A 57,671-nucleotide genomic window follows, 5' to 3' on the forward strand; every position below is an offset into this window, starting at 1 on the left:
ATCAGTTCTCGCTCGCTGTCGAGCAAGGCCAGCCCGTCCAAGGTGCCGGCGCGGTAATTGCCCTGGGCCAGGGCATAGCCGCGCTGGCTGTGCGCCAGGGCTGCATCCAGTGCCTGCAAGCGCTGCTGTTCGCCGTCGTAGCGGGCCAGCGCCTGGCGCACCTCTTTCAGCGCGCTCAGCGCCACACCGTGGTAACGGGCGACCTGAGCCTGTTGCAACGCCTCGGCTTTGCCGACCCTTGCGCGGTTGGCCTTCATATTCGGAAACTCCCAACGGATCAGCGGGCCAATGCCGAACATCACCGCGCGGCTGTCGCCGAGGTTGGCCAGGTGATGGTCCGAGGAGGTCAGCGAAGCGCCGAAGCTGACCTTCGGATACAGGTCGGCCCGGACGATGTCGGTTTCCAGGGTGGCAGCCTGCAGTTCCCGTTCTGCCTGGCGCACATCCGGCCGGCGTTCGAGCAAATGCCAACCATCGCCGGCCGGTAGCGGCGCCGACAGCGTGGGGATGGTTGTGCAAGTGGTGGTGTCGGCCAGCGAGGCCTGGCCACTGAGCATGCCAAGTTCGTAAAGCGCCATCTGCCGCCCGGCTGCGAGCATCGGCAGCTGCGCCCGCACTTGTTCCCGTAAGCCCAGCAGGCGCTCGCTGTCGAGGGCAGTGGCCACGCCGGCCTGGCGCTGGCGTTCGCTCAGTTGCACGCTGTGGTCGAGGGTTTGCAGGGACTGCTTAGCCTCGTCCAGGCGCGCCGTGTAGATGCACTGGTCGAGGTAGGCGCGGCTGGTCTGGGCGACCACTTGCAGGCGCACCAGATCCAGCGCCGCAGCGCTGGCTTCGGCCTGGGCCCGGGCGCGCTCGATGGCAGCACGCACCTGGCCCCAGACATCCACCTGATAGGCCAACTCGATGCCTGGGTTGAATTGCCATTGCGACGGCGCGTGGCTGTCGGTCGCCTCGGCCAGGGTCTGGTCATCGGCGCTCTTGCCATAGGTGGCGGCAAAGTCCATCGAGGTTGACGGCCAGCGCCTGGCATCGAACTCGCCTATCCCCGCCAGCATGGCCTGCACATTGGCTTCGGCCTGGGCCAGGTCCTGATTGTGCGCCAGGGCTTGCTGTACCCAGTGGTTAAGTTGCGGGTCCTGGAACAGCGCCCACCATTGTTGGGGCAATGGTTGCCGGCTGACACCCGCCGGCACATTCGCCAGCGGGTTGGCCAGCAGCGCTGCGGGTGGCTCGGCAGGTGCGGGTTGCCGGGTGCACGCCGCCAGCACGCCGAGTATGGCGAGTACGGCAAACCGGGCAGGGAAGGGAAATGAAGGCAGTAAGGGCATCACACATGTCGCTCAAGGGTGGTGATGCGAGGTTAACGAGGGTGGGGCGCCCGCCGCTGCCGCAAGCGGGACAACCCTGCGCGCAAGTGGGACAACCTGGAGCTCAGTACCCGCGCGCGGTACTGTTTTGCCAATCACTCGGCGCGTAGCCGAGGATGCGCTTGAACATGGCGGCAAAGGCGCTGGCGCTCTGGTAGCCGTGCTCCAGCGCCACGTTCAGGATTGGTTGGCCATCGGCCAGGCATTGCTGGCTGAGCATCACCCGGGCACGGGCGCGCCATTCGCCATACGACATGCCCACCTCACGCTGGAACAGCCGTGCCACGCTGCGGGCACTCATGTTCAGTTGCGCGCCGCATTGTTCCAGCGTCAGGTCCTGGGCCGGGTCCTGCAGGAAGCGCTCGCACCAGGCGCGCAGTTTCGCCTGGTGCGGCAACGGCACAAAGGCATCGATGCGCCTGGCAGTGGCCAACTCAAGCTGGATCAGTGCCCGCACGTGCTCGCCGTCACGCAGGTCGAGCATGCGTGACGCAGCCAGGATCAGTTCGTGCAGCAGGCCGGTTACCACGATGACCTGGCAGCGCTCGATACGTGCTTCGAGCAGCAAGGTCCGCATGCAGACCACGCCTTCCATGCGGATGGCATGGCTGACCCCGGCGGGCATCCACAACGCATGCCCGCCAGGGATCACCCAGCTACCGCCTTCGCTGCTGACCCGCATGACGCCGCTGGCGGCGTAGATCAGCTGATCTTCGGCGTGGCAGTGGCTGGCCACTTCTTCGCCGTGTCCGTAGTCCATTTCCAATGCTTGCATGCGGGGCATCCTCGGTATTGGATCCGATTATACGGCGGTTTATTGATGCTTGATTGCGAAGGTTGGCGGTTCGGCGCAATTATTCATCGCCTGCGAGATCGAGCGCCGCCCGCGCGGCGCTCGGTCTTGTAGGCGCTGAAAATGTTGCGGCAAGCACCTGGTGGCCCTGACCGATCCCTTGGCAGGCACCTCAAAGCCATCCCCTGTAAGACATTTCTGAACATGAAACCAAACGCTTCAGAATCAACCCGCTTAGGAATTATCCTACGCGCGCTGCTGAACTATCGCCGTTGTCGGCGAAGTACCTCAGGGATAACGTTTTCGCGTCGCTCCGGCGACCGGGCATGAGAACCCGACAGTCAAGCTAGCAGCACCTTCATGGTGGCCGTACGTGGGCGGGCTTTCGCCTGGCCGGGCCTTTGCTAGCTTCTGCCCGGTTTTCTCACACCTGCGTACGGCTGCCGCCTTCAATCCATGAGAAAGATTCAGGTGGTGGTTCCTTCCCTAGAAGCTGGAATTACACAATGAAAAAGCTCGTCCCCGATCCACAGGATCTGCTGCGGGTCCAGCCCGGCATTCCTATCGATGATGCCTATGAGCAAGTTTCGATCCTGCTGAGCTACATCAAGCATCTGCTGCGCGAAGGCGATATGGAGGACGACCACAAATTCCTGGGCGCCGCCGATTACCTCACGGCGTTGGCCAAGGCATTGATGAACGAAGTCGAACTGACCAAAAATACCTTGCGCTGAACGGCTGCCCTGGGGGGCCGCTTTGCGGCCCTTTTTGCGACACATGGCCCGATGGACCGGTCCATCGCGGTGTGTGCCTTCTAGTCATGTCTTGGTGGGCAAGCTCATATGCAGCAAGGGGAACGGCCGGCCTTCGCCATCCAGCGGCGAGCGGCCGGTCTGGACGAAGCCGTAGTGCTCGTAGAACCCTGTTGCCTGGGGGTTCTGCTCGTTGACATCGACACTCATCGCGTTACGCGACTGGCGGCCAAAATCCAGCAGCGCACGGCCAATACCCTGGCCATGTCGCTCGGGGTCGACGAAGAGCATTTCCACGTGGTTTTCATTGAAACCGATGAAGCCCAACGGCTGGTCATCGGTATCTACTGCAACCCACAGCTCGACGGCCGGAAAGTACACGTCTTGCAGCTGTGGCAACAGCGCGTCGATGTCGGACGGTTGCAGAAAGTGGTGTGTGGCGCGTACGGCGCGCAGCCAGATGTCGAGCAGCTGCGGGAAGTCTGCAGCAATGCCTTGGCGAATGATCATAGGGTCATCCTGAATGTATAGATGGCAGATGGGCGCGCCAAAAGGTGGCGGCCATGCAGGTGTCGGCATCATGAATGACCGCTTCGCGATTTAACGCCTGGGCGGTGCACGGCAGGGGAAGCCGGAAGGGAAGATGGCAGAAGGTTACCCGGATTGCGCAGTGTGGGGCAATGCAGCCTGAGTCGGGTTTCCGGTTTTTACTCGACCGCAATCCATATCGATGCTGGAATTGAGTCCGCACGTCATGGCCATGGCCGGGAGCCCCAATGAACCGCAACGAACTGCGCAAGGCCGATATCAACCTGATGGTGGTGTTCGAAGCCCTGATGCAGGAGCGCAACCATGTCCCCGGTTTAAAATGTCAACGATGTCTCCGGTCTGTACCCTGGACAAGCCCGCTCCCACAAGTAGCGTGCTTGCGCCCTCATAGAACGACCGCCAGCCCGTTTATCCAGCACGGGCTTTGTGGGAGCGGGCTTGTCCCGCGAACACCGGCAAAGCCGGTGCCAGGCACCGCCTGTTCCATTCGCGGAACAAGCCTGCCCCCACAAGTGGCTTACCTGCCGTCTTTGTTCTCTGCACAATCTCCCACAACTGCGTCGTGATCGCTTAGAACGTGCCTTGCAAGGTCACCATGAAATTGCGTGGCTCACCATAGAAATTGCCCCACGCCGGCGCACCGATGGTGGCGTAGTACTTCTTGTCGAACAGGTTGTTGCCGTTTAGCGCGACTGTCCAGTTCGGGTCGATGCGGTACTGCACGCGGCCGTTCCATACGGTGTAGCCTGCCTGCTCGACGCGGGTAGTGCCGGTGGTGCGGAAGTTCTCGCTCTGGCTGTTCAGGCCGGCGCCGACGGTGAAGCGCTCCAGTGCACCGCCCAGCTGGTAGTCACCCCATACCTTGAGCATGTGCCGCGGGATGAAGCTGGAGGTGAAGGTCAGCTCGGTGGGGTCGCTGTCTTCGATGGTATTCAGGTACTTGGTCTGGGTGTAGGTGTAACCCGCCAGCAGCTGCAGCCGCTCGATTGGCGAGCCGCTGATCTCGGCCTCGAAACCCTGGGCACGGACCTTGCCGCTGTCGGTGTAGCAATACCCGTCGCCTGACGGGCAGGCTTCGTTGTAGTCGGTTTCCGCACGGTGTTTCTCGACCGTACGGAACAGGTTGAACGAAGTGTTCAATGCGCCATCAAGCAGTTCGCCCTTGATGCCAATCTCGTAGTTTGCACCGGTCTTGGGCTGAAGCGACTGCCGCTCGGCGTTCACCTTGTCGCTCTGCGGCTGGAAGATGTCGGCGTAGCTGGCGTAGGCGGTCCACTGCTCGTTCAGGTCGTACAGCACGGCGGCGAACGGCGTGACCTGACCGTTTTCCTGGCTGCGGTTGTTCACCCAGTAATCGTAGAGCTGGGTATAGGAGTCGCTCTTGTTGCGGTACCAGCTGACCCGTGCGCCCAGCACCAGGGTCAGCGGCTCTGCCAGCTTCAGCCGCAGGTTGGCGTAAGTGCCATATTGGGTGGTGGTGGAATCGGTTGGCACGCTGCCACCGCGGCTCGGGTTGACCAGATAATCGCCTTTGGACGGGTGTGGGAAGTTCGAGGTTGGGTTGAATGGGTCCTGCTTGGCGTTCAGCAGCATCAACGCGAAGTAATCATGGGTTTTCTGCCGGCTGGCGTTGGCGCCGATGATCAGCTCGTGCTGCAAGCCGAACGCCTCGAACTTGCCATCGACATAGCTATCGAAGCCGTAGTCGTCCTGGTCGTAGTCGAAGCGGCCGGCGCGCACGTTCATGCTGGCGGTGCTGGCGCCGACCGGCACCGTACCTTCGGAGTAGGCGTATTCGATGTCCTGGGTGTTGTGGGTGTAGATCGAGGCGAAGTTCAGCGTCCAGTCATCATTGAAGCGGTGCTTGAGGTCGGCAAAACCGGTAATACGCTGGCTTTGCAGGTCGTTCCAGCTGGCCCCCAGGCAGGTAGAGCGCGACAGCTTCAGGTCACTGCCATTGGCGTAGCGTGGCAGGCCGGAATAGCACGGTGTGGCATCGACATCCTCGTAGGCCAGGCCAAAGCCCAGGGTGGTGTCGGCGGTGACGTCCCAGTCGATGGCACCGTACAGTATCTGGTCCTGGCGCTTGGCCGTGTCATAGAAGTACTGGCGGTCCTGCAGCGAGGCCACGGCGCGCCCGCGCACGGTGCCCGACTCGTTCAGCGGGCCGCCTACATCTACTTGGCCGCGGTAGTTGTCCCAGCTGCCGGCAGACAGGGTGACGGTGGTGGTGGCCTTTTCCTGGCCACGCTTGCGTACGAAGTTGACGCCGCCGGCGGAGGAGCCGGAGCCCTTCATCATGCCCGCCGCGCCCTTGAGGATTTCGACGCGGTCGTAGAACGCCATGTCGCTGGAAAAGCTGTTGGCCTGCACGTAGTTGCCGCCCACGTCCAGCGGCACGCCGTCATACTGGTACTGGCCGTCCAGGTTGAAACCACGGGAGTAGAAGTACTTGCCGCCCATGGGCGAGTCGTACACGGTGATGCCCGGGGTCTTGTCCAGCACCTGTTCCAGCGTATTGAGGTTCTGGTCGTCGAGCATCTTGCGGGTCATCACGGTGACCGACTGCGGGGTTTCCTTCAGCGTGTGCACGCCTTTGCCGATGGTTACTGCACGTGCCGTGTACGATTGGGTGCCCTCGCTGGTGGCGTCCAGCCGGTTGGCATCGATGTTCAGTGGGCCCAGTTCCATGGCCGCGCCGTTGTTGGCAGGCATCAGCACGTAGCCGCCATTGCCCTGGCGTTGTGCCTGCAAGCCGCTATTGGCCAACAGCCGCACCAGCCCTTCCTCGATGCTGTAGCTGCCTTCCAGGCCGGCGCTGCTCAAGTGGCGGGTCTGTGCGGTGTCGAACGAAATGGTCACGCCCGCCTGCACGCCGAACTGGGTGATGGCATTGCCCAGCGGGCCAGCGGCGACGTGGTAGGCGGTCTGGCTTTGGGCCATGGCCTGGGCAGGCATCAGCAGCAGGCCCGGCGCGCTGGCCAGGGACATGCCGAACAGCACCAGGCGCACGGCCTGGCTCAGCTTGGTTGCAGGGGTAGGGTGCAGGTGAGGCATTTCGTGATCCTTCCGAGTCATGGCAGAAAGTCGCTGTCGTCGCGGCTTGTGTCAGGGACGGACGAGAATCGAAATCAGCAAGATTGCGGCGAAAGTTTTTTCGCAATTGCTCAGGCGGGTTCCACACTCACCCAATAGCGGCTGAGGTAGCGCAGCTTCACGGGCAGTGTTTTTGGCAGGTTGGCCAAGGCGATATCGGTGTCGTCGATGCGGAATGCGCCGGATATGCTCATGGCCTGGATCGACGAGGCGCAGCGCAACACCCCTGGCCGATAACGCCCCAGCTCTTCGAGGAAGTCGCCCAGGCGCCAGTCGTTCACACTCAACATGCCATGCCGCCAGGCAGTCGAGTCGACGGGCAGGGCGTGCGGGGTGGCGAAGTCATTCTGGTCAAAACTCACCTGCTGCCCGGCTTGCAGTTGCAGCCTCCGCTCAACGTGGCGCTGCGGGCGAACCTCGACACTGGCCTGCAGTATCCCGACGCGCGTCTTGTGCGCGAGTTTGCGGATGCTGAACTCGGTGCTGCGGGCAAGGATACTGCCGTCCTCGGTGTGCACGATGAACGGACGGTGCTGCACCTCGCTGACAGGCCTGACCAGTATTTCTCCCTGGTACAGCTGAATCGCCCGCACCTTCGTGTCATAGCGTACATCCAGCGCGGTACCCACGTTCAGCTCCAGCTGCGAGCCGTCCGCCAGCGCTAGGGTGCGTCGCTCACCCGTGCCGGTGCGTTGCTGTGCCAGCAAGGCGCGATAGGGCACCTGTTCGGCTGCCAGCCAGCTGCCGCCACCCATGGCAACCAGCAGGCCCAGCACTTTCAGCACATCGCGGCGCTGCGCCTGCGCAGCGCCAAGGCTGGACAATGCTGCTTGCGCGGGCACCATGGCCCATTGCTGCTGCAGCTTCTCCACCCGCGCCCAGGCGGCAGCGTGGTGCGGGCTGGCCTGCAGCCATTGCCGCCACGCCTGGGTGCGGGTCTCGTCGCAGGCGCCATCGTTGAGCTGCACATACCAGGTAGCAGCGGCTTCGAGTGTCTTGAGATCCATCGCGTTCAGCCTTCAACTACCAGCAGACAGCGGGTCATCGCCTTGATCAGGTGGTTCTTCACGGTGGTAACCGACACGCCGAAACGCTCAGCCGCAGCACCGTAGGTCAGGCCTTCAAGTTGAACGGCAAGGAAAATGGCGCGGGTCTTGGCGCCGAGTTCGTCGAGCAGGCTGTCCACGGCCACCAGCATTTCTATGATGGACAAGCGCACCTCCGGCGAGACGTCAACCGGCTCCGGGCGCAGGGCCAGGGCTTGGAGGTAGGCTTTTTCGATGGAGCGACGGCGGGCTTTGTCGATCAGCAGCGCGCGGGCTATAGCGCTGAGGTAGCTGCGCGGCTCGCGGATCGGCAACGGATTACGCGCGGTCATTACCCGCAAGAACGTGTCGTGCGCCAGGTCGGAAGCATCGGCGGCGTTGCCCAGGCGGGCGCGCAGCCAGCCCTTCAGCCAGCTGTTGTTTTCGCTGTACAGCTGGTGCAGGGCCTGGGGATCGAGCGTCGACATGCGTCAAGACCGCAATATTAATGGGAATTGATCGCATTGTCGTAGTAGGGCGGGCTGATTGCAAGGATCGTGTGCATGCACACAGCCTTGTGGGAGTGGGCGTGCCCGCGAAACAGGCAACACGTTGGATGGCACCGGCTCTGCCGGTGTTCGCGGGCATGCCCGCTCCCACAGAGGTTGCGCCAGCTTCTGGATCCTGAGCAAGGCAGTTGCTCACACAAAGGCAGGACGCACACATTGAAAACGTTGTTAGAACCCGGCCTCCAGGCTCAGCAGCTCCTGCACCGTCTGCCGCCGGCGAATCATCCGCAGCGCCCCGTCCTCGATCAGAAACTCCGGCAGTAACGGCCGGCTGTTGTAGTTCGACGACATCGATGCACCGTAGGCGCCGGCATCATGGATCACCAGCAGGTCGCCCACCTGTGCCTGGGGCAGGTCCTGCGGGGTCAGTTCCTGGTCATCCTGGGTGAACACGTCACCCGATTCGCACAATGGCCCGGCCACAACAGTCGGCTGCCGTGGGCGGTCCACCGGCTGGCCGTTGGCGTCGAGCAGGGTCATGCCGTGATAGGCGCCGTACATCGCCGGGCGCATCAGGTCATTGAAGCCGGCGTCGATCATGACGAAGGTATTGCGGCCCACTTGCTTGACGGCACGCACTTCTGCTACCAGGTAGCCCGACTCGGCCACCAGGAAGCGCCCAGGCTCAATCTCCATGCGCACGGGGTGACCCAGCATGGCTTCGATTTCCTTGCGCGCCACCGCCCAGGTCTGGGCGTAGCGCTGCAGGTCGACCGGCTTGTCGGTGCTGCGGTAAGGGGTGGACAGCCCGCCACCGATGGAGAACGCCTCGATGTCCACGCCCAGGCGGCCGATCAGCTCGATCATCGAGCGAGCCACCTGTTCCAGGTGCTGGTAGTCCACCCCGGAACCAATGTGCATGTGCACGCCTACCAGGTGCAGGCCATGGGCCTTGATGCACGCCAGCGCCTCGTCCAGTTCCTCGTGCCAGATGCCGTGCTTGCTGTTTTCGCCGCCGGTGTTGGTCTTGCGGCTGTGGCCATGGCCGAAGCCCGGGTTGATGCGGACCCACACGCGGTGGCCGGGCGAGCGTTCACCCAGTTGGCGCAGCATGTCGATGGAGCCGGCGTTGACTTCGATCTTTTCTGCTACTACCCGCTCCAGGGTTGGCCGGTCCAGCGCGTCGCACGTCAGCACCACGCCCGCAGGGTCACCGTGCACGCTCGCGCCCGCGGCGAAGGCACGCTCCATCTCGCCCAGTGACACGGCGTCCAGCATCAGGCCGTGGGCGCGCATCAGGCGCAGTACGTGCAGGTTGGGGTTGGCTTTCTGGGCGAAACGCACGGTGTCGAACACGTTCAGTTGCTCGACACGCTCAGCGATGGTGCTAGCGTCGTACGCCCACAGCGGCGAGCCGTGCTGGCGAACCGCCTCGGCCAGGAGGGTGAAGGGTGCGGTCATGGTGGCGCAACTCATATAAGGAAGGCCACAAGGATGAGCCAAAGCGGGAATTCATAAAAATAGCTATTTTTCCGTCAGTCATTCATATCTGATATACCCATCGTCTACTCATCGGGTATTGCCGTGAAACTGTCCGTGCGCCACATCGAAGTGTTCCGCGCCATCATGGCCGCCGGCAGTGTTACCGGTGCGGCGCGCCTGCTGTTCACCTCGCAGCCCACCGTTAGCCGCGAACTGGCGCGGCTGGAGCAGGTGACTGGCCTGAACCTGTTCGAACGCGAGGGAGGGCGCCTGGTGGCGACCGCCCAGGCGCTGCTGTTGATCGAAGAAGTCGAGCGGGCCTACGTCGGGCTGGAGCGGATCGATCGCTTTGCCCAGGCCATCCGCAATTTCGAGCAGGGGCGGCTGGCCATCACCTGCCTGCCGTTGTTTTCACAGACCTTGCTGCCCAAGGCCTGCCAGCGCTTCCACCAGCAGCACCGCGGCGTGAGCGTGAGCATCCTGGCGCAGGAATCGCCGTTGCTGGAGGAGTCACTGGTCGCCCAGCAGCATGACCTTGGCCTGACCGAGGTGGAGCAGATACCGCGCGGCGCTTATGGCGAATTGCTGTTCAGCGCCAACATGGTGTGCGTGCTGCCCGAGCATCACCCGTTGCAGGCCAAGGCCGAGTTGGAGCTGAGCGATTTTCACGAGGTCGATTTCATCAACCTGGCCAGCCTGGACACCTACCGCCAGCGCCTGGACCAGCACTTTCGTGCGGCGGGGGTGAACCGCCGCACGGTGATCGAGACCACCAGTGCCGCCTCGGTGTGCGCCATGGTCAGGCAAGGCCTAGGGGTGGCGATCATCAACCCGCTGAGCGGGCTGGAGGCGGCACAGGGCGGGTTGCCGATCCGCAGGTTGCGGGTGTCGGTGCCGTACCAGGTGATGCTGATACGCCCCGACCACCGGCCGGCATCGGCAGCGGTGGAGCCGTTTTGCGAGGCGCTGCGGGTGCAGGCTAAAGCAATGCAGGCAGCATTGCGCTAGCGCCTGGCTCTCCCAAGGGGTTTTGTGCTGCCTGTACCGGCCTCATCGCCGGCAAGCCAGCTCCCACAGGTGCTGCACATGGCTTGAGGCAGAGGTGGTCGGGGTGGGCGCTGGCTTGCCGGCGATGAGGCCAGTACAGGCAACAACGGTCGGTCCTATGTGCAATCTGCGGTTCAGAGTTCGCAGACGAAGGTCCCGGTCCCGGTCAGGATGTTTTCCAGGGTTTGCTTCACTTCGTCCATGTCACTCAGGTCGCTGGTGAGGTGGATCTCCAGCACCTCGTCCCCCTTCAGCGCATCCTGGTCGCCGGCCGCCACTTCGATCAGCAGGCGCTTGGCACTCAGCGTCACCTTCAGCCCATCGAGCGTCGACGGCTCGTCATCCAGGGTCAGGTCGACGGTGTCTTCGTCCGGGTAGCGGGTAAGCAGGAACATCTGACCCTTGTCGCTGTGGCAGCACAGGGTCGCCATGTTGTCTTCCTCGTCATCGCAAGGGGTGGCGAACAGCAGGGCGGTGTTGATTTGCATGAGCAGGCTCGGATCAAAGGAAACGGAAGGGAATTCTGACAGTCTTGCGTACAGGCATAAACGTAAAGTTACCGCCCCTTGACCGAAATTGTCGCAGCGCTGCAAGCGTTGATGACCGATCAGTCGTTAAGCTTCGCCGAGCCCTGAGCGTGCCTGTGCACGTTCGACGCCTGGTTTTACCGTCCGCCTTGCCACGGGTTGGCTATCGTTGATCCGTACACGGCGCACGCAGCGACGCTTCAATTATTACAAAGCCCAAGCGGAGTACCACAGATGGCGTTCTTCACCGCAGCCAGCAAAGCCGACTTCCAGCATCAACTGCAAGCGGCCCTGGCGCAGCACATCAGCGAACAGTCCCTGCCACAAGTGGCGCTGTTCGCCGAGCAGTTCTTCGGCATCATCTCTCTGGACGAACTCACCCAACGCAGGCTTTCCGACCTGGCCGGCTGCACCCTGTCAGCCTGGCGCATCATCGAGCGTTTCGACCCCGATTACCCGCAAGTGCGGGTGTATAACCCTGATTACGAACGCAACGGCTGGCAATCGACCCATACCGTGGTCGAAGTGCTGCACCACGACCTGCCGTTCCTGGTCGACTCGGTGCGCACCGAGCTCAACCGCCGCGGCTACAGCATCCATACCCTGCAAACCACCGTGCTCAGCGTGCGCCGTGGCGCCAAGGGCGAGCTGCTGGAGCTGCTGCCCAAGGGCACACAGGGCGAGGGCGTGCGTCATGAGTCGCTGATGTACCTGGAGATCGACCGTTGCGCCAATGCCGCCGAATTGACCGTGCTGACCCGCGAGATCGAGCAGGTGCTGGCCGAGGTACGGGTGGCCGTGGCCGACTTCGAACCGATGAAGGCCAAGCTGCGTGAAGTGGTGGCGCAGGTGGAGCAGACCGCCTTTGGTCCTGCACAGAACGAGAAGGGCGAGGTCAAAGCCTTCCTCGAGTGGCTGCTGGACAACCATTTCACCTTCCTGGGCTATGAAGAATTCACCGTCAAGCGTGACGCCGACGGCGGCCAGATGGTCTACGACGAGCAGTCGTTCCTCGGCCTGCCGCGCCGCCTGCGCGTGGGGCTGACGGCCGAAGAGCTGCGCATCGAAGACTACGCCGTGGCCTACCTCAACGAACCACTGTTGCTGTCGTTCGCCAAGGCCGCACTGCCCAGCCGCGTACACCGCCCGGCCTACCCGGACTACGTGTCGATCCGCCAGCTGGACGCCGACGGCAAAGTCATCAAGGAACACCGCTTCATGGGCCTGTACACCTCTTCGGTGTATGGCGAAAGCGTGCATGCCATTCCGTACATCCGTGTGAAGGTGGCTGAAGTCGAGCGCCGTTCGGGCTTCGACGCCAAGGCCCACCTGGGCAAGGAACTGGCCCAGGTGCTGGAAGTGCTGCCGCGCGACGACCTGTTCCAGACGCCGATCGACGAGCTGTTCACCACCGTCATGGCGATCGTGCAGATCCAGGAGCGCAACAAGATCCGCGTGTTCCTGCGCAAGGACCCTTACGGCCGCTTCTGCTACTGCCTGGCCTACGTCCCGCGGGAAATCTACTCCACCGAAGTGCGGCAGAAGATCCAGCAGGTGCTGATGGAGCGCCTGAAGGCCAGCGACTGCGAATTCTGGACCTTCTTCTCCGAGTCGGTGCTGGCACGCGTGCAGCTGATTTTGCGGGTAGACCCGAAAAACCGCATCGACATCGACCCGCAGCAGCTGGAACGCGAAGTGATCCAGGCTTGCCGCTCGTGGCAAGACGACTACTCGACCCTGGTGGTCGAGAACTTTGGTGAAGCCCAAGGCACCAACATCCTGGCCGATTTCCCCAAGGGCTTCCCGGCCGGGTACCGTGAGCGCTTCGCCGCGCACTCGGCGGTGGTCGACCTGCAGCACGTGCTGAACCTGTCGGAAAGCAAGCCGCTGGCGATGAGCTTCTACCAGCCGCTGACCCAGGTGGGCGAGCGCATCCTGCACTGCAAGCTGTACCACGCCGATACGCCCCTGGCGCTGTCCGATGTGCTGCCGATCCTGGAAAACCTCGGCCTGCGTGTGCTCGGCGAGTTTCCGTACCGCCTGCGCCATGCCAATGGCCGCGAGTACTGGATCCACGACTTCGCCTTCACCTACAGCGAAGGCCTGAGCCTGGATATCCAGCAGCTCAATGACACCCTGCAGGACGCTTTCATCCACATCGTGGGCGGCGATGCCGAGAACGATGCCTTCAACCGGTTGGTGCTCACCGCCGGCCTGCCATGGCGTGACGTAGCGCTGTTGCGCGCCTACGCCCGTTACATGAAGCAGATTCGTCTGGGCTTTGACCTGGGCTACATCGCCAGCACCCTGAACAACCACACCGACATTGCCCGCGAGCTGACCCGGTTGTTCAAGACCCGCTTCTACCTGGCACGCAAGCTCACCCAGGACGACCTGGACGACAAGCAACTGCGCCTGGAGCAAGCGATCCTGACCGCGCTGGACGACGTGCAGGTGCTCAATGAAGACCGCATCCTGCGCCGCTACCTGGACCTGATCAAGGCTACCCTGCGCACCAACTTCTACCAGCCGGACACCAACGGCCAGAACAAGTCGTACTTCAGCTTCAAGTTCAACCCCAAGCTGATCCCCGAACTGCCCAAACCAGTGCCCAAGTTCGAAATCTTCGTCTATTCGCCGCGGGTAGAGGGCGTGCACCTGCGCTTTGGCAACGTCGCCCGTGGCGGCCTGCGCTGGTCTGACCGTGAGGAAGACTTCCGTACCGAGGTGCTGGGCCTGGTGAAAGCCCAGCAGGTGAAGAACTCGGTCATCGTACCGGTCGGCGCCAAGGGTGGCTTCCTGCCGCGTCGCCTGCCGCTGGGGGGGAGCCGTGACGAGATCGCCGCGGAAGGCGTGGCGTGCTATCGCATCTTCATTTCCGGCCTGCTCGACATCACCGACAACCTCAAGGACGGCGGCGTGGTGCCTCCGGCCAACGTGGTGCGCCACGACGATGACGACCCGTACCTGGTGGTGGCGGCCGACAAGGGCACGGCGACTTTCTCCGACATCGCCAACGGCATTGCCATCGACTACGGCTTCTGGCTGGGCGATGCGTTCGCCTCGGGCGGCTCCGCCGGTTACGACCACAAGAAGATGGGTATTACCGCGCGCGGCGCCTGGGTTGGTGTGCAACGCCACTTCCGCGAGCGCGGCATCAACGTGCAGGAAGACCCGATCACCGTGATTGGCGTGGGCGACATGGCCGGCGACGTGTTCGGCAACGGCCTGCTGATGTCCGACAAGCTGCAACTGGTGGCGGCGTTCAACCACCTGCACATCTTCATTGACCCGAACCCGGAGCCTGCGTCCAGCTTTGCCGAGCGCAAGCGCCTGTTCGACCTGCCGCGTTCGGCCTGGAGCGATTACGACACCAGCATCATGTCCGAAGGCGGCGGGATTTTCCCGCGCAGTGCCAAGAGCATCGCCATCAGCCCGCAGATGAAAGAGCGCTTCGCCATCGAAGCCGACCGCCTGACCCCGACCGAGCTGCTCAACGCGTTGCTCAAGGCACCGGTCGACCTGTTGTGGAACGGCGGCATTGGTACTTACGTGAAGGCCAGCACCGAAAGCCACGCCGATGTTGGCGACAAGGCCAACGACGCGCTGCGGGTCAATGGCAACGAACTGCGCTGCAAAGTGGTGGGTGAGGGCGGCAACCTGGGCATGACCCAGCTCGGCCGGGTCGAGTTCGGCCTGAACGGCGGCGCCACCAACACCGACTTCATCGATAACGCCGGCGGCGTGGACTGCTCCGACCACGAGGTCAACATCAAGATCCTGCTCAACGAAGTGGTGCAGGGTGGCGACATGACCGAGAAGCAGCGCAACCAGCTGCTCGGCAGCATGACCGACGAAGTGGGCGCCCTGGTGCTGGGCAACAACTACAAGCAGACCCAGGCGCTATCGCTGGCGGCCCGTCGTGCCCGCGAGCGGATTGCCGAGTACAAGCGCCTGATGGCCGACCTGGAAGCCCGTGGCAAGCTGGACCGCGCCATCGAGTTCCTGCCGTCCGAAGAGCAGTTGGCCGAACGCCTGGCGGCCGGCCAGGGCCTGACCCGCGCCGAGCTGTCGGTGCTGATTTCGTACAGCAAGATCGACCTCAAGGAACAGCTGCTTAAGTCGCTGGTGCCAGACGACGACTACCTGACCCGCGACATGGAAACCGCCTTCCCGCCGTCGCTGGTCAGCAAGTTCGCCGACTCCATGCGCCGCCACCGCCTGAAGCGTGAAATCGTCAGCACCCAGATCGCCAACGACCTGGTCAACAACATGGGTATCACCTTCGTCCAGCGCCTGAAGGAGTCGACCGGCATGAGCCCGGCGAACGTGGCCGGGGCCTATGTGATCGTGCGCGACATCTTCCACCTGCCGCACTGGTTCCGCCAGATCGAGGCACTGGATTACCAGGTGCCGGCAGAAGTCCAGCTGACCCTGATGGACGAACTGATGCGCCTGGGCCGCCGTGCCACGCGCTGGTTCCTGCGCAGCCGCCGTAACGAGCAGGACGCTGGGCGTGATACCGCACACTTCGGGCCGAAAGTCGCGCAACTGGGGCTCAAGCTCGATGAACTGCTCGAAGGCCCGACCCGCGAACGCTGGATGGTTCGCTATCAAGGCTTTGTCGACGCCGGTGTGCCAGAGTTGCTGGCGCGCATGGTGGCGGGTACCAGCCACCTCTACACCTTGCTGCCGATCATTGAAGCAGCCGACGTCACGGGCCACGACCCGGCGCAGGTGGCCAAGGCGTTCTTTGCCGTGGGGAGTGCTTTGGACCTGACCTGGTACCTGCAGGAAATCAGTAACTTGCCGGTTGAGAACAACTGGCAGGCGCTGGCCCGCGAAGCCTTCCGCGACGATATCGACCTGCAGCAGCGGGCGATCACCATCTCGGTCTTGCAAATGGCCGATGCGCCGGATGACATGGACGCCCGTGTGGCATTGTGGGCTGAACAGCACCGGGTCATGGTGGAGCGCTGGCGCGCCATGCTGGACGACCTGCGCAACGCCACCGGTACCGACTATGCGATGTACGCGGTGGCCAACCGCGAGCTGGTCGACCTGGCCATGAGCGGGCAGGCGGCGGTGGTACCGTCCTGAGCCTTGTGGTGCGGTAAAACAAAGCCCCGGCAGTGATGCCGGGGCTTTTCTTTTGTCTGTACCGGCCTCTTCGCGGGGCAAGCCCCCTCCCATAGGTGCCCCACTGCCTTCAAGTTCAGTGCAGCAGCTGTGGGAGCGGGCTTGCCCCGCGAAGAGGCCGGTAGAGGCTTACTTGAACCGCCGCTCCACCCCTTTTTCCACCAGGATCTTGGCGGAAATCTCTTCCACTGAAAAATGCGTGGAATTGATGTTGGGAATGTTCTCCCGGCGGAACAGGCTCTCTACCTCGCGCACTTCGAACTCGCACTGGGCAAAGCTGGAATAGCGGCTGTTGGGCTTGCGTTCGTGACGGATGGCGGTGAGGCGGTCGGGGTCGATGGTCAGGCCGAACAGCTTGCTGTGGTGCTTTTTTAGCACCGCTGGCAGTTGCAGGCGCTCCATGTCGTCTTCGGTCAGCGGGTAGTTGGCCGCGCGGATGCCGAATTGCATCGCCATATACAGGCAGGTAGGGGTTTTGCCGCAGCGGGACACACCCACCAGAATCAGGTCGGCCTTGTCGTAGTAATGGGTGCGCGCGCCGTCGTCGTTATCCAAGGCGAAATTCACCGCCTCGATGCGTTCCATGTAGTTGGAGTTGCCGCCAATCGAGTGCGATTTGCCCACGGAATACGACGAATGGGCGGTCAATTCCTGTTCAAGGGGGGATAAAAACGAAGAAAAGATGTCGATCATGAAGCCGTTCGAGGTCGCCAGGATCTCACGGATGTCCTGGTTGACGATCGTGTCGAAGATGATCGGGCGTACCCCGTCACGTTCGGCCGCCGCGTTGATTTGCTGGACCATGGTGCGTGCTTTGTCGGGCGAATCGATGTACGGACGGGTGAATTTGTTGAACGGAATGCTCTCGAATTGCGCCAGCAAACTCTGGCCCAGGGTTTCGGCAGTGATACCGGTGCCGTCGGAGATGAAGAACGCGGTTCGTTTCATTTGCGATCTGGGCCTTAAGCTGATGACGTTTCTTGGATATGATAAGTTCGGTTTGCCGAATGCGGCTGTCGGCATTCTCACTTATTTTCCAGGTACAGGCCACAAACGCCCGGCCAAGTCACCGAAGACAGGCGGGCGCCTCTTTGAGCTTTTCCAACACAGTTAGTGGAGAGATCACCTTGGTAGAGTACGTAGTTTCCCTCGATAAGCTCGGCGTCCATGATGTAGAGCATGTGGGGGGCAAGAACGCATCCCTGGGCGAGATGATCAGCAACCTTGCCGGTGCTGGTGTATCGGTGCCGGGCGGCTTTGCCACTACGGCGCAGGCGTACCGCGATTTTCTCGAACAGAGTGGTCTGAACGACAAGATTCATGCGGCGCTCGATGCGCTTGACGTGGATGACATCAACGCCCTGACCAAGACCGGCGCGCAGATCCGCCAATGGGTCATGGAAGCCGAATTCCCGGCACGTCTGGATTCGGAAATCCGAACCGCCTTCGCCGAAATGGCTGCCGGCAACGACAACATGGCGGTTGCCGTGCGTTCCTCGGCCACTGCCGAAGACCTGCCGGATGCTTCGTTCGCCGGCCAGCAGGAAACCTTCCTCAACATCCGCGGCGTTGATAACGTGATCCGCGCGGCCAAGGAAGTGTTCGCTTCGCTGTTCAACGACCGCGCCATTGCCTACCGCGTGCACCAGGGCTTCGACCACAAGCTGGTCGCCCTGTCTGCCGGCGTGCAGCGCATGGTCCGCTCCGAAACCGGCACCGCCGGTGTCATGTTCACCCTCGACACCGAGTCGGGTTTCCGCGACGTAGTGTTCATCACTGGCGCCTATGGCCTGGGCGAAACCGTGGTGCAGGGCGCGGTCAACCCTGACGAATTCTACGTGCACAAGAACACCTTGCAGGCTGGCCGCCCGGCCATTCTGCGTCGCAACCTGGGCAGCAAGGCGATCAAGATGGTCTATGGCGAAGAAGCCAAGGCCGGCCGTTCGGTCAAGACCGTCGAAGTCGACCGTGCCGAGCGCGCGCGCTTCTGCCTGACCGATGCCGAGGTCAGCGAGCTGGCCAAGCAGGCCATGATCATCGAGCAGCACTACCAGCGCCCGATGGACATCGAGTGGGCCAAAGACGGTGACGACGGCAAGCTGTACATCGTGCAGGCACGCCCGGAAACAGTGAAAAGCCGTTCCAGCGCCAATGTCATGGAACGCTACCTGTTGAAAGAAAAGGGCACCGTGCTGGTCGAAGGCCGCGCCATCGGCCAGCGCATCGGCGCCGGCAAGGTTCGTGTGATCAACGACGTATCGGAAATGGACAAGGTCCAGCCGGGCGACGTGCTGGTTTCCGACATGACCGACCCGGACTGGGAACCGGTGATGAAGCGCGCCAGTGCCATCGTTACCAACCGCGGCGGCCGCACCTGCCACGCGGCGATCATCGCCCGTGAACTGGGTATTCCAGCCGTAGTCGGTTGCGGCAACGCCACCCAGGTGCTCAAAGACGGCCAGGGTGTGACGGTGTCCTGCGCCGAAGGCGACACCGGCTTCATCTTCGAAGGCGGGCTGGGCTTCGACATCAAGCAGAACTCGGTCGATGCCATGCCGGAGCTGCCGTTCAAGATCATGATGAACGTCGGCAACCCGGACCGTGCGTTCGACTTTGCCCAGTTGCCCAACGCCGGTGTCGGCCTGGCGCGTCTGGAGTTCATCATCAACCGCATGATCGGCGTGCACCCCAAGGCGCTGCTCAATTATGCGGGCCTGCCGCCGGAGCTCAAGGAAAGCGTCGACAAACGCATTGCCGGCTACAACGACCCGGTCGGCTTCTACGTCGAGAAACTGGTCGAAGGCATCAGCACCTTGGCTGCAGCGTTCTACCCGAAAAAGGTCATCGTGCGCCTGTCGGACTTCAAGTCCAACGAGTACGCCAACCTGATCGGAGGCAAGCTGTACGAGCCAGAAGAAGAAAACCCGATGCTGGGCTTCCGCGGTGCTTCGCGTTACATCAGCGAATCGTTCCGTGACTGCTTCGAGCTCGAGTGCCGTGCGCTGAAGCGTGTACGCAACGAGATGGGCCTGACCAACGTCGAGATCATGGTGCCGTTCGTGCGGACCCTGGGCGAAGCCAGCCAGGTCGTCGACCTGCTCGCCGAAAACGGCCTGGCCCGCGGTGACAACGGCCTGCGCGTGATCATGATGTGCGAACTGCCGTCCAACGCCATTCTGGCTGAAGAGTTCCTTGAGTACTTCGACGGCTTCTCGATCGGCTCCAACGACCTGACCCAGCTGACCCTGGGCCTGGACCGGGACTCGGGCATCATTGCCCACCTGTTCGACGAGCGTAACCCTGCGGTGAAGAAGCTGCTGGCCAACGCCATTGCCGCGTGCAACAAGGCCGGCAAGTACATCGGCATTTGCGGTCAGGGCCCATCGGACCACCCGGACCTGGCCAAGTGGCTGATGGAGCAGGGCATCGAAAGCGTGTCGCTGAACCCGGACTCGGTGCTCGAGACCTGGTTCTTCCTGGCCGAAGGCCAGGGCGCGGCCTGACGCAGTAAAACGCGGGGGGACGTCTGGCGTGCCCCCGCCTGGTTTTTTCCAGGGCGTGTTCCAGTAATGGTTCCCGCCCTTTTTTGTGCACCAAGCAACCTTATGCAAAGCAGCAGCACTCTATTTCCCGTGGCCCTGCTCAGTGCCGAGCGGCGCGGCGACCTCAGCGAAGACGTGTACCGGATCAAGGCTGGCAACGGCCCCGACCCTAGCGTCGAGCTTGCCCTCACCCGTCTGGGGCTTGCCGATCAGGGGCAGGCCTTTGGCGTGCCGGTCATTCTCCTGCACGGCAGTTTTTCCAATCGGCGTTTCTGGTATTCGCCCAAAGGGGTTGGCCTGGGCGCCTATCTCGCCCGTGCCGGTTTCGATGTGTGGATCCCGGAAATGCGCGGCCATGGCCTGTCGCCGCGTAACCGCGCCTGGCAGCACAACACTGTTGCCGCCTATGCCCGTGATGACCTGCCACTGATTGCTGCGTTCGTGCGCGAGCAGTCGGGCCAGGCGCCGCACTGGGTAGGCCACTCCCTCGGCGGCACGACCCTGGCGGCAGCCTTGGGCGGTGGTTTTCTGGCTGCCGGGCAGGTGGCCAGCGTGGCACTGTTCGGTACCCAGATCAGCCGCGTCTATTGGCCGCTGAAAGTGCCACCGCTGGCCTGGGGCGCGAAGCTGTTGCTCAAGCGCTGGGGGCAGATCTCCGGGCCGCGCTTCAAGCGTGGGCCGGAGGATGAGCCGATCGGTCTGGCGCTGGAGAGCATGCGCTGGCACGGCCTGTTCGGGCGCTTTGGCGACAAGCAGAGCGACTGGTGGGCGGGGCTGGCAGAGGTGGATGTGCCGCTGCTGGCGGTGGCTGGCGCGGGGGACTTCCAAGACCCGGTGTGGGCCTGCCGCAAGCTGTTCGAGCAACTGGGGGGTGAGCGCAAGCAGTTCCTGCGGCTTGGGCGTGAGGAAGGCTTCGACGCCTTCGGGCATGTCGACATGCTGGTGAGCAAGGCTGCGCAGGTGCAGGTGTGGCCGCTGGTGGAACGCTGGTTGCGTAACCCGCTGTTGCCGGTGCACGAGTCCATTGTGGCTGTAGAGCCTTTGCCAGCCAGCTGACCTTGTTTTGTCTGTACCGGCCTCTTCGCGGGTGAACCCGCTCCCACTGGGATTACACAGCACTGAAGTCTTGTGATATCCCTGTGGGAGCGGGTTCACCCGCGAAGAGGCCCGCACAGCTGAAGATGACCGTTTGGTCCTTGGTGACTACGACAGCCTCCAAGGTGTAGCCTTGGCCGATACCCGCTTTCGTTGTGACTGACAGGAGCCTCCCCATGCAGCATTACGTAACGCCCGACCTGTGTGACGCCTACCCGGACCTGGTGCAGGTGCTGGAACCGATGTTCAGCAATTTTGGCGGCCGTGATTCGTTCGGCGGCCAGATCGTGACCATCAAGTGCTTCGAAGACAACTCGCTGGTCAAGGAGCAGGTCGAACTCGACGGCAAGGGCAAGGTGCTGGTGGTCGATGGCGGTGGCTCGCTGCGCCGTGCGCTGCTTGGCGACATGCTTGCCGACAAGGCCGCCAAGAACGGTTGGGAAGGCCTGGTGATCTATGGCTGCGTGCGTGACGTAGACGTATTGATCCAGACCGATGTCGGCGTACAGGCCCTGGCCAGCCACCCGATGAAAACCGACAAGCGCGGCATCGGCGACCTCAACGTGGTGGTGACTTTCGCCGGGGTAACCTTCCGCCCGGGCGAATATGTGTATGCCGACAACAATGGCGTGCTGGTCTCGCCAAGCCCGCTGAAGATGCCGGAGTGATGCGCCGCACGCGCTGATGGAGCTTTGATGTTCGAGGAAGACAACGCGCAGTGGGGGCTGGTCCATGCCCTGGTGCTCGATGGTAAAGGCAGCGCCCGCCCGATTGCCCGTACCGAACTGGACGACTTGCAGCTGCAACCTGAGCAGAGCCTGTGGTTGCACTGGGATCGCAGCCATCCACAAACCCGCACCTGGCTGCTGCATGACAGCGGCCTGAGCGAGTTTGCCTGCGAGCTGCTGCTGGAAGAAAACACCCGGCCGCGCCTGCTGCCCATGGCTGACGAACAGCTGTTGCTGTTTTTGCGCGGGGTTAACCTCAACCCGGGCGCAGAACCCGAAGACATGGTCTCGGTGCGTATCTTCGCCCAGGCGCAGCGGGTCATATCGTTGCGCTTGCGCCCATTGCGCGCCAGTGACGAGATTCTTCAGTTGCTGGAGCAGGGCAGGGGGCCGAAGTCGGCTTCCGAACTGCTGCTGCTGATGGGCGAGCTGCTGACCGAAAAGGTCCAGGGCCTGGTCAGCGACCTCTCCGAACTGGTCGACCTGGAAGAAGAAAAGGTCGAAGCCGACGAACGGTACACCCCGGAGAACGGCAGCCTGCAGCAGATCCGCCGTCGTGCAGCGGGCCTGAGGCGTTTTTTGGCGCCGCAGCGGGAAATCTATGCCCAGCTGTCGCGCAGCAAATGGGGCTGGTTTGCCGATGCCGATGCCGATTACTGGAACGAGCTGAACAACAGCCTGATCCGCTACCTCGAAGAGCTTGAGCTGACCCGCGAGCGCGCTGCGCTGGTGCTGGAGAGCGAAGATCGCCGGCGCAGCGAGCGGATGAACCGCACCATGTACCGCTTTGGCATCATCACTTGCATCTTCCTGCCCATGAGCTTCATCACCGGGTTGCTGGGCATCAATGTCGGCGGCATCCCGGGGGCGGAAAACCCCTATGGCTTCCTGTTCGCCTGCCTCGTCGTGCTGGGGCTGGCGGTGGGGCAGTGGTGGATGTTCCGGCGGTTGCGATGGGTCTAGGTGTTCATTTTGAAACATTCGTGCCAATCGGATGTGTGACCCATTGCCCGGCCATCTCGTCTCTTGCTGACACTGCGCGAGGTGCACATGCACGATCCGTTTGAAGAATCCCTGCGTGACCTGCTCAAGGCGTCACCCTCCGGCAATGACCGGGATGACCTGGACGACGCTGCTTGCCTGGGTCGCGTGCTTAAAACTGCCAACCGTCAGGTTGGCGCGGGTGATCTGTTCAGCCTGCTTGGCCGCTGGAGCCAGGCGCTGCTGATTGCCGTCAATAATGGCTCGGCGCATGTCGCGCCGGTGCGTCGACACTCTTCCCGCAACGCTGCCAGCGGCAGCAAAGCAGATAAGGCCGATTGAATATGGAACTCGATCTCTGGACCCAGAGCCTGGTCACCGCGATGACCGCCCTTTGGACCAAGGTAGCGAACTTCATCCCCAACCTGTTCGGCGCGCTGGTCGTGGTGCTGCTCGGTTTCGTGGTGGCCAAGCTGCTCGACACGCTGCTGTCCAAGCTGCTGGCCAAGCTTGGCCTGGACCGCCTGATGGCCGGCACCGGCCTGACCAAGATGCTCGGCCGGGTCGGCATCCAGGTACCGATCTCTACCTTGATCGGCAAGATTGTCTACTGGTTCGTGCTGCTCATCTTCCTCGTCTCGGCCGCTGAATCGCTAGGCCTGGAGCGGGTTTCGGCCACCCTGGACATGCTCGCCCTGTATTTGCCGAAAGTATTCGGCGCGGCCTTGGTGTTGCTGGTCGGCGTGCTGCTGGCACAGGTGGCCAACGGCCTGGTGCGCGGCGCCGCCGAAGGCATCGGCCTGGAGTACTCGGCGGGCCTTGGGCGTATCACCCAGGGCTTGGTGATCATCATCAGCATCTCGGTGGCCATCAGCCAGCTGGAGGTGAAAACCGACCTGCTGAACCACGTGATCGTCATCGGGCTGATTACCGTTGGTCTGGCGGTAGCCTTGGCCATGGGCCTTGGCAGCCGTGAAATTGCCGGGCAGATTCTGGCCGGAATTTACGTGCGCGAGCTGTACCAGGTCGGCCAGCAGGTGCGAATTGGAGAGGTCGAAGGGCATATTGAAGAAATCGGCACGGTCAAGACTACGTTGCTGACCGATGATGGCGAACTGGTGTCGCTGTCCAATCGAGAGTTGCTCGAGCAGCGCGTCAATAGTCGCTAACCGCACAAAAGCTGTTAATGTATGCCGCCGCGAAATTCGACCCACGGGGTCGCGCGGCGACATTGACCTGACTGTCGGCCAGATCCGTTTTGAATAAAGTTCATTCGCCGCCCATGCGTTATGACCCCCGCGAGCTCACCGACGAAGAGTTGGTGGCGCGTTCGCATGAGGAGCTGTACCACGTTACCCGCGCCTATGAGGAGCTCATGCGGCGCTATCAGCGAACCCTGTTCAACGTCTGTGCGCGTTATTTGGGGAACGACCGTGACGCGGACGATGTCTGTCAGGAAGTGATGCTCAAGGTGCTGTACGGGCTGAAGAACTTCGAGGGCAAATCCAAGTTCAAGACCTGGCTCTACAGCATCACCTACAACGAGTGCATTACCCAGTACCGCAAGGAGCGCCGTAAACGCCGGCTGATGGATGCCTTGAGCCTGGACCCTGTTGAAGAGGCGTCCGAAGACAAGGCACCGAAACCGGAAGAAAAAGGCGGGCTGGACAAGTGGCTGGTGCATGTGAACCCGATTGACCGGGAGATTTTGGTGCTGCGTTTTGTCGCAGAGCTGGAATTTCAGGAAATTGCAGACATCATGCACATGGGCCTGAGCGCGACGAAAATGCGTTACAAGCGCGCGCTAGACAAGCTTCGTGAGAAATTTGCCGGCCTGGATGAAACTTAGTGGCGTGCAAATATCTCTAACGAACCGGCGAGTTCTGCTAGACTTGCCGTCGAGTTGTCCCCCTTGTTTGTGGTGGGACTGCTTAACTATCACCAGATGGGGATTTAACGGATGAAATTGAAAAACACCTTGGGCTTGGCCATTGGTTCGCTCGTAGCCGCTACCTCGATTGGCGCTATGGCACAAGGCACAGGCGCTGTGGAAGTCGAAGGCTTCTACAAGAAAGAGTTCTTCGACAGCCAGCGTGACTTCAAGAACGACGGCAACCTGTTCGGCGGCTCGATCGGTTACTTCCTGACCGACGACGTTGAACTGCGCCTGGGTTACGACGAAGTTCACAACGCTCGTGGCGAAGACGGCAAGAACATCAAGGGCTCGAACACCGCCCTGGACGCCGTTTACCACTTCAACAACCCGTATGACGCAATCCGTCCGTACGTTTCCGCTGGTTTCTCGCACCAGTCGCTGGGCCAGACCGGCCGTGGCGGTCGTGACCACTCCACCTTCGCCAACGTTGGCGCTGGTGCCAAGTGGTACATCACCGACATGTTCTATGCCCGTGCCGGCGTAGAAGCTCAGTACAACATCGACCAGGGCGACACCGAGTGGGCCCCAAGCGTTGGTGTTGGCCTGAACTTCGGCGGTAGCCCGAAGCAAGCCGAAGTCGCTCCAGCTCCAGTAGCTGAAGTGTGCTCCGACTCCGACAACGACGGCGTTTGCGACAACGTCGACAAGTGCCCAGACACCCCGGCCAACGTTACCGTTGACGCCGACGGCTGCCCGGCTGTTGCCGAAGTCGTTCGTGTTGAGCTGGACGTCAAGTTCGACTTCGACAAGTCGGTCGTCAAGCCAAACAGCTACGGCGACATCAAGAACCTGGCTGACTTCATGAAGCAGTACCCACAAACCACCACCGTGGTTGAAGGTCACACTGACTCCGTGGGTCCAGACGCTTACAACCAGAAGCTGTCCGAGCGTCGTGCCAACGCTGTCAAGCAAGTCCTGACCCAGCAGTACGGCGTAGAATCCAACCGTGTTGACTCGGTTGGCTACGGCGAAACCCGTCCGGTTGCTGACAACGCCACCGAAGAAGGCCGTGCTATCAACCGTCGCGTTGAAGCTCAGGTAGAAGCTCAGTCCAAGTAATTGGCCTGATGCTTCATGAAAAACCCGGCCTCGGCCGGGTTTTTCTTTGCCTGGGTTTTAACCGGCCTCACAGCCTGCTCCTGCAGTGAAGGGTATTCAGCCCGCGATTGAAACCAGCTCCAGAGCCTGCTGTTCCCCGACCACTTCCCCAATCACCAGAATCGCCGGGCTACGCAAGCCAAACCCACGCGCATCTTCAACCATGCCTCGCACATCGCTCCTGCACTCCCGCTGCTGCGGCATCGAGGCATTCTCGATCATCACCACTGCGGCTTGTTGCAGGGCGCGTACCGCCTTGAGGGTGAGCAGTTCAGGGTCGCCAGGGCCGGCACCCACCAGCCAGACTTTTGCACTCATCAGGTATTCCTCATCGGCAGGGTCCGCTCAGCCTTTTAGCAGGCTGAACAGCAAAATCAGGTTGAACAGCAGGGACAGCAAGGCCAGGGTGCGCCATACCTTCAGCGGCTCACGCTCCAGCAGTGGCCGTGGCCGGGTGGGCAGCTCCTGGCGGTCGCCGCGTTCAAGCAGCAGCAACCAGTGTTCGGCCGTTTCGAAGCGTTGCGCCGGGTCGGCGGCCACAGCCTGTTGCAGGTTGTGCTGCAGCCATTCCGGCAGGTCGGGGCGGTAGCGCGCGGCGTTGACTGGCTGGCCGAAGCGCGGGCGCTGGAAGGCTTCCACCTCGCCATACGGGTAGTGACCGGTCAGCAGGCGGTACAGCGTCACGCCCACGGCATACAGGTCTTGGCGCGGGCTGGGCGGTTGGCCGTCAAACGCTTCCGGGGCGAGGTACGAGGGTGTGCCGGGCACGTCGTGCAGCGGGTCTTCGGACAGGCCTGGGCAGTAGGCCAGGCCGAAGTCCAGCAGGCGCAGCTGGCCATCGCTGCCCAAGTGCAGGTTGTCTGGCTTGATATCGCGGTGCAGCAGGTTGCGCCGGTGCAGCACGCCGACCGCCTGCAGCAGTTGCCGGGCCATTTCCAGCCACTGTGGCAAGGGCAGCGGGCCGTGTTCGGCCAGCAGCGTTGCAAGGGTCTGGCCGGGGTATTCGCGCATCACGTAGTACAGGTGCTGGCGCTGGCTGGCGGCATGCAGTTCGGGGAAATGTCGGCCAGCGACCCTGCGCAGGAACCACTCCTCCAGTAATAGTCCTTGCGCCGCTTTTGGCTCCTGCTCGCGTGCGGCAGGCAGGGTTTTTAGCAGCCACGCTTGACCTTGGCCGTCGCGCACCCGGTAGACCAGGGACTGGCGGCTGTGTGACAGCAGCTGTTCGGTGAGCCAGCCATCGATCACCTGGCCTTCGCGCAGCGGGCCGGGTACCGACCCCTGCTGCAGCTGTGCCAGGGTGTCGCCGAGGTTGGCCGTGCCCAGTTGCTCGACCTGCACCAGCAAGGCACTGGCGTTGTCCTGGCTGCCATTGAGGTGCGCACTGGTAACCAGCGTGTCGACGGCCAGTTGCAGGTCGGGCTGCTCACGCAACACCGCCTGTATATGCTGGTCGCCCAGGCTGGCCCAGACGCCGTCGCTGACCAGCAAGAAGCATTCACCCGCCTGCAGCTCGCCCTCCAGATAATCCACCAGCAGGTGTTGATCCAGGCCCAGCGCGCGTTTCAGCACATGCTGCATGCCCGGCTGGTCCCACACGTGGTCTTCGCTCAGGCACTGCAGGTGCCCGGCGTGCCAGCGGTACACACGGCAGTCGCCAACATGGGCCAGGGTGAAGCGCCGGCCCCGCAGCACCAGTGCGCTGAGGGTGGTCAACAATGGCTGACCGCTGCCTTGGGCACGCAGCCAGCGGTTCTGTGCCAGCAGCAGGCGGTCGAGGGCCTGGGCCACGCTCCAGGTGGCGGGGGTGGCGTAGTAGTCCAGGGCCAGCGCTTGCAAGCTGGCGCGTGCTGCCAGGCCACCATCGGCGCATTGGCTGACGCCGTCGGCAAGGGCGAACAGGTAGCCCTTGCTGGCGGCCAGCTCTGGCGCCGGGGTAACCAGGCGCAGGGCGTCCTGGTTTTCCTCGCGCGGCCCGGTGGCGCTGGCCTGGGCGAAACTCAGTTGCAGGCTCATCGAGGTGCCTCAGACCCGCGCCGCAGTGACTGCAGCCGAGCCCCAGGTGGTGCGCCAGCGCTGTTTCACGCCGTGCAGGCCGAACCAGGCCAGCAGGCCGAGGCTGGCGAACAGCCACAGCCCCACCTGGTAATCGCCGGTGTGCTGTTTGATGGTGCCAAGCCCGGCGGCCAGCAGGAAGCCACCGATGCCCCCGGCCATGCCGATCAGCCCGGTCATTACGCCGATTTCGTGACGGAAGCGCTGCGGTACCAGCTGGAATACCGCGCCGTTGCCCGCGCCCAGGCCGAGCATGGCGCTGATGAACAGCGCCAGGGCGGCGGCGGCAGACGGCAGGTTGAAACCGACTGCGGCTATGCAGATGGCTGCAACGCTGTACATGCCCAGCAAGGTGCGGATACCGCCGAAGCGGTCGGCCAGGGCACCGCCGAGAGGGCGCATCAGGCTGCCGGCGAACACGCAGGCCGCGGTGTAGTAGCCAGCGGTGACCGGGCTCAAACCGTACTGGTCGCTGAAGTAGCCAGGCAGGGCACTGGCCAGGCCGATGAAGCCGCCGAAGGTGACACTGTAGAAGAACATGAACCACCAGCTGTCACGGTCGCCGAGGGCCTTGAGGTAGTCAGCCATGGCCTTTGGTTTTGGGCGCTGCGGGGCGTTGCGCGCCAGCAGGGCGAACACCACCAGCGCCAGTGTCAAAGGAATCAGCGCAAAGCCAAACACATTGTTCCAGCCAAAACCCGCGGCCAGCGCCGGCGCCAGCAGGGCGGCGAACACTGTGCCGGAGTTGCCGGCGCCGGCAATGCCCATGGCCTTGCCCTGATGCTGCGGCGGGTACCACTGCGACGCCAGCGGCAGCGATACGGCGAACGAAGCGCCGGCAAAGCCGAGGAACATGCCCAGCAGCAGCACCTGTTCATAGCTGTGTACGCCGAAGTGCCAGGCCACCGCCAGCGCGACGATCACCACCACCTGGCCGATCACGCCGGCGGTCTTGGGCGACAGGCGGTCGACCAGTACGCCCATGGCAAAGCGCAGTACTGCCCCGGCCAGGATCGGCATGGCCACCATCAGGCCCCGTTGTTGTGCGCTCAGTTGCAGGTCACCGGCAATCTGCACCGCCAGCGGGCCCAGCAGGTACCAGACCATGAAGCTCAGGTCGAAGTACAGAAACGCAGCGAACAGCGTGGGCACATGCCCGGATTTCCAGAAGCTGGTACTCATCGAACACCTCACTTGGCAATGCAGCGGAACGAAAAAGACGCCGCCACCCGCTCCACGAAGGTGGAGGGGAGAGCGACGTCTTTGTCGGGATTTAAGTGGGGCAACCGCCGTTGGCTACCGGTGCAAATACATCAGCAAGAGCCGGGCCAATTCGGAATGTCGAGCAGCGCGGACTTTGTGGGAGCGGCCTTGTGTCGCGATAGGGCTGCGCAGCAGCCCTATGATTTCAGCTTCGCCACTGAGATTGCCGGGGCTGCTGCGCAGCCCTATCGCGACACAAGGCCGCTCCCACAAAGGCCTGCACTGCTAGCCGAGCATTTCATGCATGGCAATGATCTGCTCTGCCACCTGAATCAGCTTCTGCTGCCGGCTCATGGCCTGGCGGCGCATCAGGGTGTAGGCCTGTTCTTCGTTGCAGTCTTTCATTTTCATCAGCAAACCCTTGGCCTGCTCGATGCGTTTGCGTTCGGCCAGTTGCTGGTCGCGTGCCACCAACTGCGCCTTCAGTGCCTGATCGCTTTCGAAGCGGGCCATGGCCACATCCAGAATGGGCTGCAACCGGGCGGCATGGATGCCTTCGACGATATAGGCACTGACGCCCGCCTGAATCGCCTGGCGCATCACCCCGGGGTCATGCTCGTCAGTGAACAGCACGATGGGGCGCGGCTGGTCACGGCTGACCAGCACCACCTGTTCCATCACATCACGGTCAGGTGAGTCGGTGTCGATCAGCACCACATCCGGGCGCACCGTTTCGATGCAGGCGGGCAGGTCGATGGTCAAGCCTGGGGCTTCGGTGACCTCGAAGCCCGCCTCGATCAGCGCCGCCTTGAGGCGGCCAAGTTTGTGCTGGGTGTCGTCAATCAGCAGGATGCGCAACATGTAGGTCTCCCTCACACGCCGACGCGGGCTTCGGGCAGGTCGCCCAATGCATGCAGGCTGAAACTGCGGGCGTAGCCGTAGGGGTCGCTGCCGTCCCAGCAGGTGCCGTCGATCAGCAGGCTGCTGCGCACCGGCAGCGAAGGGCACGCTACGCCCAGGCTTTGCGCCGCCTCGCTGTACAGTGCCAGTTGCTGTACCTGGCGGGCCACGCCGAGGTAGTCGGGGTCTTCGCGCAGCAGGCCCCAGCGGCGGAACTGGGTCATGAACCACATGCCGTCGGACAGGTATGGCAGGTTGGCCCGGCCGTGGTCGAACAGGCGCAGGGCATGCCGGTCTTGCCAGTGGTTGCCCAGGCCATCCTGGTAGTGGCCGAGCAGGCGTGGCTCGATACTCGCCAGCGGCGTATCCAGATAAGCGCTGCCGCTGAGCAGTTGCGCGGTGCTGCGGCGGTTTTCCGGGCTTTGCTCGATGAACCGGCTGGCGGCGAGGATTGCCTTGATCAGGGCGCGGGCGCTGTTGGGGTACTGTTCGGCGAAGGCGCGGGCGCAGGCCAGGACCTTTTCCGGGTGGTCCGGCCAGATCGACTGACTGGTGGCCAGGGTGAAGCCTTGGCCCTTGGCGACCGCATCAGCGGCCCAGGGCTCGCCCACGCAGAAGCCGTCGATGCGCCCGGCCTGGATGTGTGCGGCCATCTGTGCCGGTGGCACCACCACGCTGTCGACGTCGCGCAGTGGGTGGATGCCCTGGCTGGCCAGCCAGTAATACAGCCACATGGCATGGGTGCCGGTGGGGAAGGTCTGGGCGAAGGTCAGCCGTGCGCCTTGCTGGTGCACCAGCCGCGCCAGTGCTTCAGGGTTGGTCACGCCTTTGCGCTGCAGCGCCGGGGACAGGTTGATGGCCTGGGCGTTCTGGTTCAGTCCCATGAGCACCGCCATATCACTGGCGGGTACCCCGCCAATCCCCAGATGCACGGCGTAGGCCAGGCCATACAGGCAGTGCGCCGCGTCCAGCTCGCCGCTGACCAGCTTGTCGCGAAGCCCCGCCCAGGAGCCCTGGCGGTGGACGTTGAGGGTAAGTCCGTGTTGTTGGGCGAAGCCCTGGGTGGCCGCGACCACCACCGAGGCGCAGTCGGTCAGGGCCATGTAGCCGATGTTCAGGCTGGGCTTCTCGGGCGCATCGCTGCCGTTGACCCAGGCCAGGGGCGTTGCTCGGGGTACAGTGTTCACAAGGTTCCTCGCCTGTACTGATTAGGCTGTGGGCCAAACCGGTGCAACCGATGTGCCAGGGCTGCACTGGCCCATGATTTGCTGTCCTGCCAGCGCCACGGTGGCTATAATCGCCCCCTCACTTACCCCGAGCCTTGCCTGCCCATGTATACCCTGGCCCGCCAGCTGCTGTTCAAGCTTTCTCCGGAAACCTCCCACGACCTGTCCCTGGACCTGATCGGTGCCGGTGGCCGCCTTGGCCTTAACGGCATGCTGTGCAAGCAGCCGGCAGCATTGCCGGTCACGGTCATGGGCTTGAACTTCGCCAACCCGGTGGGCCTGGCTGCCGGCCTGGACAAAAACGGCGCAGCCATCGACGGTTTCGCCCAGCTGGGTTTCGGTTTTGTCGAAATCGGCACCGTCACCCCGCGGCCGCAGCCGGGTAACCCCAAGCCGCGACTGTTCCGATTGCCGGAAGCCACGGCCATCATCAACCGCATGGGCTTCAACAACCTGGGTGTTGATAACCTGCTCGACCGGGTACGTGCGTCGCGTTACAAGGGCGTGCTGGGCATCAACATCGGCAAGAACTTCGACACCCCGGTGGAGCGTGCCGTCGATGATTACCTGATCTGCCTGGACAAGGTGTACACCGCCGCCAGCTATATCACCGTCAACGTCAGCTCGCCGAACACCCCCGGCCTGCGCAGCCTGCAGTTCGGCGATTCGCTCAAGCAGTTGCTCGATGCCCTGGCCGTGCGCCGTGAGCAGCTGGCCGCTACCCATGGCAAGCGCGTGCCGCTGGCCATCAAGATTGCCCCGGACATGAGTGACGAAGAAACCGCGCTGGTAGCCGCCGCCCTGATGGAATCGGGCATGGATGCGGTGATCGCCACCAACACCACGCTGGGTCGTGAAGGTGTCGAAGGGCTGCCGTATGGTGGCGAGGCGGGCGGCCTGTCGGGCGCGCCAGTGCTGGAGAAGAGCACCCACATCGTCAAGGTGCTGGCAGGTGAACTGGGCGGCAAACTGCCGATCATTGCTGCCGGTGGCATTACCGAAGGCCGTCACGCTGCCGAGAAAATCGCCGCCGGGGCGAGCCTGGTGCAGATCTATTCGGGCTTCATCTACAAGGGGCCGGCACTTGTCCGCGAGGCGGTGGACGCTATCGCGGCAATGCCACGGGTTTGATCGGCAGACAAAAAAAGGGCCCCTTCAAGGGGCCCCTGGGCCTTCGCCCGCCGCCCGGATGGGGCGTGCATGGTAAATCGAATTCAGTGTCCTCGATCAGCCAACGGCGTGATTTTCGTTGAGTCTATGGATACCAGCGGTGCCAGTCATTCCGTCCCAGTTATCACCGCGACCTTCGCGCCAGCCGTTGATCCAGGCTTGGCGAACAGAAGGAAGATTGAAGGGGCAAAGTTCGCGGGATTTGCCGGTGACCCCATATTGGTAGCCACGTGAATATGCTCTTTCCAACGGATCACGCTTAAGTCTTCTCATAGGGTGTTGCCCTCACTTGTTGACTGTAATGTCCCGTCGGCCTCTCTGAGGCCGGGCAGAGTCTTTCTGCCGGTTTGCGCTCGCTGCCGGCGTGGCGAGCTGAAAGTGCCGCCTCGTTGCGAAGCGGCCTGAGACCAGTTCTAACGAATGCGAGTCACGGTGTGAATGATCGATTTGTCATAAGCACGTAACCTTTCATAGGGTCAGGGGATAAGTAAATAAATGCGACTTAACCTTATTTGAGGTTTGGCCCGCTATGATCGGGGTTTGCTGATGATTGACGTCATTTCGCCAGCGTCTCTGGCGGGTGGCAGAAATAATTTGAAATGCGACGAAGGGTCACACAGGCCCCGGCATCGCCAGAATTTTTTGTACTGCCTGATGATCTAAGCTGTCTTTGCCACTGGGCCGAGCGCAGATCGGTCAGGCGGCCCGGCCCTTCGCGGCACGCTTATGTGCCGAAAAGGGCCACCCGCACGCCTGCTGGAAAGGCATGCGGGCAAACATCGCGGGGCGATGCGTCGCCTCGTCAGTCAAATAGCCCAAGGCTCTGGAATACTCATGTCGGACCGTTTCGAACTCTACCTCACCTGCCCTAAAGGCCTTGAAAGCCTGCTTGCCGAGGAGGCCAAGGGCCTTGGCCTTGACGAGGTGCGTGAGCACACCTCGGCCATCCGCGGCGCCGCCGACATGGAAACCGCCTACCGCCTGTGCGTATGGTCGCGCCTGGCCAACCGGGTGCTGCTGGTGCTCAAGCGCTTCTCCATGAAGAACGCCGACGACCTTTACGACGGCGTGAACGCGGTTGACTGGGCCGACCACTTGGCAGCCGACGGCACCCTGGCGGTGGAATTCAGCGGCCATGGCTCGGGCATCGACAACACGCACTTCGGTGCGCTGAAGGTCAAGGACGCCATCGTCGACAAGCTGCGCAACCGCGAAGGCCTGCGCCCGTCGGTGGAAAAAATCGACCCTGACGTGCGTGTGCACCTGCGCCTGGACCGTGGTGAGGCCATCCTTTCCCTCGACCTGTCCGGCCACAGCCTGCACCAGCGTGGCTACCGCCTGCAGCAAGGGGCTGCGCCGCTGAAGGAAAACCTGGCGGCGGCGGTGCTGATCCGCTCGGGCTGGCCGCGCATTGCCGCCGAAGGTGGCGCGCTGGCCGACCCGATGTGCGGTGTGGGCACCTTCCTGGTCGAAGCGGCGATGATAGCCGCCGATATCGCGCCCAACCTCAAGCGTGAGCGTTGGGGCTTCAGTGCCTGGCTCGGCCACGTGCCGGCGCTGTGGCGCAAGGTGCACGACGAGGCGCAGGCGCGGGCGCAGGCCGGCCTGGCCAAGCCACCGCTGTGGATCCGTGGCTACGAGGCCGACCCGCGGCTGATCCAGCCGGGCCGCAATAACGTCGAGCGTGCCGGGCTGGGCGACTGGGTGAAGATCTATCAGGGCGAGGTCAGCACCTTCGAACCACGCCCGGACCAGAACCAGAAAGGCCTGGTCATCAGCAACCCACCCTATGGCGAGCGCCTGGGTGACGAAGCCAGCTTGCTGTACCTCTATCAGAACCTGGGCGAGCGCCTGCGTCAGGCGTGCATGGGCTGGGAGGCGGCGGTGTTCACCGGCGCGCCGCAGCTGGGCAAGCGCATGGGTATTCGCAGCCACAAGCAGTACGCGTTCTGGAACGGCGCCTTGCCGTGCAAGCTGCTGCTGTTCAAGGTGCAGCCTGACCAGTTCGTGACGGGCGAGCGCCGCGAGGCACAGCCCGAAAGCGCGCAAGTCCGCGAACAGGCACCGTCGGTAGCCAGCGAGCCGGCGCGCCTGTCGGAAGGGGCGCAGATGTTTGCCAACCGTCTGCAGAAGAACCTCAAGCAACTGGGCAAGTGGGCTCGTCGCGAGCAGGTGGACTGCTACCGCCTGTACGATGCCGACATGCCCGAGTACGCCCTGGCAGTCGACCTGTACCACGACTGGGTGCATGTGCAGGAATACGCTGCGCCACGTTCGATCGACCCGGACAAGGCCCAATCGCGCCTGCTCGATGCCTTGGCGGCGATCCCTCAGGCACTGGGCATTTCGCCGCAGCGCGTGGTGCTCAAGCGCCGCGAGCGGCAGAGTGGTACCCGCCAGTACGAGCGCCAGGCCACCGAGGGCCGCTTCCAGGAAGTGAACGAAGGTGGCGTCAAGCTGCTGGTCAACCTCACCGACTACCTTGACACCGGTCTGTTCCTGGACCACCGTCCGATGCGCATGCGCATCCAGCGCGAGGCTGCCGGCAAGCGTTTCTTGAACCTGTTCTGCTACACCGCTACGGCGTCGGTGCATGCAGCCAAGGGCGGGGCGCGCAGCACCACCAGTGTCGACCTGTCGAAAACCTACCTCGACTGGGCGCGTCGCAACCTGGCGCTCAATGGCTTCTCCGAGCGCAACCGCCTGGAGCAGGGTGATGTGATGGCCTGGCTGGAAAGCAACCGCGACAGCTACGACCTGATCTTCATCGACCCGCCAACCTTCTCCAACTCCAAGCGTATGGAAGGCGTGTTCGATGTGCAGCGTGACCACGTGCAACTGCTGGACCTGGCCATGGCTCGGCTGGCGCCGGAGGGGGTGTTGTATTTCTCCAACAACTTCCGCAAGTTCCAGCTCGACGAGCACCTGATGGCACGCTATGCCGTGGAGGAAATCACCGCCCAGACCCTGGACCCGGACTTTGCCCGTAACAACCGCATCCACCGCGCCTGGCGTCTGCAATTGCGTTGAGCCGACGAGGTACGTTGCGCGGCTGATGGCCAATAGCTATAAATGAGGGCAGGGCAAGCTAATCCGCAGGACGCTGACGTGACGAGATGGGTGTATGTCAAAGTGTGGCGTGCGTGCGCGGTTATCTGGCCTGTGCACAGAAGCGGTGTCCGCCTGGGCGGTGGCGCTGGTGGTCTTGGTGGCGGGCGGCCTGTTGACGGCCGCCTTGGCGCTTGCCGCGCAGGGTGTCTACAAGCAGCAGTTGCGCCAGCGTTTCGAGTTGCTGGCCAGCGAGCGCTTCAGCCGCATTGCTGAACGCTTCGATGAACAGCAGCAGCGCCTGGACGGCCTGCGGCGGTTCTTCGGCTTTTCCAACACAGTCACCTCACTTGAATTTGACGGTTACACCAGGCCGTTGCTGCAGCGCACGCTGGCCTACGCCTGGGCGCCCCGCGTCGAAGCTGCGCAACGCGCCGAGTTCGAGCGCCATGCGCGTGAGCATTCGGGCCCGGGCTATGTAATCCGTGACCAGGACGCGCAAGGCCAGTGGCGCCCCGCGCCACAGCGCGACCATTACTTCCCTGTGCTGTATACCCAATCGGGTGAAATGCCCGGGCTGCCGTATGGGCTGGATCTTGCCGGCCAAGGTGCGGCCCAGGCCGCGCTGGCGCGCGCACTCGGGCCTGGCAGCATGGCGGTGTCAGAACCCCTGGCCTTGTACGATATTCCTTCGTACGCGCGTGGTCTGCTGCTGGTGGCGCCGGTGTTTTCCGACGCAAACGAGCATGGCGCAGCAGCAGGCTACGTCATGGCCTTGCTGAGCATGCGCGAGCTGGTGAGCGATGGGCGGCCAGTGGCGACGGATGACAACCTGGTGGTGCGTATCGTTGATCCGTCCGGGTTGCAAGGGCCGGAAGTGATGTTCGACTCGCTGAACCAGGCAGCCCCCTTGTCGCTGGCCAGCAACCAAGTGTTGCAGCTGGCCGACCATCGCTTTGAGTTGAGCATCCTGCCGAGCCTGGCCTTCTTGCAGGCTAATCGTTCGTCAGCTGTGCTGGCAGTCGTTCTACTGGGCGGGTTGTTGAGCCTGCTGCTCAGCGCCTTGCTGTACAACCTGTTCAGCCAGCGCCAGCGCGCCCTGGCCCTGGTCGAGCAGCGCACCGCCGAACTGCGAGTCAGCGAGCAGTCGCTGCGAGGTACCCACAACCAGTTGCGCAGCGTGCTGGATGCGGCCACCCAAGTGGCGATCATTGCCACCAACCTCAAGGGTGTAGTGAGTACGTTCAATGCCGGTGCAGAGCGTATGCTCGGTTATCCGGCCAGCGAGGCGATCGGCCAGCTTCGCCTTGACCACCTGGTGCTGCCCGAAGAACTGAGCCAGCGGGCTCAGGCGCTGAGCCTGCGCTATGGCCGCACGATCGCCGGTGGTCAGGCCATGTTCGCCGAAACGGTTCAAGCGCAGGGTGCCGAGCCTGGGGAGTGGACATTGTTGCGCGCCGATGGCAGTCAGCTGGTGGCCAACATGCTGGTTACCGCCATGCTGGATGAACAGGGTTTGTGGGTCGGCTATCTGGCCATCTGCATTGATGTCACCGAGCGGCGTCGGGTGCATGAGGCGCTGGCGGCGCGTGACCGACTGCTGGAAAAGCTCAGCGCCGAGGTGCCGGGCGGTATCTACCAGTATCGCCTCGATGCCAATGGTCATTCGTGCTTTCCCTATGCCAGCCAAGGGCTGTACGACATCTATGAAGTCGACCTGCAGCAGCTGCGCGAGGATGCCACGCTGGTGTTCGAGCGTATCCACCCCGACGACCTGGACCGCGTGCGCCGCTCGGTGCGTTATTCGGCCGAGCACCTGGCGCCCTGGCGCGAGGAATACCGGGTATGCCTGCCGCGTGCCGGGCTACGCTGGGTGCGTGGCGAAGCGACGCCAGAGGTGGGTGAGCAAGGCTGCACGCTGTGGCATGGCTACCTGACGGATATCTCCGACCTCAAGGGCGTGGAGGAGGAATTGAGGGCGTTGTCGGTGACCGATTCGCTGACGGGCATCCATAACCGCCGCTACTTTCAGGAGCGGCTCAAGGTTGAGCTGGAACGCGCCCAGCGCGAAGGCTTGGCGCTGGCCGTGATCATGCTCGACATCGATCACTTCAAATGCATCAACGACCGCTTCGGCCATGCCATGGGCGATCGCGTGCTGCGCAGCTTGTGCCAGCGTATCGGCCAGCGTTTGCGGCGTACTGATGTGTTCTGCCGGCTGGGCGGGGAAGAATTCATGGTGCTGTGCCCGGGCAGTGATGCTGAGCAGGCGCGGTTGTTAGCGCTTGAGTTATGGCAAGGGGTGCGCACGTTGCCGGTGGAAGGCGTGGGCCAGGTGACCGCGAGTTTTGGTGTGGCTGGCTGGCGGCCGGGGGAGGGTGCCGATGCCTTGCTGCTACGGGCTGATGCGGGTGTTTACATCGCGAAACAGGCCGGGCGGGACCGGGTGGAGGGGGAGTCGGCCTGTTAGCTGCCAGCTGTCTGTGCCGGCCCTTTCGCGGCTAAAGCCGCTCCCACAGTGATCGCGCAAACTGTCACAGTTTGCGCAAGACACTTGCTCTCAGTCGCGAAAGGGCCGGTACGGACCAGCCAATCAGTTGGCCGCTGTGCTGCCGGCCAGCTTCGGCTGGCGGTACAGGTCCAGCAGGACCTGGTCGAGCACCTGCGAAGCACCCCACGGTTTCGGGTCGTTGAGAATCGCCGCCACCGCCCAGGTATGGCCGTTGCTGTCGCGGCTGAAGCCGGCAATTGCCCGCACGGTATTCAGCGTGCCGGTCTTGATGTGGCCTTCACCGGTCATGGCAGTGCGCTTCAGGCGCTTGCGCATGGTGCCGTCCATGCCCACCAGCGGCATGGAGCTCATGAATTCGGCAGCGTAGGGGCTCTTCCAGGCGGCCTGCAGCATCTGGGCCATCTCCCGGGTGCTGACCCGCTCGGCACGCGACAGGCCAGAGCCGTTCTCCATGACCAGATGCGGCGCGGTAATGCCCTTTTTTGCCAGCCACTGGCGCACCACGCGCTGGGCGGCGCGGGCATCGTCCCCATCGGCATCGGTGCGGAACTGCGCGCCAAGGCTCAGGAACAGCTGCTGGGCCATGGTGTTGTTGCTGTACTTGTTGATGTCACGGATCACTTCCACCAGGTCTGGCGAGAAGGCGCGGGCCAGCAGGCGAGCACTCTTGGGTACATTCTCGATGCGGTCGCCACCCTGGATACTGCCACCCAGCTCGTTCCAGATGGCGCGCACGGCACCGGCGGCGTAGGTGGCGTGATCGAGCAGCGACAGGTAGGTCTGCGAGTTGCAGCCGTCACCCAGCTGGCCGCTGACGGTGACGCTGATGCCATCGGCCTGTGGCACCGGGTTGTAGCGCACATCGCCTGTGCACTGCTTCGAAGCCACCGCCTTGACCTGGTTGTCGATGCGGATGCTGGCAATCGGTGGCTCGACCGCAACGGTCACCTTGCCGCCATCGTTGCGGGCCACGAAGCGCAGCGCCTTGAGGTTGACCAGCAGCGAATCGGGCTTGACCAGGAACGGCTTGTTTTCATCGCCGCCGTCATCGTTGAACTGCGGCAGGTTGGGCTGCACGAAGTGGCTGCGGTCCAGCACCAGGTCACCGGTGATGGTGCGCACGCCATTGGCGCGCAGGTCACGCATCAGCAGCCACAGCTTTTCCATGTTCAGTTTCGGGTCGCCGCCACCTTTAAGGTACAGGTTACCGTTGAGCACGCCATTGCTCAGGGTACCGTCGGTATAAAACTCGGTTTTCCACTGGAAGGTCGGGCCGAGCAGTTCGAGGGCCGCGTAGGTGGTGACCAGTTTCATGGTCGAGGCCGGGTTCACCGACACATCGGCATTGAACACGGTGGGCGTGCCGGGGCCGTCCAGCGGCAGCATGACCAGCGACAGGGCCGTGTCCTGCAGCTTGTTGGCCTTGAGCGCCTGCTGCACTTTGGCGGGCAGGGTGGTATTGACGGTGGCGGCCTGGCTGGGCAATGCGAGTGGCAACAGCAGGCTTGCCAGAATGAGGGGACGAAGCGTTTTGATCATAATGGATAAATACCCTGCGGCGAGGGAAAAGGGCATTGGGGCTGTAAGAGATGATGGCCCCACGACGAAAGAGTACGCATTATGCCCCAAGCGTAGCGACGATGCGCCACGTTCGACGGAAAAGCACCGCCAATAAAAAAGGCCACCACAAGGGCAGCCTTTTCAGCGATCAAGCCAGGCAGGTATCACTCAGCCTTGTTGATCGGCTTTTCCGGGTACCAGGCGTCCAGCAGCGGGCTGACTTCGATCTTGGTCAGTTCGCTACGGCCCTTGAGCCAGGTTTCAACGGCAGCACGCTGTTCTTCGCTGACCGATCCGCGTTTGACCGAGCACACCAGGCCGTAATCGTCACCGCCTACATAGTCCAGGCCGTTGGCGTCCATCGCTTCTTCCAGGAACGCATCGAGGAAAGCATCGATTGCCTGGTCATCCAGATCTTCCTTGAATTCCAGGTTCAGCTCGAAGCCCAATTCCTGAAACTCGTCGACACACAGCTTTTTGCGCAGACGACGGGAGCGGTTTGTGGCCATGAAACAATCCTCTTAGGTAATAACGCCGCGCAGTCTACCAGTTAACACGTGGGGCTGCCTGCCTGAGTGCATGCGCCGGTAGTCAGTTCGTTGGCCAACGCCCGTTCCACACGGCACATGTGCCGCGCCAGTGCCTGACGGCGCAAGCGCAACTGGGGGGTAGGCAAGCCGCAGGCCTCCAGGGCTTCGCAGGCCGCCATCAGGTCGCGGGCTTCCAGCATGCGCGCGGCACTCAGCACCTTGTGGGCCTGCTCGGCAATGGCCTCGCTGTCTTGCTCCGGGTGCAGCGCCATCAAGCTGGCCCGGTCGGCCTGCAGGCTTTGCTGCAAGGTCAGCAGGAAGCGCTGGCGGTCGTCGGGGTCATGCCCGATCACTGCAGCCAGGCCTTCCAGGTGGTACAGCTTGCGCCGGGGCTTTTGCTGGCGGCGCGGGCGAATGCCCGCCAGGCGCTGGCTGAGGGTGCCCAGGCTGATCGGCTTGAGCAGGCAGTCGTCCATACCGGCGCTCAGGCACTGGCGGCGCACCTCTGGCTGTGCGTTGGCGGTGTAGCCGAGAATGGTGCAGCGCTGCCGCTTGCCATGGCGTTCTTCGGCACGGACGGCGGTCGCCAGTTGGTATCCGTTCATGTGCGGCATGTTGCAGTCGAGCACCAGCACATCGAAGTCGCCTGCGCGCCAGGTGGCCAGGCCTTCACGGCCATCGCGGGCGCTGGCGTGCGGCAGGCCCAGGTAGCCGAGCTGCTGCGCCATCAGCTGCAGATTGGCCGGGTGGTCATCGATCACCAGCACATTCAGCCGCGGGTCAGGCACCTCGAGGTGTTCGAAGGGCGGCGCTGAATGCGGGGCGGCGTCAATGCGCTGCAGCGGCATTTTCAGGCGCACCTGGGTGCCAACATCTTCCAGGCTCTTGATGGTCAGGCTGCCGCCCATCATTTCGCACAGGCTGCGGCAGATGGCCAGGCCCAGCCCGGTACCCGCGCGGGCGCCCTGGCTATGCGGGTTGGCCTGTATGAACGGATTGAACAGGCGCTGCAGGTCGTCGGCATGGATGCCGATGCCGCTGTCGCGCACTTCCAGTTCCAGCACTGCGGGCAGGGTGCTGCCGTCATCCAGCAGCCCTACGCAGATGCGAACCTGGCCATGCTCGGTGAACTTGATGGCGTTGCTTACCAGGTTGGACAGCACTTGTTTGAAACGCAGGGGGTCGAGCAGTGCGTGGCAACGCGCGGCGGGTGCAATCATCACCTCCAGGGCAAGGCCTTTCTGGCGTGCCTGCCCCTCGAAAATGCGCCCTACCGATTCGACCAGGGCCGCAAGGTCGACGGCTTCCGGTGCCAGGGACAAGTGCCCGGATTCGATACGCGCGATATCGAGAATATCGCCGATCAGGCCCAGCAGGTCTTTGGCTGAGTGGTGGGCCAGTTCCAGTGCGCTGCGGTCCACCTGGCCCTGGTCGGCGCGTTTGACTGCCAGTTCGAGCATGCCGATGACGGCGTTCATCGGGGTGCGGATCTCATGGCTGATGGTGGCCAGGAAGGTGCTCTTTGCGCGGTTGGCGTCGTCGGCCTGCTGCTTGGCCTGACGCAACTCCATGACCAACTGGCGGCGTTCGCTGATGTCGATCCAGCCGCCGATGATGCCCTGTACTTCGCCCAGTGAGTCACGGTACGGCAGTATCCAGTGATAGATGGTCATTTCGCGGCCCTTGATCCGCAGTGGCCGGTCCATGATCAACGGCGAGCCTGCGGCCATGACTTTCAGATAGTCGGCCTGGATCTGCCGTGTCTGCTCGCTGTCGGCAAACAGGCTGGCGTCCAGCCGTTTGCCGATGACCTCGTCGGAGCGGGCCTGCACGGCTTCCAGATAGCTGTAGTTACAGCTTTGCAGGCACCCCTCGCGGTCACGCACGTACATGGGGTGGGGCGTGCCGTTGAGCAGGGCGCGCATGAACGCCAGTTGGTCGTTCAGTGCGCGTTCGGCGGTTTGGCGCTGGCGAATCTGCAAGCGCAAGCGGGCGTTCCAGAGCAAGGCCAGCAACAGCAGCGCGACCATGCCCAGCACCACTTGTAGCGCAAGCTGGCTGTAGTCTTTGCCACTGCCATCGTCGTGCTGCCCGAAGCCGCGCCAGCGGTTGTTGATCACCCCCAGCTCTTCGGGCGAGATGCTCAGTAGCGCCTTGTCGAGGATCGACTGCATCGCCTGTGACGGGGTGCTGGTGGCCATGGCGAAGTTGGCAGGCTCGCTGCCGACCGTGGTGCGGATGACCAGCCCAGGGTTGCTGGCCAAGGCATGGTTGGCGTCGATCAACGTGGTGATCACCGCATCGACGGCACCGCTGTTGAGCAAGGCCATGGAATAGTACGCGCTCTCGGTCTCGACCCAGCCGATTTTCGGATAGTGCCGGGACAACAGGGTGTCCATGGCGCTGTAGCGGGTAATGGCCACGCGATGCCCCTGCAACTGCTCCAGCGTGCTCATGCCCTTGTCATCCTTGCGGCCGACCAGCACGAAGGCGCTCTCCAGGTAGGCCCGGCTGACCTGCAGGTCGTCTTTGGTCACCCCGCCAGTGGCCAGTGCGGCAATCACATCGGCGCGGCCATCCTTGAGGCGGGCGATCATGTCGGCAATGCCGCTTGCACGCTGCACGTCAAAACGCAAACCGGTGCGCAGGCTGATGAGCTCCAGCAGGTCGGCTGTGATGCCGCGAAAATGCCCTGAGCCATCGAAATAGGATAGCGGCGCAGCCGTATCCTCGATCGTTACGCGCATCACCGGGTGATCTTGCAGCCACTGTTCCTCGGCATCGGTCAGTTGCAGCTTGCGGTCAGTCAGCAGCAGGTCGCTGCCGGCGCTCCAGCGTTTGAAGATGCTGGCACGCAGTGCCGCAGGCTGGCTGTCCAGTGTGGTGTTCACCAGCGCCAGCAGTTGCGTGTCTTGCTGGCGCAAGGCAAAGCCGAAGCCGATGGCCTCGTGCTGGCCGAAATTGGCCATGCGCAGGCGTGGCAGGTGGCCGCGGTTAAGCAGGTAGTGGGTGGAGATGGTGTCGCCGATGTACACGTCGGCCTGGCCGAACGCCACGGCGTTCAAGGCTTGGCTGGAGGAGCCAAAGGCCAGTAGCTCGGCCATGGGGTAGGTGCGGCGTACCTCCTGCTTGGGCAGGTAATGGTAAAGCATGCCGAGGCGCAGGCCGGTCAGGTCCGCGTCCAGCGCCCGGGTTTCGTCTTCGCGTGTTACCAGCACCGGTTGGTCAACGGCATACGGATGCGACAGCGCCAGGCCGTCGCTGGCCGCTTCGTAGCCATTGGCGGTGCCAAGCAGGTCGATATCGCCATGCCTGAGCGCCTCCACTGCCGCCTGCCGGCTGGAGAAACGCAGCACCCGCACGGGTAACTGCAGGGCCGTGCCGATCAGGCTCGCGTACTCGGCGGTGAGGCCCTGGTAGTCGCGGCCGCCACTGGTGATGTCGAACGGTGGGTAATCCGGAGCCGACGTGCCCAGTACCAGTTCCTGACGGCTTTCGAGCCATCGCCGTTGTTCGGCCGTGAGCATGGGGCGGGTCGGCTTGGCTGATGACCGAGCCAGTAACGTATAGGATGAGGCCTCTTGATAGGTGGCCTGCACGACGCCGCTGAACAGGAGCAGGGCGAACAGCAGGCGAGCGAAAGGGCGCGGCATGACCATCCTCAGACCAGCGCGTTGCGTTTGGCAATTTCGATCAGGTCAACCAGTGTGTTGACCTGAAGTTTGTGCATGAGGCGCTTCTTGTAGGTGCTGACAGTCTTGCTGCTGAGGAACATGCCCTTGGCAATTTCCTTGTTGCTGCGGCCTTGGGCGAAGAGTTGCAGTACCATCAGTTCGCGGTCATTTACCTGCCTGAAGAGTTTCAGCTCGGCATCGGCTGTCTGGTCATGCTTTATTGCCTGGCTGGGGAAATAGTTGTAACCGGCCAGGACCGCCTTGATAGCACTGAGCAGTTCGCTCAGGTCTTCCTGCTTGCACACATAGCCTGCGGCGCCGGAGTGCATGCAACGTACGGCAAACAATGCGGGAGACTGCGCGGTCAATACCAGAACCTTCAATGGCAGGGCCATGGCCTGGAAGCGGGAAAGCACCTCCAGCCCGTCTAGCTTGGGGATGCTGATGTCGAGGATGACCAGGTCAGGGGCGGCTTCACGAATCATCTGCATGGCGTCCACGCCGTTGTCCGACTCGCCGACAATCTTGTAGTTCTGGTTTTCCAGCAGCATACGGACGGCCAGGCGGATGACAGGATGATCGTCGACAATAAATATGGAATGCATGTTCAACTTCCCTGCGGGCGATTGAGGGGGATAATCGGCACCTTATCGCAGTTGGAAGTCGTCAGACATGCGAGGAAGGGCGATTCGCCCTTTATGGGAAATGGCTTACAAGATAAAACAAAACGGGCTACGAATTTTGTGTGTTTGACCCAATGTCAAAGCGTGATTGGTAACTTTTCGTGCACTTTTACTCGGGCTGTTTAATTTGCCGTCAGTATATGTAGGAAGTTTCCTGCAATATGCGGTGCAGCACTGGCTCAAGGACCGTGGCTGCACCGGCGTGCTTCAGGTGGGGCTGGAGCGCCCGGTCATTTCCCGGGCCATTTCGCTGGCATAGCTGTCGGTCATCCCGGCGATGAAGTCGATCATGCGCAGGAAGGCACTGTGCAGCGAGGCACGTGGGTCCGGAGCATTGTTGCCGATCAGGTCCAGTACCCGGCGGCTCTTGAACGAGGGGGTGCGCCCACCGTGCTGTTCGAGCGCTGCGCCACAGAAGGTATTGAGCAAAATCTCCAAGGTGGTATAGGCACCAATTTCGTGCAGGGTTTTGCGCTTGTCCTGGAAGATCTTGTTGCGTGCCATGTCCTTGGCCTGCAGCACGCAGCGCTTGGCCGGGCCGTGCATGTGCTCTACCAGGTCGCCTGCCAGGTGCCCGGCCAGCAATGCCTGCTGCTGCTCGACGAACGCGTGGGCGGCAGCGTTGGTCAGGTGTTCGATAGCCTTGCCACGCAGAATCGCCAGTTTGCGCCGGCGGGAATCACGGGGGCCGAGCTGGCGGTAGGTTTCTGGCAGGTCTTCACCGACCAGGTCAAGCAGCAGGGCTTCGACTTCAGCGTATTCGAGCAACTCCATTTCCAGGCCGTCTTCCAGGTCGATCAGCGCATAGCAGATGTCATCGGCAGCCTCCATCAGGTAAACCAGCGGGTGGCGCGCCCAGCGCTGTTCTTCCAGTTGCGGCATGCCGAGCTTGCGGGCGATCTGCTCGAGCAGGGGCAGTTCGCTCTGGTAGCTGCCGAACTTGTGCTTCTTGTAGCCCAAGGCGTCGGCGTGGCGCGCGCTCCAAGGGTACTTCAGGTAAGTGCCGAGGGTGGCATACGTCAGCCGGGTACCGCCGTCGAATTGGTGATACTCCAGCTGGGTGAGCACACGAAAGCCTTGGGCATTGCCCTCGAAATTCAGAAAATCGGCCCGCTGGTCGTCGCTCATGTCATCCAGCCAGCCACGCCCGGCTGCCTGCTGGAACCAGTGGCGGATGGCGTCCTCGCCGGAGTGGCCGAAGGGTGGGTTGCCGATGTCGTGGGCCAGGCACGCTGACTGCACGATCATCCCCAGGTCGCTGGGGGCGCACCAGTCGGGCAGGTTGTCGCGCAGTGTTTCGCCGACGCGCATGCCCAGGGAGCGACCGACACAACTGACTTCCAGTGAGTGGGTCAGGCGTGTGTGGATGTGGTCGTTGCTGGAAACCGGGTGTACCTGGGTCTTGCGCCCGAGGCGGCGAAAGGCACCAGAGAAGATGATGCGGTCATGGTCTTTGTGGAAGGGGCTGCGCCCGAGTTCATCGGCGCTATAAAGGGCTTTGCCCAGGCGTTCGCGGGTGAGCAGGGTGTGCCAGTCCAAGGCGCATTCTCCTGTGGATCGAAGGAAGCAGCATATCCTGCCGGAGCAGCCTTGTGCTGCGAAGAGGCCTGTTTGAGCGATACACGGGTATCGCCGGGCCGGGCTCTTCGCAGCACAAGGCTGCTCCTACAAAGGAATGTGCAGTGTTCAGGGGCGGCGGTTGCCTTGCAGGTACAGGCGCACCAGCGGCAGCAGGCTGCTGCCCAGGCGCACCAGCCGTGCCAGGTTACCGCTGCGCACGCCCTTGCCAGTGAGGAAGCCCAGCGCCACCACGGCACCAATCCCCCATAAAGGCGCATGCTTGATCCCTAACCCTGCGTGCAGCGAGCTGCCCATTCCGCGCACGCGGCGCAGCGGCTCCATCAGTTGCCCGGACTCATGGCGGATTTCCTGGCGGTGCATCTCCATGCGCAGGCGCAGCAGTGCTTTGCGCAGTTCGCGCGGGTTACGGGTGTTTGGCAGTTGTGGCAGGCTCATGGCAACAGGCGCTCCCGGTCCTTGGCGAGTTCTTCAAGGGTGGCCCCGAATGGCGACGATTCGTCGAACACCGCTGCCTTCAGGCGCAACCCGCAGTACAGCGCGGCAAAGCCATAGAACACGCACAGGCCGATGATGCCGGCCAGGCGATAGCTGTCCCACAGGAGCACCAGTAACAACCCGGAAAGGGCTGTCAGCAGCAGCAGGGCGAACACCAGGGCCAGGCCTGCGAACAGCAGCAACCGCAGGGTGCGGCCCTTTTGCTCCTGCAACTCGATGCCAAGCAGTTCGATGTGGCTGTGCAGCAGCCCCAGCGCAGCTGCGCCCAGGCGCTTGCCCGAGGCGCTGGCGCCGTTGGCGTCATTCTCCATGGGAACCCCTCAGCGCCGGTTGGCCAGCAGGCCGATCAACAGGCCGACGCCGGCGGCGATGCCGATTGCCTGCCACGGGTTTTCCTGCACGTACTGCTCGGCGCTGCCCAGCGCGGCCTGGCCGCGCTGGCGCACGGAGTCCTGGGTCAGTTGCAGGGTTTCGCGAGCCTGGGTCAGGCGGTCGTGAATCTGTTCGCGCAATTCGTCGGCCTGGTCGCCGGCCAGGTTGGCAGTGTCGGCCAGCAACCTCTCGGTGTCGCGTACCAACGCCTGGAAGTCAGCCATCAGTATCTCTTGTGCAGTCTTTGCCGATTTGCTGGCCATGGGCCTCTCCCTGTCGATGAGTGTTGGTAGTTCGAGTAATAGCACGCGCGGAAGGTTCAAGTGCCGGTGCTGGTATGGGCCTTGCTAAGTCATTGCCACGTTGCGGGGCGTCGCTGGCAGCGATTGCGCCGATTCAGGGCGTCAGCGCAGCGTGTACCGATAAACCTTAACCCAATCCACGACAAACCCAAGAGAAAACCACGCAGGCTCCGACCCGCTCACCGAAACAGGGCAGGGGGCTGGCACCGATTCGGTGCAGGGATGCAGGTTCTTGAACTGTCCTGGTGCCTTTTTTAGCAGGCCTGCCTATTTCATGGAAAACATGCACAGCGCAATGGACTCCCTCGTCCACGGTTCCAACACTCTGTTCATTCTCATGGGCGCCATCCTGGTGCTGGCGATGCATGCCGGCTTCGCCTTCCTTGAAGTGGGCACGGTACGCCACAAGAACCAGGTCAACGCCTTGTCGAAGATCCTCAGCGACTTTGCCATCTCGGCACTGGTGTATTTCTTTATTGGTTACTGGATAGCCTATGGTGTCCATTTCTTCCAGCCGGCAGCGGCGCTGGCCGTTGACCATGGTTATTCGCTGGTCAAGTGCTTCTTTCTGCTGACGTTCGCTGCGGCGATCCCGGCGATCATCTCCGGGGGCATCGCCGAGCGCGCGCGCTTCGTGCCGCAGTTGTGTGCCACGGCGTTGATCGTGGCGTTTATCTACCCGTTCTTCGAGGGGGTAGTGTGGAATGGCAACCTGGGGCTGCAAGCCTGGTTGCAGGCCCGCTTCGGCGCGCCTTTCCACGATTTTGCAGGCTCGGTGGTGGTGCACGCCATGGGCGGCTGGCTAGCCCTGGCGGCGGTATTGCTGCTGGGCGCGCGGCGTGGGCGCTACCGGGACGGCCGTTTGGTGGCGTTTGCGCCGTCGAGCATTCCGTTTCTGGCGTTGGGGTCGTGGATTCTGATCATCGGCTGGTTCGGCTTCAACGTGATGAGTGCACAGACGCTGCAAGGCGTCAGCGGCCTGGTAGCAATCAACTCGCTCATGGCCATGGTCGGTGGCACCCTGTCGGCCTTGCTGGCCGGGCGTAACGACCCGGGCTTCCTGCACAACGGGCCGCTGGCCGGCCTGGTGGCGATCTGCGCCGGCTCCGACCTGATGCACCCGATTGGCGCACTGGCCACCGGACTGGTGGCTGGCGCGTTGTTCGTCTGGACCTTCACTGCAGCGCAAAACCGCTGGAAGATCGACGACGTGCTGGGCGTGTGGCCACTGCACGGCCTGTGCGGCGTGTGGGGTGGCATTGCCTGCGGCGTCTTTGGCCAGACGGCACTGGGCGGCATGGGTGGTGTCAGCCTGGCCAGCCAGCTGCTGGGCAGCCTGATGGGCGTGCTGGTGGCATTGGCCGGCGGCTTTGCCGTGTATGGCGCAATCCGTGCGCTGCATGGGCTGCGCTTGAGCCATGAGCAGGAGTTTCAGGGCGCGGACTTGTCGCTGCACCGTATCGGCGCCACCAGCCAGGATTGAGCCAGGTCAGGTGCATGACGAGTGCGAGAGACCTAGAATAGGTATCTCTGCATGCCAACCGGGACCTGAGCCATGCTGCCTGAATGCCAACTGTTCGGTACCCTCGGCTGCCACCTGTGTGAAGTGGCCGAGGCCGTGCTGATGCCTTTTGTCGATCATGGCCTGTTGGTCGAGCTGGTCGACATCGCCGAGAGTGAGGTGCTGTTCGAGCGCTATGGCCTGATCATTCCGGTGTTGCGACGCTGCGACAATGCTGCTGAGCTGCACTGGCCGTTCGATGCCGAACAGGTGGTGGCGTTCCTGGGGCAATGATGGCTGCAGAGGAGTTGCAACCCTGCTCCATGAAGGGTGAAGCGAGCTGATGATCAGGTGCCGGCGCACTGGCGCCGGTCACCTTTCCCATCATCGGAATAGTTCGCCATGTTGATCACTCCACATTTCACGCTCGATGAAATGACCGTTTCCCAGCTCGCCGCCAGGGACGGGTTCGATAACACCCCACCTCCTGATGCCCGGGCCAACCTGCAATTGCTGTGTTGTGCGCTGGAGCAGGTGCGTGCACTGTTCGGCGTGCCGATCATCGTCAGCAGCGGTTTTCGCAGCGAGAAGGTTAACCGGCTGATCGGCGGTGCCACCAACAGCCAGCATATTCAGGGGCTGGCGGCTGACTTCACGGTGATGGAAGTCAGCCCTCGGGAAACCGCTCGGCGGATCAACGAAAGTGCCGTGCCGTTCGATCAACTCATCCTGGAGTTCGACAGATGGGTGCATCTTTCGGTAACCCGTGGCACCCCGCGCAGGCAGGTTTTGACCCTGCGCAGAGGCAGCGGCTACCTGCCGGGGCTGCAATGAACCGCATTGACGGCGGCAAGGGGATGTTCGTATGCTGTATATAAATACAGTGTCGAGGTAACGTCATGCTCAACGTCGAGCAACTCAAGTACAGCGTCAACCGCATGCCCGTGGATCGGGTGGCTGACGCCGTTCTGGAACTGCGCCTCGAAGGCCTGGTGACCGACGACCGCACGCCGTTCGGTAAAGTCCACTTCAATACCTGCTTCGCCGAGATCGAGGCCTTGTTCCAGCGTGCCGGCTATCACCGCGGGCTGGATGTAGTGGGTTACCAGGGGTTGCTCTATGCCCTGTACGACCCCGGTCGTTGGGAACCGGTGCAGGTGTTGCGCTGGCTGAAGGAACGCAGCGAGGCGATAGTCCAGGCTGGTTGAGGGCGCGGGCTTGGGCGATAATGCGCGGCCGTGAACGTTTCGAGCCCTGCCATGACCGCGCCCTTCGACCCCGCCCGCCAGCAAGCCAGCACGGTGTGCCTGCCCCCCGGTAACTGGGCGACGGTGCTCGATTGCCTGTGCGACCATTTCAAGGCCATCGACCGCGCCCAGTGGCTTGACCGTTTTGCCCGTGGCCGGGTGCTGGATGCCGAGGGGCGGGCGATTGCTGCCGAGTTACCCTACAAGCGTGGCCTGCGTTTGCACTACTTCCGCGAAGTGGCGAACGAGCGGCCGATCCCGGTGCAGGAAGTGGTACTGCACGCGGACGAACACTTGGTGGTGGCCGACAAGCCGCATTTCCTGCCGGTGACGCCGACGGGCGAGTACGTCGAGCAGACCTTGCTGCGCCGCCTGATTCGTCGCCTGGATAACCCGCATCTGGTGCCGTTGCACCGCATAGACCGGCACACCGCCGGGCTTGTGCTGTTTTCCGCCAACCCGCACAGCCGCAGCGTTTACCAACGCCTGTTCCCCGAGCGGCGCATCGACAAGCGCTACCAGGCCATTGCGGCGGCGATGCCGCAGCATGCATTTCCGCTGGTGCACAAAAGCCGCCTGGTGCATGGCGAGCCGTTTTTCCGTATGCATGAGGTGGAGGGTGAGGCCAACAGTGAAACCTTGGCCGAGGTGCTGGAAAAGAATGGGGAGCTGTGGCGCTATGGGCTGTCACCAGTGACCGGCAAGACCCATCAGTTGCGCGTGCACATGGCAGCCTTGGGGGCGGGAATCTGCAATGACCCGTTCTACCCGCAGTTGCTTACTGCAGAGGATGACTACCAACGTCCGCTGAAACTGCTGGCGCAGAGCTTGCGTTTCGAAGACCCGTTGAGCGGCGAAGAACGCTATTTCGAGAGCCGCCTGCGGCTGGACTGGTAACACAGACCGCAGGCATACGCGGCCCTTGTGGCAGCGGGCATGCCCGCGAACACCGGCAGGGCCGGTGCCATCCACCGCGTTGGTTTCTTCGCGGGCATGCCCGCTCCCACAGGGACGTCGCAGGCTCCAAGGTCACTAGGTTCCTGTGGGAGCGGCTTCAGCCGCGAATACCGGAGCGTCAGCGGTTGAACCGCTCCACCAGCGAATACTGGCTACCCGCTGTGCTGGTCAGCGCCTCGCTCAGCAGTGCTGAATGCTGCGCCTGTTCGGCGGTCTGGTCGGCCAGTTCGGCGATGGTGCTGATGTTGCGGCTGATCTCGTCGGCCACTGCAGTCTGCTCCTCGGTCGCAGCGGCAATCTGGGTGGCCATATCGGTGATGTTGGCCACCGCTTCGCTGATCCCCACCAATGCCTCATCAGCCTGCATCACCCGGTCGACACCTTCCTGCGCCTGACGGTGGCCGGTTTCCATGGTCAGCACGGCGTTGCTGGCAGTTTGTTGCAGCTTGGCGATCAGGCCGTGGATCTGCCCGGTGGATTCGGCAGTGCGCTGGGCCAGCTGGCGGACTTCGTCGGCCACCACGGCAAAGCCACGGCCCATCTCGCCGGCACGCGCCGCTTCAATGGCCGCGTTCAGTGCCAGCAGGTTAGTCTGGTCGGCAATGCCCTTGATCACATCGACCACGCCACCAATCTCGTCGCTGTCCTTGGCCAGTTGGGTAACCGTCTGACCGGTTTCGCCCACCGCTGCCGACAGACGCTCGATGGCCTCGCGGGTTTCCCCGGCAATCTGCCGGCCCTGGCTGGTCAGGCGGTTGGCTTCCTGGGTGGCGTCGGCCGTGCGCTGTACGTGGTTGGCCACTTCCTGCGTGGTGGCGGCCATCTGGTTGACGGCGGCGGCGACCTGCTCGGTTTCCACCCGCTGGCGCTCCAGCCCCGACGAACTCTTGTGTGCCAAGGCGTCGGACTGGCGCGCCTGGTCGCTGAGGTGTTCGGCACTGTCCTGCAAGCGGGTCAGGCAGGTTTTCATGCGGGCATCCTGGCTGAGCATGGCCATCTCCAGACGCGCCTGCACGCCACGGCTGTCGGTGTACATCTGCGCGATCAGCGGGTCGGAGGTGGTCTGTTCGGCCAGGCGCAACAGGCGTTTGAGGCCACGCTGCTGCCAGCTCAAGCCCAGCAGGCCCAAGGGGACGGATAGCCCGGCAGCCAGGGCAAAGCCCCAGGAATGGCCCAGCCAGTTGCCGATCAGGAAGCCTACCTGGCTGATCAGGATGAACGGCAGCCAGTCCTGGAGCACCGGCAGCCACTTGTCCCTGCGAGGTACTGCGGGCTTGCCTTGGTTGATGCGTTGGTACAGGGCCTCGGCGCGGCGAATCTGCTCGGCGGTTGGCTTGACCCGCACCGACTCGAAACCGATGACCTGGTTATTGTCGTAAATCGGTGTTACGTAGGCGTTGACCCAGTAGTGGTCCCCGGACTTGCAACGGTTCTTGACGATGCCCATCCACGGCTGGCCCTGCTTGAGGGTTTGCCACATATGGGCAAACACGGCAGGCGGCACATCGGGGTGGCGCACCAGGTTGTGCGGCGCCCCGGTCAACTCCTCGCGGGTGAAACCACTGATGTCGATGAAGGCATCGTTACAGTAAGTGATCACGCCCTTGGCGTTGGTGGTGGAGATCAACCGCTGCTGGGCAGGGAAAGTCCGTTCTCTCTGGGTAATCGGCTGGTTGTTACGCATGGGTTGATAGTCCGCAGGGCTTTGGACAGGTATCGGCAAGCTAGGGGTTTTATTGAATGATTATTTAATGTGGCTGCGTTTGTTCGTCGTTGGGGCTCTGGCGCCTGTGAAATCGAGCGCCGCCTGCGCGGCGCATCGCGAGCTGGCGCTCGCTCCTACGTTTGTTTCGGGCCAATTTTTCCTGTGCAATTTGCGCGCGAACGCCTTGGTGCATGGCGCAATATCTCGTCGTACACACAAGGCGGTCGCGCGCGCCTGCCACAGGCATAACTGGCCCGAAACAAACGTAGGAGCGAGCGCCAGCTCGCGATGCGCCGCGCGGGCGGCGCTCGGTCTCGGGAGCGCCGCAAATCTGCAGCCGAACCTCCCAGCCTCAGCCAGCGATCATCTGTCGCAACACATAGTGCAGGATTCCGCCGGCCTTGAAGTACTCCACCTCATTCAAGGTATCGATCCGGCACAACACTTCGATCTGTTCCTGCTGCCCGTCTTCGCGGGTAATGCGCAACGGCAGGCTCATGCCCGGGCGGATCTGTGCACCGTTCAAGCCCAGCACATCGATCCGCTCCTTGCCGGTCAGCACCAGTTGCTTGCGGTCGTGGCCGGCCTTGAACTGCAGCGGCAGCACGCCCATGCCCACCAGGTTGGAGCGGTGAATGCGCTCGAAACTCTCCGCCAGCACCGCTTTGATGCCCAGCAGGTTTGTACCCTTGGCCGCCCAGTCGCGGCTCGAGCCGGTGCCGTATTCCTGGCCGGCGATTACCACCAGTGGGGTGCCTTCCTGCTGGTAGCGCATGGCCGCGTCGTAGATCGACAGCTTTTCGCCAGTAGGCACGTGCAAGGTATTGCCGCCTTCTTCCCCGCCCAGCATTTCGTTGCGGATACGGATGTTGGCGAAGGTGCCGCGCATCATGACTTCATGGTTGCCGCGCCGCGAACCGTATGAGTTGAAATCGCGCGGTTCCACGCCCTTTTCACGCAGGTAGCGCCCGGCAGGGCTGTCGGCCTTGATGTTGCCGGCAGGGGAGATGTGGTCGGTGGTCACCGAGTCGCCCAGCAGCGCCAGCACCCGGGCGCCTTGGATGTCGGCGATTTGTGGCGGCGGCCCGGCGATATCGTCGAAGAACGGCGGGTGCTGAATGTAGGTTGAGTCGGCCTGCCACACATAGGTGGCAGCCTGTGGCACCTCGATGGCCTGCCACTGCGCATCGCCGGCAAACACTTCGGCGTATTCCTTGTGGAACATCGCGGTATCGACCTTGGCCACGGCCGCAGCAATTTCCTGCTGGCTGGGCCAGATATCGTGCAGGTACACCGGTTGCCCGTCCTTGCCGGTGCCCAGCGGGTCGCGAGTCAGGTCAAGGCGAACGCTGCCGGCCAGTGCGTAAGCCACTACCAACGGTGGCGAAGCCAGCCAGTTGGTTTTGACCAGTGGGTGCACGCGGCCTTCGAAGTTGCGGTTGCCCGACAGCACCGAGGCTACGGTAAGGTCGGCGCTGCCGATGGCTTTCTCGATCGCTTCGTCCAGCGGGCCCGAGTTGCCGATGCAGGTGGTGCAGCCATAGCCGACCAGGTCGAAGCCCAGTTGCTCAAGGTAGGGGGTGAGCCCGGCGGCCTTGAAATAGTCCGTGACAACCTTGGAGCCTGGTGCCAGGGAACTCTTGACCCAGGGTTTGCGTTGCAGGCCTTTTTCCACGGCCTTTTTGGCCACCAGCCCGGCAGCCATCATCACGCTGGGGTTGGAGGTGTTGGTGCACGAGGTGATCGCCGCAATTACCACGGCGCCATCGCGCAGAGTGTGAGTCTGGCCTGCATGGCTGTAATCGATCTCGCCAGCCTGGTCGGCGTTGCCCACCGCTACGCCGCCCCCGCCCTCGCTTTCCAGGCGGCCGACTTCTTTTGCCAGTGGCTTGGGCTGCAGTTCGATGAAATGGTCAAAGGCCTGACTGACCTGGCCCAGCGCCACGCGGTCCTGTGGCCGTTTCGGCCCGGCCAGGCTTGCTTCGACCTCGTGCATGTCCAGTGCCAGGCTGTCGCTGAACAGCGGCTCCTGCCCCGGCAGGCGCCACAGGCCTTGGGCCTTGCAGTACTGCTCGACCAGTTGCACTGTCGCTTCGGGGCGGCCCGACAGGCGCAAATAGTCCAGCGTCACCTGGTCAACCGGGAAGAAGCCGCAGGTGGCGCCATATTCGGGCGCCATATTGGCGATGGTCGCACGGTCAGCCAAGGGCAGCTCGGCCAGGCCGTCGCCATAAAATTCGACGAACTTGCCCACCACACCCTTCTTGCGCAGCATCTGCGTCACCGTCAGTACCAGGTCGGTGGCGGTAATACCTTCGCGCAGCTTGCCGGTCAGTTTGAAGCCGATTACCTCGGGGATCAGCATCGACACGGGTTGGCCGAGCATGGCCGCCTCGGCTTCGATGCCACCGACACCCCAGCCGAGCACGCCCAGGCCATTGATCATGGTGGTGTGCGAGTCGGTACCGACAAGGGTGTCGGGGAAGGCGTAGGTGCGGCCATCGGCTTCACGGGTCCAAACCGTACGGCCCAGGTATTCAAGGTTGACCTGGTGGCAGATGCCGGTGCCCGGCGGCACTACGCGGAAGTTGTCGAAGGCGCTCTGCCCCCAGCGCAAGAAAGCATAGCGCTCGCCATTGCGCTGCATTTCGATGTCCACGTTCTCGTGGAAGGCCTGCGGCGTGCCGTAATGGTCGACCATTACCGAGTGGTCGATCACCAGGTCCACCGGTGACAACGGGTTGATCCGCTGGGGGTCGCCGCCGGCCTTGGCCATTGCCGCGCGCATGGCGGCCAGGTCGACCACGGCCGGCACACCGGTGAAGTCCTGCATCAGCACCCGCGCCGGGCGGTACTGGATCTCGCGATCAGAACGCCGCTCGCTCAGCCACTGGGCGAGGGCGCGCAAGTCGTCGCCGGTGACGGTATGGCCGTCCTCCCAGCGCAGCAGGTTTTCCAGCAGCACTTTCAGCGACATGGGCAAGCGTTGCAGGTCACCCAACTGGCGGGCGGCCTCGGTAAGGCTGAAATAATGGTAGGTCTGGTCCCCGACCTGGAGGGGCTTGAGGGTGTTCAGGCTATCGAGCGAGGGCATTGCCAACTCCTTCTGCGCCGGTGCCCGGCAAATATTAAAGGTCTGCCGGTGTCACCGCTCTGTGTCGATCCGCACGGTACGGACCTGGCTGAGTGGTCAGGTTAGACCGCTTTGCGGCCCCTGACCCTTTTCTGGACCGGCGGGGCGTGTCGCAGGTTCCGAACTTCCTTTATCATCGCCGCCCTGCCGGCGCCTGTTGCGCGCCAGCCGTAGTGGAGTGAGAGATGAATACCCTGTTCATGCATTGCCGGCCTGGTTTCGAGGGCGAGGTGTGCGCCGAAATCAGCGAACATGCTGCCCGCCTTGGCATTGCGGGCTACGCCAAAGGCAAGCCGCACAGTGCCAGCGCCGAGTTTGTCTGTACCGAAGAAGGCGGTGCCGAGCGGCTGATGGGGGCGTTGCGTTTCAGCGAGCTGATTTTCCCGCGGCAGTGGGCCCGGGGCGGTTATGTCGAGCTGCCGGAAAGTGACCGCATCAGTGTGTTGCTGGCACAGTTGGCCGAACTGCCGGTGTTTGGCAGCCTGTGGCTGGAAGTGCTGGACAGTAACGACGGCAAGGAATTGTCTACGTTCTGCCGCAAGTTCGAAGTGCCGCTGCGCAAAGCACTGGAAAAGGCCGGCCGCCTGGTTGACGATGCCAGCCGCCCACGCCTGCTGCTCACCTTCATCAGCGGCCGGCGGGTGTTTGCCGGTGTTGCCCCGGTCAACAACAGTGCGCTGTGGCCCATGGGTATTGCGCGCCTGAAATTCCCTCGCGAGGCGCCCAGCCGCTCGACCCTCAAGCTGGAGGAAGCGTGGCACCAGTTCATCCCGCGCGAGCAATGGGACCAGCGCCTGGGGGATGACATGACCGGCGTTGACCTGGGCGCCTCGCCAGGTGGCTGGACTTACCAGTTGGTGCGCCGGGGCATGCTGGTGACCGCCATCGACAACGGCCCGATGGCCGAAAGCCTGATGGACACTGGCCTGGTCCAGCACCTGATGGCTGATGGTTTTACCTGGCAGCCCAAGCAGCCGGTTGACTGGATGGTGTGCGACATCGTCGAGAAGCCGGCGCGCACCACCTCGCTGATCGAAACCTGGCTGGGGGAGGGGTTGTGCCGCGAGGCGGTGGTCAACCTGAAACTGCCGATGAAGCAGCGCTATGCCGAAGTGCGCCGGCTGCTCGACCGCATGGAGGCGACGTTCAAGGCGCGCAAGATCAGGGTGTCGATTGCCTGCAAGCAGCTGTATCACGACCGTGAGGAAGTGACTTGCCACCTGCGCCGGCTCGATCTGAAGCCGCGCTGAGCCCAGCGCGCTGTTCGCGCTCCAGCTGTAGCTCTTGTTCTAGCTCTTGCTTCGGTTTTTGCTTCTAAGCGCGCGGTAGTCCAGGCGACGCAGATTGCGACTTCAGGAGGCCGAGCGCAGGCCTTGCGAAGGGAGGTGACGGGCATGGATGCCCGTCAAGCGCTAGGCCCCAGGATGGGGCCTGCAGCGCGGTCCTCCCGGGAGCAAGCCCGGAGCGAGGGGACCCCGGAGCGAAGCGCAGGGGCCGGATGATGGGAGCGGACGGCTTTGGTTACTTTGGCCAAGACCAAAGTAACCCGCCGGAAGGGCGGAAAGGTGACTCAGCGCCACCTGCGCGAACGAATGTCTACACTGTGTTGAGGCCCACCTCGCAAGAAGCTAAAAAGCGGATATGGCTGTTTTGGTGCATCGAACAGTCCGTTTGCGATGGTGACGCTGACTCACCTTTTCGCCCTTACGGCGAGTCACTTTTTGTCAGACGCGACAAAAAGTAACCAAAAAACGCTGCGCTCCGATCATCCGGCCCCTGCGCTGCGCTCCGGGGTCCCCTCACTCCGGCCTCGCTCCCGGGAGGACCGCGCTGCAGGCCCCATCCTGGGGCCCAGCGCTTGACGGGCATCCATGCCCGTCACCTCCCTTCGCAAGGCCTGCGTTCGGCCTCCTGAAGTCGCGAAGATCAAAAGCAAGATCAAGATCAAGAGCTGGGCCGGGGGGGGCGCAGCTGGGCATTTCTCAAGCGGTGCTTGGACCGCGTCGCGCTATGCGCGACAATGGCGATCATTTTCGGAGCCCCCCATGACCGATTTCACCCCCGACGCCATCCTCGATGCAACCGGCCTGAACTGCCCGGAACCGGTGATGATGCTGCACCAGCACGTGCGTGACCTGGCCGCTGGCGGCC

45 protein-coding genes and 2 pseudogenes (2 of these 47 only partly in view) are annotated in these 57,671 nt (G+C 62.9%); 21 read left to right on the forward strand and 26 right to left on the reverse strand.

Annotation, left to right across the window (positions count from 1 at the left end; translation table 11 throughout):
• On the reverse strand, positions 1–1,328 hold the 5' portion of the coding sequence (locus AC07XM_RS08140; protein WP_102689358.1) for an efflux transporter outer membrane subunit. The gene continues 88 nt to the left of window position 1, outside the view; only the first 1,328 of its 1,416 coding nucleotides appear in the window; the start codon lies at positions 1,326–1,328; its stop codon lies off the left edge, out of view.
• Between the two features lie 103 nt (positions 1,329–1,431).
• On the reverse strand, positions 1,432–2,142 hold the full coding sequence (locus AC07XM_RS08145; RefSeq protein WP_016485577.1) for an AraC family transcriptional regulator: 711 nt from the start codon (positions 2,140–2,142) through the stop codon (positions 1,432–1,434).
• Positions 2,143–2,666: 524 nt separating this feature from the next.
• Between AC07XM_RS08145 and AC07XM_RS08150 the strand changes: the two genes are divergently transcribed.
• On the forward strand, positions 2,667–2,894 hold the full coding sequence (locus tag AC07XM_RS08150) for a DUF3077 domain-containing protein (RefSeq protein WP_023048213.1): 228 nt from the start codon (positions 2,667–2,669) through the stop codon (positions 2,892–2,894).
• Positions 2,895–2,978: 84 nt separating this feature from the next.
• On the opposite strand, the gene AC07XM_RS08155 is transcribed toward AC07XM_RS08150, so the two are convergent.
• From AC07XM_RS08155 to lysA, 5 genes are all read right to left on the reverse strand, one after another.
• Positions 2,979–3,422, reverse strand: coding sequence for an acetyltransferase (locus AC07XM_RS08155; protein ID WP_016485579.1), 444 nt, complete (start codon positions 3,420–3,422; stop codon positions 2,979–2,981).
• 609 nt (positions 3,423–4,031) lie between these two features.
• The gene (locus AC07XM_RS08160) at positions 4,032–6,518 is read right to left on the reverse strand and encodes a TonB-dependent siderophore receptor (RefSeq protein WP_023048215.1); all 2,487 of its coding nucleotides are present in this window, start codon (positions 6,516–6,518) and stop codon (positions 4,032–4,034) included.
• 110 nt (positions 6,519–6,628) lie between these two features.
• Positions 6,629–7,564 (reverse strand): FecR domain-containing protein, encoded by a 936-nt coding sequence (locus AC07XM_RS08165; RefSeq protein ID WP_102689359.1) that lies wholly within the window; start codon positions 7,562–7,564, stop codon positions 6,629–6,631.
• 5 nt (positions 7,565–7,569) lie between these two features.
• Positions 7,570–8,070 carry a sigma-70 family RNA polymerase sigma factor gene (locus tag AC07XM_RS08170; RefSeq protein ID WP_016485582.1) on the reverse strand — a complete coding sequence of 167 codons (501 nt, stop codon included), beginning with the start codon at positions 8,068–8,070 and terminating at the stop codon, positions 7,570–7,572.
• A gap of 249 nt (positions 8,071–8,319) precedes the next feature.
• Positions 8,320–9,552 (reverse strand): diaminopimelate decarboxylase, encoded by a 1,233-nt coding sequence (gene lysA, locus AC07XM_RS08175; RefSeq protein WP_102689360.1) that lies wholly within the window; start codon positions 9,550–9,552, stop codon positions 8,320–8,322.
• 123 nt (positions 9,553–9,675) lie between these two features.
• On the opposite strand from lysA, the gene AC07XM_RS08180 reads away from it, so the two are divergent.
• On the forward strand, positions 9,676–10,581 hold the full coding sequence (locus AC07XM_RS08180; RefSeq protein ID WP_070086965.1) for a LysR family transcriptional regulator: 906 nt from the start codon (positions 9,676–9,678) through the stop codon (positions 10,579–10,581).
• Positions 10,582–10,754: 173 nt separating this feature from the next.
• Here the strand turns inward: AC07XM_RS08180 and AC07XM_RS08185 are convergent, their stop codons facing one another.
• On the reverse strand, positions 10,755–11,108 hold the full coding sequence (locus AC07XM_RS08185; protein ID WP_102689361.1) for a hypothetical protein: 354 nt from the start codon (positions 11,106–11,108) through the stop codon (positions 10,755–10,757).
• Between the two features lie 273 nt (positions 11,109–11,381).
• On the opposite strand from AC07XM_RS08185, the gene AC07XM_RS08190 reads away from it, so the two are divergent.
• The gene (locus tag AC07XM_RS08190; protein ID WP_102689362.1) at positions 11,382–16,247 is read left to right on the forward strand and encodes an NAD-glutamate dehydrogenase; all 4,866 of its coding nucleotides are present in this window, start codon (positions 11,382–11,384) and stop codon (positions 16,245–16,247) included.
• Positions 16,248–16,415: 168 nt separating this feature from the next.
• Here AC07XM_RS08190 and ppsR read toward each other — a convergent pair whose 3' ends face one another.
• Positions 16,416–17,234 (reverse strand): posphoenolpyruvate synthetase regulatory kinase/phosphorylase PpsR, encoded by an 819-nt coding sequence (gene ppsR, locus AC07XM_RS08195; RefSeq protein WP_016485587.1) that lies wholly within the window; start codon positions 17,232–17,234, stop codon positions 16,416–16,418.
• A gap of 179 nt (positions 17,235–17,413) precedes the next feature.
• Here ppsR and ppsA point away from each other — a divergent pair, with 179 nt between their 5' ends.
• The 8 genes from ppsA (at position 17,414) to AC07XM_RS08235 (ending at position 25,627) form a co-directional block, all read left to right on the forward strand.
• Positions 17,414–19,789: a phosphoenolpyruvate synthase gene (gene ppsA / locus AC07XM_RS08200; protein WP_102689363.1), complete on the forward strand. Its 2,376-nt coding sequence runs from the start codon at positions 17,414–17,416 to the stop codon at positions 19,787–19,789.
• 102 nt (positions 19,790–19,891) lie between these two features.
• The gene (locus AC07XM_RS08205) at positions 19,892–20,884 is read left to right on the forward strand and encodes an alpha/beta fold hydrolase (RefSeq protein WP_256596942.1); all 993 of its coding nucleotides are present in this window, start codon (positions 19,892–19,894) and stop codon (positions 20,882–20,884) included.
• 215 nt (positions 20,885–21,099) lie between these two features.
• Positions 21,100–21,591: a ribonuclease E activity regulator RraA gene (gene rraA / locus AC07XM_RS08210; protein WP_016485590.1), complete on the forward strand. Its 492-nt coding sequence runs from the start codon at positions 21,100–21,102 to the stop codon at positions 21,589–21,591.
• Positions 21,592–21,618: 27 nt separating this feature from the next.
• Complete coding sequence (locus AC07XM_RS08215) at positions 21,619–22,614, forward strand: zinc transporter ZntB (protein WP_016485591.1); 996 nt, start codon at positions 21,619–21,621, stop codon at positions 22,612–22,614.
• Positions 22,615–22,701: 87 nt separating this feature from the next.
• On the forward strand, positions 22,702–22,974 hold the full coding sequence (locus tag AC07XM_RS08220; RefSeq protein WP_024717346.1) for a hypothetical protein: 273 nt from the start codon (positions 22,702–22,704) through the stop codon (positions 22,972–22,974).
• Positions 22,975–22,976: 2 nt separating this feature from the next.
• Complete coding sequence (locus AC07XM_RS08225) at positions 22,977–23,801, forward strand: mechanosensitive ion channel family protein (RefSeq protein ID WP_016485593.1); 825 nt, start codon at positions 22,977–22,979, stop codon at positions 23,799–23,801.
• A gap of 113 nt (positions 23,802–23,914) precedes the next feature.
• The gene (gene sigX / locus AC07XM_RS08230) at positions 23,915–24,481 is read left to right on the forward strand and encodes an RNA polymerase sigma factor SigX (protein WP_003248665.1); all 567 of its coding nucleotides are present in this window, start codon (positions 23,915–23,917) and stop codon (positions 24,479–24,481) included.
• Positions 24,482–24,592: 111 nt separating this feature from the next.
• Entirely contained in the window at positions 24,593–25,627 is a 1,035-nt protein-coding gene (locus AC07XM_RS08235; protein WP_016485594.1) for an OmpA family protein, read from the forward strand.
• Positions 25,628–25,723: 96 nt separating this feature from the next.
• On the opposite strand, the pseudogene AC07XM_RS08240 reads toward AC07XM_RS08235, so the two are convergent.
• The 6 genes and pseudogenes from AC07XM_RS08240 to AC07XM_RS08265 all read right to left on the reverse strand — a co-directional run.
• Positions 25,724–25,894 (reverse strand): annotated as a pseudogene (locus AC07XM_RS08240) (uroporphyrinogen-III C-methyltransferase); the annotation flags it as partial.
• Positions 25,882–25,984 (reverse strand): annotated as a pseudogene (locus AC07XM_RS08245) (SAM-dependent methyltransferase); the annotation flags it as partial. The pseudogenes AC07XM_RS08240 and AC07XM_RS08245, both read right to left, overlap by 13 nt.
• A gap of 27 nt (positions 25,985–26,011) precedes the next feature.
• Positions 26,012–27,682, reverse strand: coding sequence for a bifunctional protein-serine/threonine kinase/phosphatase (locus AC07XM_RS08250; RefSeq protein WP_016485596.1), 1,671 nt, complete (start codon positions 27,680–27,682; stop codon positions 26,012–26,014).
• 9 nt (positions 27,683–27,691) lie between these two features.
• On the reverse strand, positions 27,692–28,903 hold the full coding sequence (locus tag AC07XM_RS08255) for a nitrate/nitrite transporter (RefSeq protein WP_016485597.1): 1,212 nt from the start codon (positions 28,901–28,903) through the stop codon (positions 27,692–27,694).
• A gap of 306 nt (positions 28,904–29,209) precedes the next feature.
• Positions 29,210–29,785 carry an ANTAR domain-containing response regulator gene (locus AC07XM_RS08260; protein ID WP_016485598.1) on the reverse strand — a complete coding sequence of 192 codons (576 nt, stop codon included), beginning with the start codon at positions 29,783–29,785 and terminating at the stop codon, positions 29,210–29,212.
• Between the two features lie 11 nt (positions 29,786–29,796).
• Complete coding sequence (locus AC07XM_RS08265) at positions 29,797–31,011, reverse strand: CmpA/NrtA family ABC transporter substrate-binding protein (RefSeq protein ID WP_102689850.1); 1,215 nt, start codon at positions 31,009–31,011, stop codon at positions 29,797–29,799.
• A gap of 144 nt (positions 31,012–31,155) precedes the next feature.
• Between AC07XM_RS08265 and AC07XM_RS08270 the strand changes: the two genes are divergently transcribed.
• Complete coding sequence (locus tag AC07XM_RS08270) at positions 31,156–32,181, forward strand: quinone-dependent dihydroorotate dehydrogenase (RefSeq protein WP_060519036.1); 1,026 nt, start codon at positions 31,156–31,158, stop codon at positions 32,179–32,181.
• A 96-nt stretch (positions 32,182–32,277) separates the two neighbouring features.
• On the opposite strand, the gene rmf is transcribed toward AC07XM_RS08270, so the two are convergent.
• Positions 32,278–32,493, reverse strand: coding sequence for a ribosome modulation factor (gene rmf, locus AC07XM_RS08275; protein WP_003248687.1), 216 nt, complete (start codon positions 32,491–32,493; stop codon positions 32,278–32,280).
• Positions 32,494–33,054: 561 nt separating this feature from the next.
• On the opposite strand from rmf, the gene rlmKL reads away from it, so the two are divergent.
• Both rlmKL and AC07XM_RS08285 read left to right on the forward strand, forming a co-directional pair.
• Positions 33,055–35,250, forward strand: a complete 2,196-nt coding sequence (gene rlmKL, locus AC07XM_RS08280; RefSeq protein WP_016485600.1) for a bifunctional 23S rRNA (guanine(2069)-N(7))-methyltransferase RlmK/23S rRNA (guanine(2445)-N(2))-methyltransferase RlmL — start codon at positions 33,055–33,057, stop codon at positions 35,248–35,250.
• Between the two features lie 94 nt (positions 35,251–35,344).
• Positions 35,345–37,738: a sensor domain-containing diguanylate cyclase gene (locus tag AC07XM_RS08285; RefSeq protein ID WP_016485601.1), complete on the forward strand. Its 2,394-nt coding sequence runs from the start codon at positions 35,345–35,347 to the stop codon at positions 37,736–37,738.
• Positions 37,739–37,861: 123 nt separating this feature from the next.
• On the opposite strand, the gene dacB is transcribed toward AC07XM_RS08285, so the two are convergent.
• The 8 genes from dacB to AC07XM_RS08325 form a co-directional block, all read right to left on the reverse strand.
• Positions 37,862–39,319, reverse strand: a complete 1,458-nt coding sequence (dacB, locus tag AC07XM_RS08290) for a D-alanyl-D-alanine carboxypeptidase/D-alanyl-D-alanine endopeptidase (RefSeq protein WP_016485602.1) — start codon at positions 39,317–39,319, stop codon at positions 37,862–37,864.
• A gap of 185 nt (positions 39,320–39,504) precedes the next feature.
• Positions 39,505–39,849: a YggL family protein gene (locus tag AC07XM_RS08295; RefSeq protein WP_016485603.1), complete on the reverse strand. Its 345-nt coding sequence runs from the start codon at positions 39,847–39,849 to the stop codon at positions 39,505–39,507.
• A gap of 41 nt (positions 39,850–39,890) precedes the next feature.
• A complete protein-coding gene (locus tag AC07XM_RS08300; RefSeq protein ID WP_102689851.1) occupies positions 39,891–43,523 on the reverse strand; it encodes an ATP-binding protein in 3,633 nt (1,210 codons plus the stop codon).
• 8 nt (positions 43,524–43,531) lie between these two features.
• A complete protein-coding gene (locus AC07XM_RS08305) occupies positions 43,532–44,149 on the reverse strand; it encodes a response regulator transcription factor (RefSeq protein ID WP_016485605.1) in 618 nt (205 codons plus the stop codon).
• 285 nt (positions 44,150–44,434) lie between these two features.
• Complete coding sequence (locus tag AC07XM_RS08310) at positions 44,435–45,766, reverse strand: deoxyguanosinetriphosphate triphosphohydrolase (RefSeq protein WP_016485606.1); 1,332 nt, start codon at positions 45,764–45,766, stop codon at positions 44,435–44,437.
• A gap of 147 nt (positions 45,767–45,913) precedes the next feature.
• Entirely contained in the window at positions 45,914–46,243 is a 330-nt protein-coding gene (locus tag AC07XM_RS08315; RefSeq protein ID WP_016485607.1) for a hypothetical protein, read from the reverse strand.
• Entirely contained in the window at positions 46,240–46,614 is a 375-nt protein-coding gene (locus AC07XM_RS08320) for a phage holin family protein (RefSeq protein ID WP_016485608.1), read from the reverse strand. Before AC07XM_RS08320 ends, AC07XM_RS08315 begins: the two co-directional genes overlap by 4 nt.
• A gap of 9 nt (positions 46,615–46,623) precedes the next feature.
• Positions 46,624–46,938, reverse strand: a complete 315-nt coding sequence (locus tag AC07XM_RS08325; protein WP_016485609.1) for an ElaB/YgaM/YqjD family protein — start codon at positions 46,936–46,938, stop codon at positions 46,624–46,626.
• Between the two features lie 313 nt (positions 46,939–47,251).
• Here AC07XM_RS08325 and AC07XM_RS08330 point away from each other — a divergent pair, with 313 nt between their 5' ends.
• The 5 genes from AC07XM_RS08330 to AC07XM_RS08350 all read left to right on the forward strand — a co-directional run bounded on the left by AC07XM_RS08330 (position 47,252) and on the right by AC07XM_RS08350 (position 50,622).
• A complete protein-coding gene (locus tag AC07XM_RS08330; RefSeq protein WP_016485610.1) occupies positions 47,252–48,460 on the forward strand; it encodes an ammonium transporter in 1,209 nt (402 codons plus the stop codon).
• Between the two features lie 72 nt (positions 48,461–48,532).
• Positions 48,533–48,772, forward strand: a complete 240-nt coding sequence (locus AC07XM_RS08335) for a glutaredoxin family protein (protein WP_016485611.1) — start codon at positions 48,533–48,535, stop codon at positions 48,770–48,772.
• 108 nt (positions 48,773–48,880) lie between these two features.
• Entirely contained in the window at positions 48,881–49,312 is a 432-nt protein-coding gene (locus tag AC07XM_RS08340; protein ID WP_016485612.1) for a D-Ala-D-Ala carboxypeptidase family metallohydrolase, read from the forward strand.
• Positions 49,313–49,377: 65 nt separating this feature from the next.
• Complete coding sequence (locus tag AC07XM_RS08345; RefSeq protein ID WP_016485613.1) at positions 49,378–49,686, forward strand: hypothetical protein; 309 nt, start codon at positions 49,378–49,380, stop codon at positions 49,684–49,686.
• Positions 49,687–49,737: 51 nt separating this feature from the next.
• The gene (locus AC07XM_RS08350) at positions 49,738–50,622 is read left to right on the forward strand and encodes a pseudouridine synthase (RefSeq protein ID WP_016485614.1); all 885 of its coding nucleotides are present in this window, start codon (positions 49,738–49,740) and stop codon (positions 50,620–50,622) included.
• Between the two features lie 178 nt (positions 50,623–50,800).
• On the opposite strand, the gene AC07XM_RS08355 is transcribed toward AC07XM_RS08350, so the two are convergent.
• Both AC07XM_RS08355 and acnA read right to left on the reverse strand, forming a co-directional pair.
• Positions 50,801–52,366 carry a methyl-accepting chemotaxis protein gene (locus AC07XM_RS08355; RefSeq protein ID WP_016485615.1) on the reverse strand — a complete coding sequence of 522 codons (1,566 nt, stop codon included), beginning with the start codon at positions 52,364–52,366 and terminating at the stop codon, positions 50,801–50,803.
• A 373-nt stretch (positions 52,367–52,739) separates the two neighbouring features.
• On the reverse strand, positions 52,740–55,481 hold the full coding sequence (gene acnA / locus AC07XM_RS08360) for an aconitate hydratase AcnA (RefSeq protein WP_016485616.1): 2,742 nt from the start codon (positions 55,479–55,481) through the stop codon (positions 52,740–52,742).
• A 224-nt stretch (positions 55,482–55,705) separates the two neighbouring features.
• On the opposite strand from acnA, the gene rlmM reads away from it, so the two are divergent.
• Positions 55,706–56,770, forward strand: a complete 1,065-nt coding sequence (gene rlmM / locus AC07XM_RS08365) for a 23S rRNA (cytidine(2498)-2'-O)-methyltransferase RlmM (RefSeq protein WP_016485617.1) — start codon at positions 55,706–55,708, stop codon at positions 56,768–56,770.
• A 795-nt stretch (positions 56,771–57,565) separates the two neighbouring features.
• Positions 57,566–57,671, forward strand: partial view of a sulfurtransferase TusA gene (tusA, locus tag AC07XM_RS08370; protein ID WP_016500764.1) — the 5' end (the start) only. The gene runs 137 nt beyond the window's last position; 106 of the gene's 243 nt are visible here — the first part of the coding sequence; it begins with the start codon at positions 57,566–57,568; its stop codon lies beyond the right edge, outside the window.

It is taken from the genome of Pseudomonas sp. GW460-LB5, from assembly GCF_059423245.1.

Excerpts from the sequence above, each read along its gene's own strand:
- ppsR (WP_016485587.1), bottom strand. The coding sequence starts at position 17,234 with ATGAAACGAACCGCGTTCTTCATCTCCGACGGCACCGGTATCACTGCC.
- AC07XM_RS08220 (WP_024717346.1), top strand. The coding sequence starts at position 22,702 with ATGCACGATCCGTTTGAAGAATCCCTGCGTGACCTGCTCAAGGCGTCA.
- AC07XM_RS08160 (WP_023048215.1), bottom strand. The coding sequence starts at position 6,518 with ATGCCTCACCTGCACCCTACCCCTGCAACCAAGCTGAGCCAGGCCGTG.
- AC07XM_RS08355 (WP_016485615.1), bottom strand. The coding sequence starts at position 52,366 with ATGCGTAACAACCAGCCGATTACCCAGAGAGAACGGACTTTCCCTGCC.
- AC07XM_RS08155 (WP_016485579.1), bottom strand. The coding sequence starts at position 3,422 with ATGATCATTCGCCAAGGCATTGCTGCAGACTTCCCGCAGCTGCTCGAC.
- AC07XM_RS08250 (WP_016485596.1), bottom strand. The coding sequence starts at position 27,682 with ATGAGCCTGCAACTGAGTTTCGCCCAGGCCAGCGCCACCGGGCCGCGC.
- AC07XM_RS08305 (WP_016485605.1), bottom strand. The coding sequence starts at position 44,149 with ATGCATTCCATATTTATTGTCGACGATCATCCTGTCATCCGCCTGGCC.
- AC07XM_RS08285 (WP_016485601.1), top strand. The coding sequence starts at position 35,345 with ATGTCAAAGTGTGGCGTGCGTGCGCGGTTATCTGGCCTGTGCACAGAA.
- AC07XM_RS08345 (WP_016485613.1), top strand. The coding sequence starts at position 49,378 with ATGCTCAACGTCGAGCAACTCAAGTACAGCGTCAACCGCATGCCCGTG.
- AC07XM_RS08145 (WP_016485577.1), bottom strand. The coding sequence starts at position 2,142 with ATGCAAGCATTGGAAATGGACTACGGACACGGCGAAGAAGTGGCCAGC.
- rlmM (WP_016485617.1), top strand. The coding sequence starts at position 55,706 with ATGAATACCCTGTTCATGCATTGCCGGCCTGGTTTCGAGGGCGAGGTG.
- AC07XM_RS08165 (WP_102689359.1), bottom strand. The coding sequence starts at position 7,564 with ATGGATCTCAAGACACTCGAAGCCGCTGCTACCTGGTATGTGCAGCTC.
- AC07XM_RS08300 (WP_102689851.1), bottom strand. The coding sequence starts at position 43,523 with ATGCCGCGCCCTTTCGCTCGCCTGCTGTTCGCCCTGCTCCTGTTCAGC.
- AC07XM_RS08150 (WP_023048213.1), top strand. The coding sequence starts at position 2,667 with ATGAAAAAGCTCGTCCCCGATCCACAGGATCTGCTGCGGGTCCAGCCC.
- acnA (WP_016485616.1), bottom strand. The coding sequence starts at position 55,481 with ATGCCCTCGCTCGATAGCCTGAACACCCTCAAGCCCCTCCAGGTCGGG.
- AC07XM_RS08320 (WP_016485608.1), bottom strand. The coding sequence starts at position 46,614 with ATGGAGAATGACGCCAACGGCGCCAGCGCCTCGGGCAAGCGCCTGGGC.
- AC07XM_RS08340 (WP_016485612.1), top strand. The coding sequence starts at position 48,881 with ATGTTGATCACTCCACATTTCACGCTCGATGAAATGACCGTTTCCCAG.
- AC07XM_RS08330 (WP_016485610.1), top strand. The coding sequence starts at position 47,252 with ATGGAAAACATGCACAGCGCAATGGACTCCCTCGTCCACGGTTCCAAC.
- lysA (WP_102689360.1), bottom strand. The coding sequence starts at position 9,552 with ATGACCGCACCCTTCACCCTCCTGGCCGAGGCGGTTCGCCAGCACGGC.
- AC07XM_RS08260 (WP_016485598.1), bottom strand. The coding sequence starts at position 29,785 with ATGTTGCGCATCCTGCTGATTGACGACACCCAGCACAAACTTGGCCGC.
- AC07XM_RS08315 (WP_016485607.1), bottom strand. The coding sequence starts at position 46,243 with ATGAGCCTGCCACAACTGCCAAACACCCGTAACCCGCGCGAACTGCGC.
- dacB (WP_016485602.1), bottom strand. The coding sequence starts at position 39,319 with ATGATCAAAACGCTTCGTCCCCTCATTCTGGCAAGCCTGCTGTTGCCA.
- sigX (WP_003248665.1), top strand. The coding sequence starts at position 23,915 with ATGCGTTATGACCCCCGCGAGCTCACCGACGAAGAGTTGGTGGCGCGT.
- AC07XM_RS08235 (WP_016485594.1), top strand. The coding sequence starts at position 24,593 with ATGAAATTGAAAAACACCTTGGGCTTGGCCATTGGTTCGCTCGTAGCC.
- AC07XM_RS08295 (WP_016485603.1), bottom strand. The coding sequence starts at position 39,849 with ATGGCCACAAACCGCTCCCGTCGTCTGCGCAAAAAGCTGTGTGTCGAC.
- AC07XM_RS08170 (WP_016485582.1), bottom strand. The coding sequence starts at position 8,070 with ATGTCGACGCTCGATCCCCAGGCCCTGCACCAGCTGTACAGCGAAAAC.
- rlmKL (WP_016485600.1), top strand. The coding sequence starts at position 33,055 with ATGTCGGACCGTTTCGAACTCTACCTCACCTGCCCTAAAGGCCTTGAA.
- AC07XM_RS08185 (WP_102689361.1), bottom strand. The coding sequence starts at position 11,108 with ATGCAAATCAACACCGCCCTGCTGTTCGCCACCCCTTGCGATGACGAG.
- AC07XM_RS08215 (WP_016485591.1), top strand. The coding sequence starts at position 21,619 with ATGTTCGAGGAAGACAACGCGCAGTGGGGGCTGGTCCATGCCCTGGTG.
- AC07XM_RS08225 (WP_016485593.1), top strand. The coding sequence starts at position 22,977 with ATGGAACTCGATCTCTGGACCCAGAGCCTGGTCACCGCGATGACCGCC.
- rraA (WP_016485590.1), top strand. The coding sequence starts at position 21,100 with ATGCAGCATTACGTAACGCCCGACCTGTGTGACGCCTACCCGGACCTG.
- AC07XM_RS08205 (WP_256596942.1), top strand. The coding sequence starts at position 19,892 with ATGCAAAGCAGCAGCACTCTATTTCCCGTGGCCCTGCTCAGTGCCGAG.
- AC07XM_RS08255 (WP_016485597.1), bottom strand. The coding sequence starts at position 28,903 with ATGAGTACCAGCTTCTGGAAATCCGGGCATGTGCCCACGCTGTTCGCT.
- AC07XM_RS08325 (WP_016485609.1), bottom strand. The coding sequence starts at position 46,938 with ATGGCCAGCAAATCGGCAAAGACTGCACAAGAGATACTGATGGCTGAC.
- AC07XM_RS08350 (WP_016485614.1), top strand. The coding sequence starts at position 49,738 with ATGACCGCGCCCTTCGACCCCGCCCGCCAGCAAGCCAGCACGGTGTGC.
- AC07XM_RS08190 (WP_102689362.1), top strand. The coding sequence starts at position 11,382 with ATGGCGTTCTTCACCGCAGCCAGCAAAGCCGACTTCCAGCATCAACTG.
- AC07XM_RS08335 (WP_016485611.1), top strand. The coding sequence starts at position 48,533 with ATGCTGCCTGAATGCCAACTGTTCGGTACCCTCGGCTGCCACCTGTGT.
- rmf (WP_003248687.1), bottom strand. The coding sequence starts at position 32,493 with ATGAGAAGACTTAAGCGTGATCCGTTGGAAAGAGCATATTCACGTGGC.
- AC07XM_RS08270 (WP_060519036.1), top strand. The coding sequence starts at position 31,156 with ATGTATACCCTGGCCCGCCAGCTGCTGTTCAAGCTTTCTCCGGAAACC.